Origin of the sequence: Streptomyces sp. NPDC058758 (assembly GCF_042746075.1) — a bacterium.
GTDB lineage: Bacteria > Actinomycetota > Actinomycetes > Streptomycetales > Streptomycetaceae > Streptomyces.
In genome coordinates, this window is record NZ_JBHYPS010000049.1 from 1 (window position 1) to 45042 (window position 45042).

Consider the following 45042-nt stretch of genomic DNA (forward strand, 5'->3'; position numbering starts at 1 on the left):
GGCGTACCAGGCGGCGGGGGTCGCCGGCATGGCCGACGCCCCTTCGCGGGTGGGGCGTACGGCGAGGATCTGGTCGACGCCCATGCGGCGTTCGGAGAAGGCGAGCGACGCGCCGGCCAGATAGAGGCGCCAGACGCGGGCGGTGGTCGTTCCGACGAGGGCCTCGATGTCGCCCCAGCGCTGTTCGAGGGTGGAGCGCCAGGCGTCGATGGTGGTCGCGTAGTGCTCGCGGAGCGATTCGACGGAGCGGGCCTCCAGCCCGGCGGTCTCCAGCACGTCCACGGTCCGGCCCACGGGGCGCATGTGCATGTCGGGGGCGATGTACGTCTCGATGAAGGCGCCTCCGCCGGGCGCGTGGGAACCCCGGGACATCTGCTGGACCAGGAGCCGGCCTCCGGGACGCAGCACGTCGTGGAGCTTGGCGGCGAAGGCGGGGTACTCGGCGTCGCCGACGTGCTCGCCCATCTCGACGGCCGCGGCCGCGTCGTAGCCGCCGCCGTCGATGTCGCGCCAGTGCCGCAGCTGGACGTCCACGAGGTCGGACACCCCCTCGCGTGCGGCCCGCGCGGTGACGAACTCGTGCTGGGCGCGGGACAGGGTGACCGCGGTGACGCGGGCCTTGTGCGCGCGCGCCGCGTGGACGGTGAGGGAGCCCCAGCCGCAGCCGACGTCGAGCAGCCGGTCCCCGGGGCCCAAGCCGAGTTTGCGGCAGATCAGGTCGAGTTTCTCGCGCTGCGCGTCGGCCAGGGTGTAGGCCGGATCGTCGGGCCGGGTCCAGTAGCCGCAGGAGTACGCCATCGTCTCGTCGAGGAGGAGGGCGTAGAAGTCGTTGGAGAGGTCGTAGTGATGGCTGATGCCCGCCCGGTCCCGCGCGACGCTGTGCAGGCCGCCGGTCAGGCGGGCCCGCCCGTCGGGCCGCTTCGGGGGCGGTCCGACGGCACCGAGGCGTACGGCGAGGGCGGTGGCCGCGGCCATCCCCGCCGGACCGGGGCGTGTCGCGGGCCGGTCGCGGACGCTTCGGCCGGCCGTGGAGAGGGCGTCGGCGAGGTCGCCCTCGACGTCCAGGTCGCCGGTGACGTACGCCTCGGCCAGGCCGAGCTCGCCCGGTTGCCACACCAGGCGGCGCAGCGCGTCGGGCGAGCGGAGGACCACCAGGGGCGCGTCGGCGGGGCCCGTCTGGCTGCCGTCCCAGGCCCGGACGCGCACGGGGAGCGGCCCCGGGAGGAAGTGGCCGAGGAGTTGGGCGAGTCGGTCGGCGGCGGGGCTCATCGGGGGGTTCCTTCGGTGAGGAGGAGCTGGCGGACGTCGAGGTAGCGGGAGCGGAATCCGGCTTCCGAGTAGGCGAGGTAGAACTCCCACATGCGCTGGAAGACCGGGTCGAAGCCGAGGCCGGTGACGGCGGGGCGCTGGGCGGTGAACCGTTCCCGCCACAGGCGCAGGGTCTCGGCGTAGTGCTCGCCGAAGCCGTCGTCGGCGGCCGTGCGCAGGCCGGCGGCGGCCGAGTGCTCGGCGATGGCCTCGCGGGAGGGGATCAGACCGCCCGGGAAGACGTACTTGCTGATGAAGGTGTGGGCGGCGGCGGTGTGGAGCATCTGCCGGTGGCCCATGGTGATGGCCTGCAGGGCGATCCTGCCGCCGGGCGCGAGCGCGCGGCGCAGGGCCCTGAAGTAGGCGGCCCAGTACTCCGCGCCGACCGCTTCGATCATCTCGACACTGATCACGGCGTCGTACCGCCCTTCCGCGTCGCGGTAGTCGCGCAGCTGGACGTCCACCCGGTCGGCGAGTCCGGCCGCCGCGATCCGCTCGCGGGCCAGGGCCGCCTGCTCGGCGGAGAGGGTCAGGGTGGTGACTCGCGCGCCGCGGGCGGCGGCCCGCAGGGCGAGTTCGCCCCAGCCGGTGCCGATCTCCAGCAGCCGGGTGCCCTCGCCGACGCCGGCGAGGTCCAGAAGCCTGTCGATCTTGCGGTGCTGCGCGGAGGCGAGGGACTCGAAGCGGGCGGGGAACGCGGTGAAGACCGCCGATGAGTACGTGAAGGTGGCGTCGAGGAACGTGGCGAACAGGTCGTTGGAGAGGTCGTAGTGGCGCTGGATGTTGGCGCGGGCCCCGTCGCGGGTGTTCCGGTCGGCGACGGGGCGGGCCGACACCCACAGGCCCCGGAGCCGGCGCAGCGGAGCGGGCACCAGCTCGTCGGCGTGGGCGGCGAGGACGGTCAGGACGCCGGCCAGGTCGTCGCTGTCCCATTCGCCCGCCATGTAGGACTCGCCGAAGCCGATCAGCCCGTCACGCCCGATGCGCTGGTAAAAGGCATCGGAGTCGTGGAGCGTCAGGTGCGGGCCCACCGCCGAAGGACGCGTACCGGCCGGAGGACCGGTCAGGGACAACTTGTCCAGGGCCCGGCTCACCAGGTACCGGGCGACGGCGGTCCGGGCAGGGCCGGCCGAGGGGATCCGGACCACGTCCGGCCAGTGGTCGGCGTCGACGTCCGCACGGCTGAGGGGCGCAGCGGTCGCGGGGCCGCCCGGCGGCGTCTGCTCGGGGACGTCGAGGGTGCGGCCGGCGAGCCGGGAGCGGCTTTCGGAGGTGAGGGCGGGGCGGGTCACGACAGCGTGCCTTTCTGCGGGGCGGAACGGGGACGTGGGTGCACGGGGAGTCCGCGCAGCAGCAGGTGGACGCCGTGGCGGCGGATGCCGGCCGAGACCGCGGCGGTGGACCAGGGTCTGCGCGCGGCCGCGGCCAGCAGCGCGGGCACGGTGGCGGGCCGGCGGCGGCCGCGGACGACCGCGGTGAACGCCCTGCCGTCGTCGTTCTCCAGGTGGACGGTCAGGGCCAGGCGCTCCCCGGGCAGCGGCAGGCGCATCCGGTAGCGGCCGTCGACCGCGAAGAACGGCGAGACGTAGAAGGTTTTGTCCGCCACGGCCTCGTCCGCATCGTCCGTCCGCAGCAGGTAGCAGTGGCGCTGACCGTAGGTGTTGTGGACCTCCGCGACCACGCACACCAGGGAGCCGGAGGCATCGCGGCACCAGAACACGCTCAGCGGGTTGAAGACGTACCCGAAGACCCGGGCGTGCGCCAGCATCACCACCCGCCCGCCGCCCAGGTCGATGTCGTGCGCGGCGAGGAAGGCGTCGAGCCCGGCGCGGAGGGAGTCGGCGGTGCCGGCGAAGTGGTCGCGGGCGTCGAAACGGGCGAGCGGACGCAGTGGCCGGGGCAGCACTGGCAGGTGGTCGAGGTCCACGCACCACAGGTAGGTGCGGTGCCGCAGCGTGTGGTGCAGCGGCGTGCGGCGGACGTGCGTGATCACGCAGTCGTACAGCGCCGCGACGGGCTCCGCGCCCAGGGGGCCCGCGGGTATGACGTCTCCTTCGGTGCGGGTCACCAGTCCACCCCCAGGGACCGGGCTGCCTCGACGCCGGAGCGGCAGCCGTCCTCGTGGAACCCCCAGCCGTGCCAGGCGCCCGCGTACGCGGTCACACCGGTGTTGAGACGGGGCAGTTCCTTCTGCGCCGCGACCGACGTGGGCGTGTAGACGGGGTGCTCGTAGACCATCCGCTCCACGACCCGGTCCGGGGCGATGCCGGTGTCACCGCCCAGCGTGACGACGTAGCCGGAGCCTGCGGGCAGGCGCTGGAGGCGCTCCATGTCGTAGCTGACGTGTACGGGTGCGGTGGAGGGCTCGCAGCCGGTCATGCGGTAGTTCCAGCTGGCGCGCGCCTTCGGAGAGCGGGGCAGGAGGGAGGTGTCGGTGTGCAGCACGGTGGGGTTGCGCGAGTACGTGAAGGCGCCCAGGAGCCGCTTCTCGTCGGCGGTGGGGTCCGCGAGCATGCGCAGCGCCTGGTCGGGGTGCGTGGCGATGACCACGGCGTCGTACGCGTCGGTGGCGCCGTCGCCGGTGGTGACGAGGGCGCCTCGGCCCGTGCGCCGGACGGCGTCGACCGGGCTGGAGGTGCGGATGCGGTGGACGCGTTTGGCAGCGGCAGTCACGTAGGCGGACGAACCGCCGGTGACGGTCTTCCACTGCGGGGAGCCGGTGATCGACAGCAGACCGTGATGGTGCAGGAAAGCGAACAGGTAGGCGGCCGGGTACGACAGCGCGGTGCGGGCCGGGCAGGACCACACCGCGGCGACGAGCGGCAGGGCGAAGTGGCCGACGAAGTAGGGGGAGAACCCGCCCTCGCGCAGGAAGTCCCCGAAGGTGACACCCGCGTGAGTCCCCCGCGCGAGCAGCCGCCGGGCACCCCGGTGGAAGACCGGCACCTCTGCCAGGAGCCGAAGGTACCGCGACCGCAGGGCCGCACGGGAGGCGAACAGTCCCGCAGCGCCCCGGGCACCCGCGTACTCCAGCCCGCACCCGTCACACCGCACCGACATGCTCATCTCGGCGTCCTGCGTGCCGATCTCCAGCTCCCGGAACAACCTCAGCAGGGTGGGGTAGGTGCGCTCGTTGTGGACGATAAACCCCGAGTCCACGGCAAGTGCCCGACCGCCGGGGCCGGGCAGCTCACGGGTGTGGGCGTGGCCGCCGAGCCTCCCGTCCGCCTCGTACAGGGTGACCTCGTACGAGGACGCCAGGACGTAGGCGGCCGTCAGGCCCGCCACGCCGGCGCCCACGACCGCCGCCTTGCGCTGTTCGACCACCATTGCTCCCGCCACTCGACACGCTGCCCGGCTGCTGCGTCTCACCCGTACTTCGCGGCAGTCGGGCGATCGGATTGGCGTGATGTGTGACCGCGAGGTGGAAGGTCCGGTCGAAGAGGTGTGCCGGTTCAGCCGGTGAGGCCGGCGAGATGCGTGCTCAGCGTGACGGCGGGCGGGTAGCTGGCGCCTATGGCGGTGACGTGCTTCCAGTGCAGGCGGCCGTGGCCGTTGACGATGAACACCGACCGGCGCAGGCCGATCAGGGGTGCGCTGATCCCGAAGGACTTCGCCACCACACGCTCCTCGTCGGACAGCAGGGGCATGGTCAGCCTGCGGTTGCGGGCGAACTTCTCATGACTGTCGAGCCCTTGTGGGCTGATGCCCCACACGGTGGCACCGGCGGACTGGAGTTGGTCGAGGCCGTCGGAGTAGGAGCAGAGCTGTGCGGTGCATACCGGTGTGTCGTCGCCGGGGTAGAAGACGAGAACGAGCGGCTTGCCGCGCTGCTCGCACAGGGTGTAGTCGCGGCGGTGGAAGGTTTCGCCGTCCAGATGTCCGCCGGGCAGGCAGAAGTCGCCGACGATGTCCCCGATCTCCGGGATGCTTGCCATGAAGTACCTCGATCGCTGATCGTTGCGGAGCGCCCGGTCAGGCGGGCAGGGCCATCAGCAGCAGCGGGTCGGTGGTGGGCTGGGGGGATCCTCCGTCGGGTTCGAGGGTGAGGCCGACTGCGCCCGCGTCGGCCGGGTTCCCGGCGAGGATGACGGTGCCGTCGTGGTCGATCAGACCGGCCGGGAGCATCGTGCCGTCGTGGTCGAGCCACAGCTGGTAGGTCTTCCCGGCGCCGGGCGCCGGCAGGTTGGCGGCGGTGAAGACGGCCTGGTTCCGCTGCTCGGAGGAGACGACGGTGGTCAGGGCCCCGTTGGCGGCCTTGCCGTGCACGGTTTGGGCGTCCGGGGCCGCCAGGACGGCACTGACCGCGTCGAGCTGCTGCTGGGCCTGGCGGGCCTGCTGCTCCAGCTCTTGTTCGTTCTGTGTCTGCCACACCGCGACGCCGCCCAGTGCGACGGCGGCCACAGTGGCGGCCAGCGCCAGGGATACGGCACGGCGGCGCAGGATGCCGCCGAGGACGGGTGCCGCACCGGCGGCGGGGACGCGTGGGGGCAGCTGACGCACGCCGTCGACGGCGGCCATGACCTGTGCTTTGGCTCCGGGAGGCGGCGGCTGGGCGACAGCGGCGGCCAGGCGCGCCGTGGTCGCCTGGAACTCGGCTGCTTCCTGCCGACATGCCTCGCAGGTCTGGAGGTGGGCGTCGAAGTCCTTGCGTTCGGCGTCGTCGAGTGCGCCCAGGGCGTAGGCGGCGGCGAGGGTGTGGGCGTCGGTGGTGTGGTGGTTCATGTGGTCACCCCCATGCAGTCGCGGAGCCGGATGAGCCCGTCGCGCATGCGTGTCTTGATGGTGGGAAGAGGCGTGCGCAGGGCTTCGGCGACCTCACGGTAGGTCAGCCCCTGGTAGTAGGCCAGGGTCACGGCTTGGCGCTGGAGTTCGGTCAGGCCGCGCAGGCAGCGGCGTACCTGTTCGGACTCCAGGCGGGTCTCGACCTGTTCGGCGACCTCGTCGAAGGCGGTGGTGTGTTCGCGGGAGGCCTGGGCGTGCTCGCGGTCGGTGGCGGCCTGGGCGGAGCGGACGCGGTCCACGGCCCGCCGGTGGGCGATGGTCGCGGCCCACGTCTGCACGCTGCCGGCGTCGGGCCGGTAGCGGGCGGCCTGCCGCCACAGGTCGATCATGACCTCTTGGGCGACCTCCTCGGACTGCGCCCGGTCGCGCACCACTTTGAGGACGATGCCGAAGACCAGGGGTGCGAGGGCGTCGTAGAGGGCGGAGAACGCCTGCTTGTCACCATGGGCCACTTTGCCCATGGTCTCGGTGAGGTCGCTGGGGGCGGCGCGGCCGTTGCGGCCGGTGCCGAAGGGAAGCGGCTGGTTCACCTGCACCGCTCCGGTCGTGGTGAGAAGGCGCAGGGGCGGCCTGGGCCGGCCGTCGGGGGGCGGGGCGTCCATCGCATGCCGGTCCTTGTGTCGTCACTCGATCGTGCCGGACCGCCCGGCGGCGGCCCGGTCGCGAAACCTGTGGGTGCTTCGTTGATTCTTCGTAGCGGACCGGCGGGTGGATGGGTGGTGCTTCGTCACCCGCGCCATCGTCGAGTAACTCGTTCGAGGGAAGGCGGGCACAGGGGCCAAGCCGGAGGGCGGACGGCGGCGAAGACGGTGCGTGAGGTGAGCGGAGCGACGTTCTCTCGCTCTCCTCACCGGCCGCGCGGGTTGCTCGGCCGAGGCTCCTTCATGGGAGGTAATTCACATGGTTCGTATGCGGAATGGTCTGGCGGTGGCCCTCGCGGCCGGTGCGGTGGTCATCGGTGGCGCGTCGATGGCATCGGCCGATGCCGGTGCACAGGGAGTGGCCGCCCACTCGCCGGGAGTGGGCTCGGGCAACCTCGTGCAGGTTCCCGTTCACATCCCGGTCAACGCGTGCGGTAACACCGTCAGCGTGATCGGCCTGCTGAACCCGACCTTCGGCAACACCTGCGTCAACGCCTGATCGAGCACCGCGAGAAGACTCCGGTCCGCCGCCTTCAAGACGGGGTGGCGCGGACCGGTGATCCGCCCGGAAGGCAGTGCTCTCCGAGCGGGTCGGCCGCGGGCGGCTGTCGGCACAGCCGCCCGCGGTACCACGGCCTTTGCGACTGGGCTACCAGGTGAGGACCGCGATGACCTGCTTGCCCCGGTCGGAGCGGCTGACGCGGAGGTCCGCCCCCAGCGCACGAACGATCCTCAGCCCCCGGCCTCCCGTCTCCCTGCGCTGCCCTTCTCGATGGCTCCCGGCCAGGTCCGCCGTCCCGTCGCTGACGGCGATGCCCACCTGGCCTCGTTCCAGGCTCAAGGTGAGCGCGTAGGGTCCGGCGGCGTGGAGCACCGCGTTGCCGACCAACTCCGAGACGATCAGTACGAGATCATCGGCGACCTCGCGAGGGCAGGCGTCCGCCTCCTGTTCCAGAAGTCGTGCCACGGCTTGGCGGGCCTGGCGGGCCGCGCGTTCGTCCGAGAGGAGCGGCAGATGCAGCGTGACCGGACATCCGCGGGGAGCGGTGGCGGTGTCCATGATGATTCCTCGCAGTGAGCGGTCTTCGTCACCGAAAACGGGTGAAGGGGAACGTCGTGGGGTTGTGATGGTGCCGTGGACTCCGCGCCTGGTTGCCCATCGTCACAGTCCAAGGGGCCGGGAACCCAGTGGCTGACGCTGAGGCCGGCCATTGAGTGCTGCTTTCAGTAACGATTCGTGACGAATGCCGCGATGGATTGCCGGAATCCGGGAAAAGTCCCGAGCCGCCGTCCAGGTGATCTCCAGCGCTCCCTGCCATCCCTGCCCCGCTGCCGTGCCGAAGCGGATGAGGACAGCAATCAGGTGCCGTGCTCCGCTGCCGCCGGCGCCCGCAGCACGCCCCCGGCAGCAGTACAGAGGGATGGCTTCGTGCTGAGGCTCAACCGTGCAAGGCCGTACGTCGTGTTGCTGTTGTGGCTGATCCTGGCTGTTGCCGCCGGCCCTTACACCGTCCGTCTCGGTGAGGTAGCGCAGGCCGGCGGGGACGTGACGCTGCGGGAGACTACGGAGTCGGCCCGGGTGGAGCGCCTTCTGAACCCCGCCGGGGCGCAGGCCGCGCTGCCGCTGGCCGTGATCTGGACTTCCCGCCCGGAGGGCGAGCAGATCACGGCGCGCCAGCAGCAGGCGGCGCGTCAGATCGTCATCCGCCTGACCGGAACCGCCGGAGCTCCGGTGCTGTCCCGAGACAGCCGCGCCATGACCGCGGTGATCGCCGCCGAACCCGACGGCGGGGCCGCCCGCCTGGCCACCATCGCGAAGGCGGCGGCCTCGGTCGGCGGGACGAGCGTGCACCTGGCAGGACCCGCGGCCGCTCAAACAGACCTCGACGCAGCCTTCTCGCATACCGACGGCACCCTCCTGGCCGTCGCTCTCGGTGGTGTCCTGTTGATCCTGCTGCTGGTCTACCGCAGCGTGATCATGCCCCTGCTGGTGATCGTGAGTTCTCTCCTGGCCCTCGCGGTGGCCTGCGCCGTCTTGTACGCACTGGCGCGGGCGGACTGGCTGTCCATCGACGGCCAGACCCAGGGCATCGTGTTCGTCCTGGTCGTCGGTGCCAGCACCGACTACGCCCTCCTCCTGGCCGCCCGCGCCCGCGAGGAACTCGCCGAACAGCCGGACTCCCGCCGGGCGATGACCGCAGCGTGCCGCGCCACCGCGCCGCCCGTGCTGGCCAGCGCCGCGACCATCGCCTGCGCCATGATGACGCTCGTCCTCAGCGACCTGCCCTCCGAGCGGGCCCTGGGCCCGGCGGTGGCGATCGCCATGGCGTGCTGCACCGCCGTGTCGCTGACCTTCCTGCCGGCCGTGCTGGCACTGTGCGGGCGGCGCGTGCTGCGGCCACACGCGGGCACACCGGGAGACTGGTGGGCCCGGCCGGCCCGTGCGCTCGAGCACAGGCCGCGCCGGGCCTGGGCCGGCTGCCTCGCCCTCCTCGCCGCCGGAGCGGCTATGGCGCCGCTGCTCGCCCCGACTGGCGTCCCCCTTCACCAGGCCCTACCGGCCCAGGCCCCCTCGGTTGCCGGGCACACCGTCCTCGTACGCCACTTCCCCGCCGGCACCGCCAGCCCCCTGATCGTCCTCGCCCCTGCCGCCCGGTCGGCCGAGGTCCGCGACCGGATCGCCTCGACACCGGGCGTAGCGGCAACAGCCGCCCTACCGGCCGAGACCGGTGGCAGGGCGCAGATCCTGGCGACGCTGTCGGACAGCCCGGACAGCGCCCGCGCCCGGCACACGGTGGCCCGGCTGCGCGGCTCGCTGGCCGGGACCGGGGCGCTGGTCGGCGGACAGAGCGCCCAGCTCGCCGATCTGCACCAGGCATCGGTGCGTGGCCATCGGCTGATCATGCCTCTGGCACTGGCCGTGGTGCTGGCCGTCCTGATCGTCCTGCTGCGCTGCCTGCTGCTGCCACTGCTGCTGGTCGCCGCCGCCTGGGTCAGCCTGTTCACCGCGTTCGGGGCCTCCGCGCTCCTCTTCCAGCTGGTGTTCGGCAGCAGCGTCACTGAGCCCGCCGTGATGCTGTTCTCCTTCGTCTTCCTCGTCGCGCTGGGGGTCGACTACAACATCTTCCTCGTCCACCGGATCCGCGCCGAAGCGATTCGGCACGGCACCGCGGTGGGGGTCCGCCGGGGGCTGGTGACCACCGGCGGCGTCATCAGCGCCGCCGGCCTCATCCTGGCCGCCACCTTCGCCGCACTGACCGTGATGCCTCTGCTCTACCTCGCCCAGATCGGCTGCATCGTCGCCCTCGGCGTCCTCATCGACACCCTCCTCGTGCGCCTCTTCCTCGTCCCCGCCCTCATCCTCGACCTCGGCCCCCGCACCTGGTGGCCCACCCACCTCCCGGGCGACCGCCGCCCGCCCGCCACAGCCTCCGCTCCCCGCACCCGTACCCCTGGCCGCGCCGCCGCCTCCACACCCACGCTGTAAGGCAACACCGGCAAGGGATTTCACTCTTTCGAGGGTTGGACCAATCCGCCGGGCGGGCGCTGCCGAATGCAGCAATGTGAGCAGCTTCCGCAGCAAACTCGTCCGCGCCGCCTTCGGCGCACTGGCCGGACTCCTGGCCGCGTTCACGGCTCTGGCCGTGGCCGAGCTGGTGGCCGGACTGGTGCGGCCCGCGGCGGGGCCGGTGACGGTGGTGGGCGGAGCGGTGATCGACCGGACGCCTGCCGCGGTGAAGGACTTCGCGATCCGCACGTTCGGAGAGAACGACAAAATCGTTCTCCAACTGGGGATCCTCGCGATCCTCGCCCTCATCGCCATCGGCCTCGGCATCCTCGCCCTGTCGCACCGACGCGCCGGCGCTGCGGGGGTGTTGCTGTTCGGGATCGTCGGCGCCGCCGCGGCTCTCAGCCGTCCCGACTCCACCGGCACCGGTGACGTACTGCCCTCGATCGCCGGAGCGCTGGCGGGAGCTGTGGCTCTGTACATGCTGGCGACCAAAGCCGCTCCCGTTCCCGCCCCGGACGGGCAGCCAGGCACTGGGGGGTGGAGCAGGCGAGGGTTCCTCGCCGCTGCCGGTGTGACCGCCGTCGCCGCTACCTCGGCAGGTGCGCTGGGCCGGTACTTCACCGGCAGGCAAGGCCAGGGAGCCGTCGCCTCCCGGGAGAACCTGGTGCTTCCCAAGCCGGCCTCCCCGGCGCCCGCGGTCCCGGCCGGCGTCCAGCTGAAGGTGCCCGGCATCACCGCCTTCACCACCCCCAACTCCGACTTCTACCGCGTCGACACCGCCCTGACCGTGCCTAAGGTCGACGCCGGCACCTGGCGGCTGCGCATCCATGGCAAAGGCGTGACCCGGCCGCGCACCTACACCCTCGACCAGCTCCTGGCCCGCCCCCTCATCGAACGCGACATCACCCTGACCTGCGTCTCGAACGAGGTCGGCGGCCCCTACATCGGCAACGCCCGCTGGCTCGGCGTACCCCTCGCCGACCTCCTGGAGGAGGCCGGCGTCCGGCCGCCGTCGAAGGGCGGCCGGGCCGATCAGTTGGTGGCTCGCTCCGTGGACGGCATGACGCTCGGCTCTCCTGTCGAGGACCTGATGGACGGCCGCGACGCCATCCTGGCGGTCGGCATGAACGGCGAGCCGCTCCCCTTCGACCACGGCTTCCCCGTCCGCATGCTCGTCCCCGGCCTCTACGGCTACGTGTCGGCCTGCAAGTGGATCGAAGACATCGAACTCACCACCTTCGACGCCTACGACCCCTACTGGGTCAAGCGAAAGTGGGCACGTCGCGCGCCCATCAAGACCCAGGCCCGCATCGACACCCCCAAGCCCTTCGCCCGCCCCGCCCCCGGCACCGTCACCGTCGCCGGCGTCGCCTGGGCCCAGCACCGCGGCATCACCCGCGTCCAGATCCGCGTCGACGACGGTCCCTGGCAGGACGCCGACCTCGCCGCCCAGGCAGGCGTCGACACCTGGCGCCAGTGGTCCTACCGCTGGAACGCCACCCCCGGCGGACACAACCTCACCGTCCGCGCCACCGACGGCACCGGTCAGGCCCAGACCGAACAGCGCACCCGGACCATCCCCGACGGAGCGAGCGGCTGGCACAGCGTCTTCGTCACCGTCCCCTAGACCACCCGGACGGCCGCAAGGCCCGTACCGGGCAGCACGACCAACCCCCTCGATACCCAGAGAAAGTCCCAAGGAGCAACTGGTCATGAACAGCATGAAGATCCGCCGTACCGCGATCGCCGTCGTCGCCGCAGCCGCGCTGCCCTTCTCCCTGGCCGCGTGCTCCGACTCCGGCAGCGACACCAAGGCCGCCCCCAGCGCGGGTGCCGAGGACGCCGCGAAGACGACGGAGGCGAGCACCCCCTCCGAGGCGCCGATGACCGACGACCAGCCCTTCGGCCCCGCCTGTGCCGGGGTGCCGAAGGAGGGCGCGGGCTCCTTCGACGGCATGGCCAAGGACCCCGTGGCCACCGCCGCCTCGAACAACCCGGCCCTGTCCACCCTCGTGACCGCGGTCAAGCAGGCCGGCCTGGTCGACACCCTCAACAACGCCGAGAACATCACCGTTTTCGCCCCGACCAACGACGCCTTCGCCAAGATCCCGAAGGCCGACCTCGACAAGGTCCTCGCCGACAAGGCCACCCTCACCAAGATCCTCACCTACCACGTCGTCGGCCAGAAGCTCACGCCCAAGCAGCTGGAGAACGGCTCCTTCGAGACCCTCCAGAAGGGCATGATCACCACCGCCGGCTCCGGCGAGTCCTACAAGGTCAACGACACCGCCAACGTGGTCTGTGGCAACGTGAAGACCGCCAACGCCAACGTCTACATCATCGACACCGTCCTCATGCCCAAGTAGGGCTTCGCGCACGGTCCGCACGTCACGGTGGCCCTGCACTAGCCCTCATCGGAAGGGTGCAGGGTCACCGGCATGATCCCTGGGCCGATAGCCGTACCAGGAGCCTGGGCTCGGCAGGGTGCCGCGCCCAGGCCGGCTGCGGGCGGGGGCTACTTCTGGTTGATGGGCAGGGCCAGGTCGGTGACCTGGTACTTGGCCGGGAAGGCGCCCTCACCGGTGGCCTTGCCGGTCAGGACGTCGACGGCGTAGAGGCGGTAGGAGCCACCGTTGCCGATGGCGGCGAAGCCGTGGTTCGTGCCGGCGGCCGGGTTGTAGTAGATGTCGAATCCGGCGTCCAGGGCGGCGTCCACGCCGAGGTTGCCGGTGGAGGCCAGGGTGCCGGCGTTGGCCGGGGACTGCAGGGAGATGCGGTCGGCCATCGTGTCCAGGTCGAACAGCGTCGTCGCGGTCGCCGCGTTCAGATCGTTGTTGGTGTAGGCGGCTCCGGTCACTCCCATGGCGGTCGACGGCGGCATGGTCGGGTTCGTCAGGGTGCCGTCGACGGTGGTCGTCAGCGGGGCGGCCGCGTCGTCGATGTTGTGCCGCAGGTTCTGCCCGGTGTCGGAGATGACCCGCAGCCGGTTGGCGGCGGGGTTGAAGTCCACGCCGAACGCCGCGCCGGCCAGGGCCACGGTCAGCTGGGAGACCTTCATGGCCTTGGCGTTGGTGGTGTTCAGGGTGTAGATGCCGCCCTTGTCGCCGACGCCGTACAGCTTCTCGTTCTGGACGCGGAAGTCGATCCCGACGAGCTTGGTGTCCCCGGACAACCCCGAGATCTTGCCCAGCGACCAGGTCTTGGAGGGCCTGTGGACGTCGAACTCGACCAGGCGCTGGTCGCCGGTCAGGCCGATGGCGTGCAGGGCCTTGTGGTCGCGGGCGGGCGGCATCTTCGAGGCCGTGTCGGACACAGCCAGCGCGGGCGCCGCGCACAGGGCGGCCAGGACGACTGCGGAAGCCGCGGTCACGGTCCGGTTGCGCATGATCCCTCCTTCATCGGAGCTTGGGCCCAGGTGGCCCAGGTCTCGTGGTGAATTCGCCGCCGGCGTAGCAGGGGATGGGCGCCAGGGACGGAGGCCACCCGCACGGCCCAAGGGCACTGCCTCGGGCTGCGCCATCCGGGTGGGACCGGCCGCGCGCCGGTCCACCGACGGGAGGATGCGACGCTGCCGGTGGTGACGGTGTGGTCGTGGCTAGAGACGAGACATGGCGGCCCACTGACTGTGCGGGACTTGAGATCTGCTGTCATGGGAGCGAGGTGCGCGGGCTGCGGCTGCTGGGCTGGCAGGAGGCCCTGCCCCGCTCTCTTGCAGCCGTCCTGGACACCTGGCCCGCACAGACCACGCGCCGGCCCGAGGGAACGAAGATTTCCTTCGCCACAGACTCTGTCCGGTCCTGGATGTGCGAGAAGCGGTTCCTCGGCGCCACGCCGCCGGCGAGCCGGTGACAGCGATCGACCCGCGTACACGGCGGCTGCCACGCCGTGTGAGCACCCTCACCCCCTCGCCCTATGGACCCAGAGGTCATCCACGCGGCAACGGCAACTGAACAGACACACTCACCACCAACGCTGCACTGTTGCAACTGAGTTGCAACAAGCGGTTGTTGGCTCATTCGGGCTAAGAGCGGCACTGCGTGTCGCGCCCACCTTGAAGCCGGGACAAGAAATCCTCTGACCTGCACAATTGTCGCTCCTCGCGGGCCCGGGCACGTCGGCGGCGGGCGGCGGGCAGGCGCGCGGCGATGTCCGGGCGTGGTTTCCTTCGCCCTGCGCAGCCCTGCGCGATGGTGTGTCTGGACGTGGTCAGTCCCGTTGCCTTTCCTGACCATGCCCGGGCAGTGCGAACTCCCCCGTTCGCCGCGGTGCCGACCGCCACCCGATAAGCCCCCTAGCGACACCGACGCCCGCCCTATCAGGCCGGGCTTGGTACGCACCTTGCTGGGAAGGAAGCACCTCTTCGTGAAGGCAACCTCCACGGCGTCCGGCCGGCGCCGGATGCTGGACCACTCCCTGCTCGTCCTCGGCTCAGGCGCCCTGGCGACCGCCATGGCCGTCCTCACCCTCGGCCCCGGCGTCAGTTCCGCCTCCAGCCACCGTGAGGCCCCGCTGATCGCCGGTGATCCGCGCGCCGACAACACCGACGTGTACGCGTTCACCAGCCCCGACAAGTCCGACACCGTGACCCTGGTGGCGAACTGGATCCCGTTCGAGGAGCCCAACGGCGGCCCGAACTTCTACGCCTTCGGCGAGGACCTCCGCTACAACATCAAGATCGACAACACGGGTGACGGCAACGCCGACGTCACCTACACCTGGCGGTTCAAGAACCAGATCCGCGACGCGGCCGACCAGTTCCTGTACAACACCGGCCAGGTGACCACCCTGGACGACCCGGACCTGAACTTCCGGCAGGTCTACGACCTCATCGAGACCCGCGGCAAGACGAGCAGGACCCTGCTGTCCAACGTGCCCGCCGCCCCGTCGCGCGTCGGCCCCGCCTCGATGCCGAACTACGCCTCCCTGCGCGCCCAGGCCGTACGCGGTCTCCCGGGTGGCGGGAAGGCGTTCGCCGGGCAGGCTGAGGACCCGTTCTTCGCCGACCTGCGGGTCTTCGACCTCCTCTACGGCGGGAACCTGTCCGAGCGCGGCCAGGACACCCTGGCCGGCTACAACGTCAACTCCGTCGCCCTGCAGATCCCCAAGAAGTACCTGGCGCTGAACTACACCCCGTCGCGCAATCCGGTCGTGGGCATCTGGTCGACCACCGACCGCAAGGGCGTGCAGGTCTCCGACTCGCGCACCGGGCACGGCGACAAGTGGAAGCAGGTCTCCCGCCTGGGCAACCCCCTTGTGAACGAGGTCGTCGTCCCGCTGAAGTACAAGGACGCCTTCAACACCCTCAACCCCGACCAGGACCGCACCGTCCAGCCGGTCGTCGACAAGGTCCTCGACCCGATCCTGCCCAAGCTGATCCAGCAGGTCTACGGCGTCCCCGCACCGCCCGCCCCGCGTAACGACCTCGCCGAGATCTACCTCACCGGGATCTGCAAGGCGTGCGGGCCGATCCAGGCCGACCTCAACGCCCACCGTCTCAACCGCGACGCCAACCTCCGCCGCATCGTGCCCGCGGAGGAACTGCGTCTGAACATGGCCGTACCCCCGGCCTCGAACCCGAACCGGTACGGCGTCCTCGCCGGCGACCTGGCCGGGTTCCCCAACGGACGCCGTCTGACCGACGACGTCATCGACATCTCCCTGCAGGCCGTCGAAGGCGCCGCCCAGACCGGACAGCTCATCCCGGCGCTTGCCGACGGCGACAAGGTGAACGCCAACGAGGTCCCGTTCGGCACCTCGTTCCCGTACCTGGCCCTGCCCCACACCAAGTCCGTCAACAGCGGACCCTCCGGCATGGCCAAGAGCAAGGAAAAGTCTGCGGCCTCCCTCGGCGGTGTGGGAGCAGCCCTGCTCGCGGCGGCCGGATGGCGGATGCGCCGCCGCAACCGCGCCTGATGTGACGCCACCGCACCATCAAGGCTCCCGGGGCCGGACCACGCCCGGTCCGGCCCCGGGAGCGCGTCACTCACGCAGGAAGACACCCTCCGATGACCCCTGACCCGCCCACGCCCGCCCGCGGCCGACGCCGACTGACGAAAGTCGCCGTCACCCTCGCTCTGGGAACCGCGATGTTCGCCGCCGGAGCCGTACTCATCCAACCCGCCATCCCTAACACACCCCCTTTCCCCGCCTCCGCACCTACCGGCACAGCCGCCCGGCCCGAGGCCCCGGCCGCGGCGCTCACCGCTCGCCTGGAGCGCCTGCCGGGCGACTGGAACACCTGGACGGCCCTCGGGATGGCCCGCATCGAGCAGGCCCGCACTACCGCTGACCCCGCCCTTTATGCCGCGGCCGAGAAGGCCCTGCGCCGCTCCCTCTCCTTGCAGCCTGGCGGCAACAGTGGCGCCGAGACCGGCATGGCCGCACTCGCCGCCGCCCGCCACGAGTTCACCGCCGCCCGTACCTGGGCCGAGAAGGCCATCACCAGCGACCCCTACAACCCGGCCGCGTACGGGGTCCTGGCCGACGCCCACACCCAGCTCGGCCACTACCGCGACGCCGAGCGGGCCGTGCAGAAGATGAACGACCTGCGCCCCGACGCCGCCTCCCTGGCCCGCGCCTCCTATGTGTTCGAGCTGCGCGGCAGCACCGGGCGGGCGGCCGAACTGATGCGGCGCTCCCTGACCGCGGCCACCACCGACAGCGAGCGCGCCTTCGCCCACGCCTGCCTGTCCGGCCTCGCACTCGAGGACGGCGACGCGCGCCAGGCGCTCAGCGAAGCCGAACAAGGGCTGCGAAAAGCACCGGCCGACCCCGCGCTCCTCGATGCCCGAGCACGCGCCCTCGCCGCACTCGGCCAGACGAAACAGGCACGCGCCGACTGGCAGCACGCGACGGACATCGCACCCCTGCCGCACCTCCTGCTCGCCCTCGGCGAGACGCATCAGGCTCTCGGACACGACGAACAGGCCGAAGCCTCCTACACCCTGCTCAGGGCACAGGACACCCTGCGTACCTCCGCCGGCGGCTCGCCGGACACCGACGCCATCCTCTTCGAAGCCGACCACGGCAGCCCCGTGCGCGCCGTGGCGATGGCCGAGCAGGCCCTGCGGACAAGGTCGTTCGTCGCCGTCCATGACGCCTACGCGTGGGCCCTGCACCGCGCCGGACGCAGCGAGGAGGCCCTCGCACACGCCGACCAGGCCCTCGCGCTCGGCACCCGCAACGCCCTGTGGCACTACCACCGGGCCGCGATCCACCACGCCCTGGGCAACGACCAGGCCGCCACCGCCGACCTGCGGTCGGCACTCGGTCAGGCTCCCGCACTCAACCCGCTGCACGCCGCCCAGGCGCGTGCCCTGTCCCAGCGAATCGGCACCCAACCATGACCCCAGCACACCGCACCGCCGCCACAGCCGCCGCCCTGCTCACCGCCGCCTGCAGCCTGACCACCCCCGCCGCCGCAGCCGCACCGGCCCATCCACTGGGCAACTTCACCGTCAACTACCACACCGGCCTCGTCCTGCACCCAGACCGCATCGACGCCACCGTCATCGTCGACCGCGCCGAGATCGCCGCACTCCAAGAACGCCCCCATATCGACACCGACCACAACAACACCCTCACCGAAGCTGAAAACGCCCGGTACGCCCGCACCACCTGCACAGCACTGGCCGACCGACTCACCCTGCGCACCCCCGCCGGACCCGCCCGATGGAGCCCCAGGGCCGCGCAGCTCACCTGGGAGCCCGGCGAAGCAGGACTCAAGACCAGCCGACTCACCTGCGCCTACACCACCGCCGCCCCACTGGAGCTCGGCGGCGCCATCAGCGTCGACACGCGCTACGACACCACCCGCATCGGGTGGCGAGAGATCACCGCCAAGGGCATCGGACTGCGCATCACCGGAACCGATCTCCCCGCCACCTCACCCACACAGGAGCTCCGCCGCTACCCGCCGGATCCCCTCGCCACAGCACTGGACCAGCGCACCGCCGAACTGCACACCACCCCCGCCGACGGCACCACCAACACCCCCACACCTGCAGCCGGTCCCGCGGGGACAAGCGCCAACCGGATCGCGAACTGGTTCGACACCCTCGTCTCCCGGCACGAACTCACCCTCCCCGTCGGCCTCCTCGCCCTCCTCCTCGCCATCGTCCTGGGGGCCTCCCACGCCCTCCTGCCCGGCCACGGCAAGACGATCATGGCGGCATACCTCGCCGGACGCCGCGGAACCCGGCGCGACGCCGTCACCGTCGGCGCGACAGTCACCCTCACCCACACCGCGGGTGTCCTGATCCTCGGCCTCGCCCTCCCCACCGCCACCCACCTCGCGGGCGAAACCATCCTGGCCTGGCTCGGCCTGACCAGCGGACTCATCGTCACCGCCATCGGCCTATGGCTTCTGACCCGAGCCCTCCGCCACAAGCCCACCCACGGCCACCACCATCACTCCCACGGACACAGCCACCACCATCATCACCAGCACAGCCACCCTCACGAGCACGGACACGAGCACGGGGGAAGCCACCATCCGGCTCCTTCCACGGCGCCCCATACCAGCGCGCCTGAATCCGCTGCTGCCGCCACGCGCACCCTCACCGCTCCAGCCCAGGCCCCTGCCTCGCACAGAACGCACGAGCATGCGCCGTCCGAGCACACACACGCTTCTCGTCCTGCCGGGAAAGCAGGCCTGATCGGGATGGGCATCGCCGGCGGACTCGTGCCCAGCCCCTCCGCCCTCGTCGTCCTCCTCGGAGCAGTCGCGCTCGGCCGCACCGCCTTCGGTATTCTCCTCGTCCTCGCCTACGGCCTCGGCATGGCGGCCACCCTCGCCCTCGCCGGAATGCTCCTCCTCCACGTCAAACATCGCATCAAGAAGGCTGGCGACCGCCCCCGGCTGCGCTGGCTCGTAGGTACCGCCTCACGTATCGGACCGGTGGCCACCTCCGCCCTGGTCGTCGTCGTGGGGCTCGGGCTGGCCGTACGAGCTCTGGCCCCCTGAGACCGTCCCTGTTCCACCACGCTCCACGCACTGCAGAGAAGGCCCGCACGCCCCGGCGGCGACGCCCGCACCTGTCACCGACTGCACCTCATGTGGCGGGGAGCGGCGCAGCGCCTGTCGCTATACGGCGGCCAGCTCAGAGCCTGAAACGGCAGCCTGAGCGCATGATCTGAGAGAGATCGTGAACGCGATCCCCTACGTCGACCGCAGCCGGATCCCGCGCCGCTCTGGAGAGGTCGGTCCTGGGACCGATCCGTCGTCTCCTTGGGCGCTTGGTCCCTCGGGGCCTGTGTGATGCCGGCCGGTTCAACGATTTCGATGTAACGCGTTGTGTCCCGACATCCACATGACCCCCGCCGAGGGCGTCCGCGCCCACCTCGACCTCCAGGGCGGCGGCCCCGCCGGGGTGCTGCTGCCGATCCACTGGGGGACCTTCAACCTCGCCCCGCACGCGTGGGCGGAGCCGGGAGAGTGGACGAAGGACGCGGCGGAGGAGGCGGGGCAGGCGGTGGCGTTCCCCCGTCCCGGTGAGCCTTTCGAGCCGGCGGGGAAGCTGCCCGCGGATGCCTGGTGGCGCGGGGTGTCCCAGCCGATCGCCCGTCCGTGGCGCCGGCCGGAGCCGGCGCGGGTCCCCGAAGGGACGCCCGAGCGCGACCTCGACCTGGCGGGTGACCGGTGACGGCGGGCGGAGACGGCCCCGGCCGATCGCGCACCCGCTGACCCGTCCTTCGGAGGAAGAGCGCGGTCGTGCGGTGAGTGCGTGGGACGGCCCGCCCCGGCGGGAGCGTTCGGCGAGTGTCCGGCGGATCAGGCCCTTGCCGACGGGAACGGGACCGTTCGGGTTCGTCGCTCGCACGCCCCTCGTGGAGCGCTGAGCACGCGGGCCGGCCGAACGGCCCACCCGGCTCGGTGCGCCACGGGAAGGCGCCCCCTCGCGGGGCCCGCGCAGCGGAGACGGCCGTCACGCCCGCCGCCGGCGCGCTGCGCACGGCTTCCGTGGCCGCCGGCCGCGGCTGCTCCGTCCCGGAGCTCGCGGAACTCGCGGTGCCGGGCTGCGGCGGGGCCGGTTCAGCGGCCCCGGTCGCGACGGGTGTGCAGGGCCAGGTGGACGGTGTCGAGCGTCTGGATGAGCGCCGCGCGGGCGGAGCACGTGTCACGGAGCCGGTCGAGGACCATGAAGCCGTGGATCGTGCCGTGGTACCGCATCGACACCACCTCCACACCGGCCGCTCGGAGCCTCGCCGCGTACGCTTCTCCCTCGTCACGGACGACATCGGCCTCACTGGTGATCACCAGGGCGGGAGGAAGCCCCGCGAGCTGTTCGCGCGTCGCCCGCAGAGGCGAGACGGTGGCCAGGCCGCGCTGTCGGACGTCGGGTGCGTACCGGTCCCAGAACCTGCGCATCGTGTCGCGGCCGACGACGTACCCCTCGGCGAACTCCCGGTAGGAGGACGTGCCGAAATCGGTGTCGGTGACGGGGCACAGCAACACTTGCAGGATCAGCCGTACCCCACCGCGCTCCTGCGCCAGCAGGGTCAGCGCCGCCACCAGGTTGCCGCCGACCGAGTCGCCGACAGCGACCATCCGGCTTCCGTCCAGCCCGATCTCCCCGCCCCGTTCGCAGAGCCACCTCGCGACGGCGTAGCACTGCTGGACGGCGACCGGGTACGCGGCGTCGGGAGCGGGCGCGTAGTCGACGAGGACGACAGCCGCGTCCGTACCGAGGGCGAACGCGCGCGCCAAGCGCCCGGCATGCGTGGGGGACGGCGTACGGGCGTCGGTCTCCCCCAGGACGTGGCCCAGGCCGTGCAGGAACAGGACGACGGGCAGCGCCCCGACGCTGTCGGCGGGTCTGACGACCTCCACCCGTACGTGGCCGGTGGGCCCGCCGGGCAGCATGAGCCATTCCGTGGACGTGGCGTCCTCGTCGAGAACGGGGTCCGCGTGCCCGGGACGCGGTTCGAGCCGGTCGGGCACCGGGGGGACGGGGCCCCGGTTCACGAACGCCTGGGTGGAGCGGTCGAGGACGGGGCGGGCACGGGGCGAGGGCGGAAGGTCGTTCACGCGCTCGCCAGCCGGGAGTGCCCGGGGTGTCGCAGGCCGTCGTCCCTCGCGGGCGGTGGGGTCGGGGAGGCCGGGGACGGGCCGGCGGGCACCGGGAGGAGCTGGTTCCCGGCGGTGTGCAGCGCGCGCCACTCACGCGGGGAGACACCGTAAGCGGCCCGGAAGGCCCGGCTGAAGTGGGCGGGGCTGCCGAACCCCCACCGATGGGCGACCGCCGACACACTGGGTGTCGCCCTGCCGCGGCGGGCCAGCTCCCGGCCGCATTCCTCCAGGCGCCGTCGCTGGATGAGCCGGCAGACGGTCGTTCCCTCACCTTCGAACAGCTTGTGGAGGTAGCGCACCGAGATGGCGTGTGCCCGAGCGATCCTGTCCGGCGACAGGTCCGGGTCGCCCAGGTTGCGGTCGATGTGGTCGCGGACGCGCAGCAGCAGGGCGCCGGAAGCGGTGTCCGGTCCCGCGCCGCTCGGGTGCGCCCGCTCGGTGATCAGAGTGCCGAGCAGATCGGCGAAATCGTCGGCCAGCCTGTGCGCGATGACCGGAGGATGGGCGCCGGCCGTGGAGGCCAGCGCGGACAGGAAGGGAAAGAACACGGCTCCGACGCCCCCGCTCGTGCGGATGGCGCTGCCCGCGATCCGACGGATGTCGCCGTCCGGCACGGTCAGGGCGTGCCGGGGGAACTGGAAGACGTGCGTGGTGAATCGCCGCGGGTAGTCGAAGGAGTACGGTCTTCCCGTCTCGTACACCACCATCTCCCCTTCGCCCACCTGCGTGCTTCGGCCGCCCTGCGCGAAGGTGGCCGTGCCCGACACCTGGACCCCCACCGCCAGCAGCGCATCGGGGGACGGGGTGATGAGCGCCGGTGTACGGCTGACGAACTTCGCGTCGGCCTCCACGGTCGAGACCTGGAGGTACCCGACGTGGTGGGTGGCGATCCTGCCGTCGAAGGGGTCGGTCCCCCGGGGCGACACCGTCATGGGCACCAGCGTCCTGCTCACCACCTCGTTCCAGTACGTCGCCTTCTCCTCATCCGGTACGGAGTCGGTCGTCAGCACCACGCTCAAGTCGGCCTCCATGCGGGGACGGGTCTCTTCAGGGCCGAGGGCGAGGAGGCGGAGGGGAGTGCCTCCGCGGAAGGCAGGGCCGAAGCCGGTCGTGCCGTTCTGCCGCTTGCACGGGCGGCATCGCGTGAGGACCGGCTCCGGACCAGGGCTGACCTGCGGTTCTCGCTCTCTGGAAACAGCCAAACATCCCGTGGGATCCGGTCCCAGGCACAACAGGGGCAGAAATTTCCGCCGGGCGGGCGACGCTCGTCCCGAGACGGTCGGAGCGCCGCCCTCCGGACCGCGGGTACGGGCCCACCCGGAAAGGCCGCCGGCGAAGTGCCGTCGGGCCCCACGGCTGCCCGCCCGACGACCGCTCACCGCACCCGGCCCCGCTCGCCGGGCGGCAGCCCTTCCCACGGCCTCTGGCGTCCGGCCGCCCCCGCGCGTGCGCACGACGAAAGTAGTTGCCCGATAAAATGTTTTGGACATGCTCGGGCAGCCCGGCTTGAGCGGGAGCCTGGAGGCACGGTGGCGGGGGAGAGCGCGGCGTTCGGAGCGCTGTTGCGGGAACTGCGGCTGGAGGCGTCGCTGACGATCGAGGCCCTGTCCGCGGCTTCGGGTGTGAGCGTGCGGGGCATCGGCGATCTGGAGCGGGGCAGACGGGCGGCGCCGCAGCGGGGAACGGTGGCCGCGCTCGCCGAGGGCCTGGGACTGGGGGAGGCCGAGCGGGAACGCCTGCTGACCGCCGCCCGGTCCGGCCGCAACCGGGGCTACAGTCCGCTGGGCGTACGCGCCTTCCCCCGTGGCGTCGACGACTTCGTGGGCCGGGAGCGGGAGTTGGGCCGACTGGCGCAACTCGCCGCCGGGGCCCGCTCCCCCGGCGGGGCGGGCCCCGGGGCCGCCGGGCACGGGCGGCCGGTGGTGGTGACGGTCTCCGGGCCGCCGGGAACGGGCAAGACCACCCTCGCGCTGCACGCCGCACGGGAGTTGGCCGACCGGTTCCCGGACGGGCAGTTGATGGTGGACCTGCGGGGGATGGACGACGTTCCGCCGGAGCCGCCCGAGCTCTTGCTGGGGGTGCTCAAGGCCTTCGGCGTGGCCGACCGGGACCTGGCGAAGGCCGGTCCGCAGGGGCACCCCGAGCTGTACCGGCGGGTGCTGGCCGACCGGCGATGCCTGCTGGTGCTGGACAACGCCCGCGACGAAGCCCAGGTCCGCCCGTTTCTGCCCGGTGCGGGCGCGGGGATGGTGGTGGTGACCAGCCGGCGCATGCTCACCGGCCTGGAGAGCGTGCACCGTCTGGCCCTCGAAGAGCTCTCTCCGGCCGAGGCCTCCGTCTTCCTGACCGCCCTGGTGGGCCGGGAGCGGGCGGAAGCCGACCCGACCGCGCTGGCCGAGGTGGCCGACCACTGCGGGAACCTGCCCCTGGCCCTGCGTGTGGCGGGCAACTGGTTGGCCACCCGCACCGGCTGGTCGGTACGCCGCCTGGCCGACCGCCTCGCGCTGGAGGAGCGCCGCCTGGACACCCTGACCGCGGGCGACCTCCATCTGCCGACTGCCTTCCACCTGTCCTACCGCCAGCTCACCCCCGCCGCCGCCCGCATGTTCCGGCTGCTGTCCCTCGTCGACGGCCCCGATGCCGGCGCGGCCGGCGCCGCCCGGCTGACGGGACAGTCGCTGTTCGACGCGGAGGACACCCTCGAGGAACTGGTCGAGACCGGCCTCCTGGGGACGGACCGGGACCGCTACCGCTTCCACGACCTGCTGCGCCTGTACGCTCGCGGCCGGCTCCGGGCCGAGGAGCCGGCCGGAGCGGTCGAGGCGGCCCGGACGGCGCTGCACCGGTGGCTCCTGGAGACCACCGTCATGGCCGGCCGCTGGTACGAGCCCGACCACGGCGCCCCGCCCGCCACCTGGCAGAGCGACGTCGACCTCTCCACCGCCGATCACGCCCGTCAGTGGCTCCGGACCGAGGGCGCCAACTGGCTGGCCGCCCTGCGCGCGGCCGCCGCCGCGGGTGACCACGCCGCGGTGGTCGAGGTCGCCGAAGCCCTGCACTGGTTCTCCGACCAGTGGATCTTCTGGGGCCACTGGCCCGAGGTCTTCGCCACCGCCGCCCGATCCGCCCAGGCGCTCGGCGACCCCCTCCTGGAAGCCACCCAGGTCAACTACCACGCGTGGGCCCTGCTCGTCTGCGAAGGCCGCCACCGCGACAGCCTCGACCGCTCCGCCCAGGCCCTCGCCGCGGCCCGGCGCGCCGGCGACCTCTCCCAGCAGGGCTGGTCCCACAAGTACACCGCCTGGGCCCTCCGGCTGCTCGGCGACCATGCCGAGGCGGCGCGTCACAACAGCGAGGCGGCCGCGCTCTTCGAGGCCGCCGGCGACCTCCACGGAGCCCTCCAGTCCCGGGTCGAGCACGATCAGCTCCTCGTGGACGGAGGACGCCACGACGAGGCCATCACGGCCATCCCGGGCACGCTCTCCTTCCTCGACCAGGTCGGTGACCGCATCGAGCCGCACGTCGCCGACTTCACCCGCACGAACCTGCGGGTGGTCATCGGCGGCGCACACGCCCATCTCGGGAACTGGGACGCGGCCGTCGAGCACCTCCGCGTCGCCGTGGAACTGTGCCGCGCCAGCGGCAACGCGGCCATGGAGAGCCGCGCCCTGGTCCACCTCGGCAACAGCCTGCTGGCCGCCGGCCACCGCACCGAGGCCCGGGACGCCTTCTCCCGGTGCCGGGCCCTCGGCGCGACGGCCGACCCCCACAGCCTTGCCGAGGCCCGGGAACGCCTCGGAGAACCGGACCACCGGTGAACCGGAGGCGGGTCGAGAAGCCCCGGCCCGCGGGCGTCCGCGCCCGCCCGTGCCTCCGGGACGGCGGCCCCGCCGGGGTGCCGCCGCCGATCCACCGGGGCACCGTCGACCTCGCCCCACGCGCGGGGGCGGAGCCGGGCGACCGGTGACGGCGGGCGCGGCCGGGCCGGCCGGAGGGGCGGGGCCGGCGGTTCCATGGGTGGGGTAGCCGGTGGGGGAAAGGTGGGGTTAGCACTGTCGTCGCGGGGTGCCGGGCGGGGCTAGGTTCGTGGCTGACCGCCAGCGGACCAAGACTTGGAGTCACCGACATGACGAAGCGCTCACGCTTGCTCTGGGCCGTTCTCGCGGGTGGACTGGCCGCGGCGGGGCTCACCGGCTGCGGGCCCGGGGAGACCTTCGAGGACGACGCGTCGGCGCGGGAGCGGGTCACGTCCGTGCGGGTGGAGACGGGCACCGGAAGCGTCACGCTCCGCGGCCGCGAGGGCCTCGACGAGATCTCCGTGCACCGCAGGATCACGTACCACGGGGACAAACCCGAGGGGGCGACCCACCGCGTGGACGGGGACCGGCTGGTCCTCGGGGGCTGCGGTGACGACTGCAAGGTGGACTACACGGTGGAGGTGCCCGCCGGGGTGGCCGTCGAGGGAGGGGCGTCGACGGGCGACCTCACCCTCTCCGACGTGGGGCCGGTGGACCTGAAGACCGAGTCGGGCGACGTCACGCTGGCCGGAGTGACGGCGGAGGTGAAGGTCAGGACCTCCAACGGGAACATCCGCGGGACGGACCTGCGCGGCGACCGGATCGACGCACAGAGCTCCAACGGCGAGATCTCCCTGACCCCCGGCAAGCCGCAGGACATCCGCGCCGAGGCCGAGAACGGCGGACTGAGCCTCACGCTGCCGGACGGCAGCTACCGGCTGCTGGTGAAGACCGGCAACGGCGACAAGGACATCCGCGTCCGCGACGAGCCGTCCGGCGAGCACCGGGTCGAGCTGACCACCGGGAACGGAGACATCTCCGTCCGCCCCGCATGACCGTACCGGTTTCCCGCACCACGTCCGTCCGGAGGATCCCACCCATGAGCCACCAGGACCCGAACAGCCTGTACGGCGCGGGGCCGTCGCCCGCCCCGGCCGGCCCCGGCCATCTGCCCGACACCAGGGCCCCCTACGGCTACGACCCGTTCGGGCGGCCCTACTCCGACAAGTCCAAGAACGTCGCGGGAGTGCTCTCCATCTTCCTGGGACCGATCGGCTTCGGCCGCTTCTACACCGGCCACAACGCCATGGCGCTCTGCCAGCTCTTCACCCTGGGCGGCCTCGGGCTCTGGACGCTGATCGACGGCGTCATCCTGCTCACGGTCAGGGGCAAGACCGACGCCGAGGGGCGCGTCCTGCGCGGCTGACCGCGCGGCGCGCTCAGCCGCGGCGGTGCCTGATCCACAGCCGGCCGTGCCCCATGGTGCCGGAGACGCGGATGCGGGGCCCGTCCGTTCCGCCGCGCGGGGGCGCCTTGTAGGACGGCTGCTTCCAGCGGGCGGTCAGGCCCCCGTGGTCGACCCTGGCCCCGCGGGGCACGACGATCCAGGCCCACCCGTAGTCCAGGTGCAGCTCGATGTCGACCACCGGGTGTCCGATGACGGCCCGCGACAGGTCCAGGTAGACCTTTCCCATCCGGGACGTGACCTTGAAGACCCGCGGCACCTGCCACTTCCCGCGCCGCCGGATCAGCCCGCCGACGGTGTCCACGACGACGGTCGGACCCTCGTCCCCGGCGGGCAGCGCGGCCACGGCGGACGCCAGCTCGCCGGGTGTCGCGGCGGTGAGCGCGACGTGCAGCCGCGCGTCCATCTCCTCCTGGGTGATGTGCCCCTCGGAGAAGGCCTCTTGGAGGCGCTCGACAGTCACATCGCGGTCAACTTCGGAGATCCGTTGCGGCAAGTTCTCTGGCACGGAGGACATGGCGCAACCATAGCGCCGGTCACCTCGTGACAGTCCAGCTCCCGCGGCGGCATCGCGTGTCCGGTGGGGGACTTGCGGCACGTCGGGTGGCCAGGGGCGGGCGGGAGGCGGATCCTCCGCGTCTCCGCAAGTCACGCCGCGCTGCACGGTGTTGTCATTACTCCCTTGAGGTTTGACTCGCACTCTGTCTAATGTTGTGACTCACGTGACGGATCAAGTCATGTTCTGTGACGACTCAGGGGGGAGTCGGAATGGCTGTCGTGCACGGCGGGGAACGCCACCGGACCGGCGGGCTGTAGACCCGCGACGGCACACGACCGGCGCGCGTGCCCCTTCCGGCCCCCTCCCCTTCCCGAGGGGCGGCACGGCCGTTCCCGTCGATCCCGTCCCGACGGCTTCCCGGTGCCGCCCGGCCGACCCGTCGTCCGGAAGGACGCGTGAGCCCGCCGACCAAGTCCTCGATCCCCCTCGATACCAGGAGTAGACGAGAATGATGGATCTCCTCGGCGCGAGAAGCGTGTCCGAGATCATCGCACTGCACGCGCGCGACCGCGGCCACGAGCTGGCGGTCGCCCTCGTCGGCGATCCCTCGGACCCGGCGTCGGCCCAGCTGTACGACTACGCGCAACTGGACCGGGCGGCACGCGTGTTCGCGCAGCGGTTACGCGAGGTGTGCCCGGTCGGCTCCCGCGTGCTGCTGCTCCAGCCGACGTCCGTCGAATTCGTCGCGGCCATGCTCGGCTGCTTCTACGCCGGCCTGGTTGCCGTGCCCTCCTCGATGCCCGGACGCTACAAGCAGGACCGGCGCCGGGTGCTCAGCATCGCCAGGGACGCCGAGGTCGGCTGCGTGCTGACCACGCCGGGCGAGCGGGAGGAGGTCGTCGACTGGGCCGAGCAGCAGGGCTTCACCGTGCCGGTGCTCTCCCTGTCCGTCGACCCCGAACTCCGGGCCGACGACTTCCAGGTGTACGACGCCGACCAGGACACCACCGCCGTCCTGCAGTACACGTCCGGATCCACGAACGACCCCAAGGGCAACGTGGTCACGCACGGAAACCTGCTGGCGAACGCCGTGACGACCACCGAGGCCTTCCGGCTGGAGGAGGGCGAGAGGTTCGGCGGCTGGCTGCCGAACTACCACGACATGGGCCTCATGGGGCAGATCCTGTCGCCGCTCCTCGCCGGCTATGGCACGGTGCTGATGAGCCCCGCCACCTTCCTGCGCCGCCCCCGGACCTGGCTCCAGCTGATCGACCGCTTCGACATCGGCGCCTCCGCCGCGCCGAACTTCGCGTACGAACTCTGCGTCGCGCGGGTGACCGACGAAGACGTCCGCGGCCTCGACCTGTCGCGCTGGAAGTACGCCGTCAGCGGCTCGGAACCGGTCAAGGCGAGCGTGCTCGACGACTTCGCCGCGCGGTTCGCACCGGCCGGTTTCCGGCCGGAGAGCTTCGCGCCGTGCTTCGGGATGGCGGAGACGACGCTGCTCGTGTCGAGCTCCCCGCGCCGCAGGCCCGTGGTGATGCGGTGCGACCCCGAGGCCCTGGAGCGGGGCCGGGTGGAGCCGGCCGCCGACGGCACCGGCCGCGCCCTGGTCAGCTGCGGCGAACCGCTCGACCTGGACGCGCGGATCGTCGACCCGCAGACGCTCCAGGAGCTGCCGCCCGGCCGGATCGGCGAGATCTGGCTGCGCGGCAGGTCGGTCGTCCGCGGCTACTGGCGCAACGAGGAGGCCACCGCCGCGACCTTCGACCGGCGGCTCGGCGACGAGGGCGGCTTCCTGCGCACCGGGGACCTCGGCGTCCTCGCCGACGGAGAGCTGTACGTGACCGGCCGCATCAAGGACATGCTGATCATCCGCGGCCGCAACGTCTACCCGCACGACATCGAGCACGAACTGCGCCTCCAGCACGAGGCGCTGCGCGACACCTTCGGCACGGTCGTCACCGTGCCCGGCGACGACGGCGAGGACGACGGACGCCTGGTGGTGATCCACGAGGTGCGCCGCAGGCCCTCCGAGGAGGAACTGGCCGAACTGGCCGCGGGGATGAGGACGACCGTGTCCCGGGAGTTCGGCCTGCGGGCCCACTCCGTGCTGATCATGCGGCGCGGCGACGTGCGGCGCACCACGAGCGGGAAGGTCCAGAGGTCCGCCATGCGCGCGCTGTACGTCGGCGGCGAGCTGCGGCCGCTGTGGGCGGACGGCTACCGGCCGGAGCCGGAGCAGGCCCTGGCGGGGACGGGAGGGGCGAGGTGAGCGCCGTGGAGTTCGCCGCGGAGGTCGACGGCTGGTCGAGGCCCGGCGGCCCCTTCGACCCGGCGCTGCTGACCGCGCACGACGAGGCCGAGACCTTCCCGGCCGAGGCGTGCGCGGCGCTCGACCGGTGGGGACTTCCCGCCTCCTACGTGCCGGATCGTTTCGGCGGCCGTCTCACCCGCCTCGACGAGGTGCACGCGCTGCTGCGCACGGTGGCGGCGCGGGACCTGACCGTCGCGGTCGCGCACGGCAAGACCTTCCTCGGCTCGGTCTCGGTGTGGGCCGCGGGCGACGAGCGGGCGGCCACCGCCCTGGCCCGGGACGTCATGGCGGGCGAGGCCGTGGCCTGGGGGCTCACCGAACCGGGCGGCGGCAGCGACCTGCTCGCCGGCGGACTCACGGCGACCCGCCGGGGAACCGGCTGGAGCCTGTCCGGCCGCAAGTGGCCGGTGAACAACGCCACCCGCGGCCGCTACGTCTGCGTGCTCGCGCGCACCGAACCCGCCGGCGGCCCGCGCGGGTTCAGCGTCTTCCTGGTGGACAAGCGGGCCCTGGCCCCCGGAACCGTCCGGTACCTGCCGAAGATGCCGACGCACGGCATCCGGGGCGCCGACATCAGCGGCGTGGAGTTCCTCGACGCCCAGGTGCCCGCCGACGCGCTCGTCGGCACCCTCGGCGGGGGCCTGGAACTCGTCCTCAAGTCGCTCCAGCTGACCCGTGTCGGTTGTGTCGCCCTCTCCCTCGGCGCGGGCGACCACGCCCTGAGGATCGCCCGCCGGTTCCTGGGCGAGCGCCGGCTGCATGGCCGGCGCTTCTCCGAACTGCCGCACGCCCGCACCGTCGCCGGCCGCTCCGTGGCGCGACTGCTGCTCGCCGAGACCGTCGCGTACACGGCCGCGCGGGCGGCCCACGAGGTGCCGGAGGAACTGGGCGTCGTCTCCGCGATCACCAAGGCGCTCGTCCCGACGCTCGTCCAGGGCCAGCTCCGTCTGGTCGGCGAACTGCTCGGCGCCCGCGGCTTCCTGACCGGCGTGGAGGGCTACGGCGGCTTCGCGAAGATCGAACGGGACCACCAGATCGTCGGCATCTTCGACGGCAGCACCTGGGTCAACCGCAGCGCGCTCGCCTCCGGCCTCCCGGTGCTCCGGCCCGGCCGCCGCCCGGCCGCGCCGACCGGCACGCCCGTGCACGAGTGGCTGCGGGAGGAGCACGAACCGGCCGCCCTCGATCCGCACCGGCTGGGGGTGATGGCGCGCGACAACTCGGTGCTGAACGCCCTCGGGGACCTCGTCGCCCGGCTCGCGGCCGCTCCGCAGGACGGCGCCGGCCGCATGGCGGCCCGGCTGCTCGACGCGTACGGAGAACTCGGCGCGCGCATCTCGGGCCTGCGGCCGGCCGCGGGGCCCCCGCCCACGGAGGTGATGCGCCTGGCGGAGCGGTACGAGTGGTGCCACGCCGGCGCCGCGGCCCTGGCGCTGTGGGCCGCGCGTCCGCAGCACCACGACCGCGACTGGTGGCGCGACGGCCTCTGGCTGCGCGGCTGCCTCGCCCTGGTCCTGGAAGGCCTCGGGGAGCGGGTCCCGGAGGCGACGGCCACGTTCGACGAGCTCGGCAGCCTCCTGCTCGGTGACGCGGGCGCCCGCGTCACCCTGCTCGGCACGCCGGTGGAGGTGTCGGCATGAGCGACGTGCACACGCGGATGGAAGCGCTGGAGGAGCGCCTCGGCGACCCCTTCGACCCGGACAACCCGGCGGGGTTCGCGGCCGTCGTGGCCGCCGACGAGCGCGAGGAGGTCCCGGCGGGCGGCGCCCGCGCGCTGGACGAGTTCGGCATCCTCTCCGAGTTCGTCCCCGAAACGCTCGGCGGCCGGTTCGAACGCGTCGACCACCTCGTCGAGCTGATGCGCTCGGTCTACCGGCGCGACCCGAGCCTCGGCCTCGGCCACTGCTCCAGCTCGCTGCTCGGCGCGGTCAACGTCTGGACCTCGGGCTCGCCCGACCAGCGCCGCGACGCGGCCGAACTGCTGCTCGCGGGCAGGAAGATCTCCTGCGCGTTCCACGAACTCGCGCACGGCAACGACATCGGCTCCGTCGAGTTCGCCGCCACGCCCGCGCACGGCAGGCTCTCGCTGAGCGGCCGCAAGGAGTCGATCACCAACCTGGACCGGGCCCACGGGGTGGTGTTCCTCGTCCGCTCCGACCCCGCCGGCGGCCCGCGCTCCTGCTCGCAGCTGTTCGTGCCCGTCGCGGACCTCGACCCCGACCGCTTCCGCTTCCTCCCGCGCTTCCGCTCGGTCGGGATGCGGGGCGTGCGCCTGGGCGGCATCGAGATGCGGGACTGCCCGGTGGACGAGGAGGCGCTCCTCGGCGCCCCGGGCACGGGACTCGAGACGGTGGCCCGCGCCTTCCAGCTGACCCGCGTGGCCATGCCCGGCATGAGCACCGCGCTGCTGGACACCTCGCTGCGCGTCACCCTGCACCACGTCCGCAGGAGGCGGCTCTACGGCCGGGACGTCGCGGCCATCCCGATGGTGCGCACCACCCTGGCCAACGCGTTCGCCGACCAGCTGCTGTGCGAGGCGTTCGCGACGGTCGCCGCCCGGTCGCTGCACGTGCTGCCGGAGTCGGGCAGCGTGTACGCCCCCGCCGTGAAGTACCTCCTGGCCGGAGTGCTGCTCGACGCGATGGAGCAGCTGTCGCTGGTGATGGGGGCCGAGTTCTACCGCCGTGACGGTGAGCACGCGGTCTTCCAGAAGATGGCGCGGGACATCAAGCCGGTCGGTTTCGGGCACATCGCCCGCGCGGCCTGCCTGTCCGCGATGCTTCCGCAGCTTCCGACGCTCGCGCGCCGCGCGTGGTCCGGCGCCGCACCCGCCCCGGCCGCCCTGTTCGCCCCGGACGCCGCGCTGCCGCCGCTCGACCTGGCCGGCCTGCGGGTCGTCGCGGGCGGACGGGACGGGCTCGCCCAGTCCCTCAACGCCGCGCTGGACGACGACGTCCCGGAGCGGCTGAGGCCGCTGATCGAGACCCACGTGCGGCGCCTCGCGTCGCTCGCCGAGGCGTGCGCCGGCCTCGGGCCCCGGGACCTGTCGATCGCGGCGTCGGTCGAGGTGCGCGAGCTCGCGGCCCGGTACACCACGGTGCTCGCCGCCGCCGCGTGCGTCGGTGTGTGGCGGCACGCGCCGGCCGGGGACTTCCTGGCCCGCCCGGAGTGGCTCGTCGCCGCCCTGACCCGGCTCACGGGCATCGACGCCGGCCGTCCCGAGGACGTGCCGTCCGAGGTGGAGGGCGCCCTCGTCGAGGAGCTGCTGGACCGCGACGACCGCACGGTGGGCTTCGGGCTCTCCGCACGCCGCTACCGGTGACGGCCCGCGCCAGGACGGCACGGCCCTCTCGTTTCCCCCAACGCCCCACCCTTGAGGAGCAGTCAGATGACACAGCCCGGATCCGAAGCGATCACCCTGGAAGAACTGGAGAACTGGCTCATCGCCCGTGTCGGCGAGTACGTGCCCGACCTGGAGGAGGCGGTGGACCCGCACCGGGACCTCGGGGCGTACGGCCTGGACTCCATCGCGGTCGTGGCCTTCACCGCCGACGTGGAGGACTGGCTGGGGTTCCGGGTGGAGCCCACGGCCGTGTGGGACCACCCGACCGTCGCCCAGCTCGCCAAATTCCTGCTGACGGAGCGCGAGAAGCAGTCGGGAAGGAACTGACGGCACAGCGTCTGTGACAGCAATGTCATAGGAAATGACAGCAGTTCTGACACGCGGCCGCGTGCTTGCGCGGCCGTGTGTCGTCTTTCATATCCGAGGGAAAGGGCTTTCCAGCGTGGCCGAGCGGAAGAATGTGTCCGGAGAACGGACGACCGTGTCGCGTAATCCGGCTGATCTGAAGGACGTCGTCGCGGAGCGGACTCTGAGCGACGCGGACGGCCTGGTCGAGGCGGCGCGCGCCGCCCACGAGGCGCAGCGCGCGTGGGCGGCGTGGCCGGCGCCGCTCCGGGGCCGGGTGGCGCAGAACGTGGGCCGGCTCGTCGCCGAGAACAAGGAGGCGCTGGCCGAGCTGATCACCCGTGAGGTCGGCAAGCCGTACGGCGAGTCCCTGGGGGAGGTCCAGGAGGTCATCGACACCTGCGACTTCTTCCTGGGGGAGGGGCGGCGGCTGTACGGCCAGACCGTGCCCAGCGAGATGCCGGACAAGCAGCTCTTCACCTACCGCAGGCCGCTGGGCACCGCCGCGGTGATCACCGCGGCGAACTTCCCCGCCGCGGTGCCCGCGTGGTATCTCGTCCCGGCGCTGCTCTGCGGCAACGCGGTGGTGTGGAAGCCGTCGGAGTCCGCGGTCGCGGTCGCGGAGGCGCTCGCGGCGCTGTTCCGGGCCGGCGGGGTGCCCGAGGACGTGCTGCGCCTGGTGCACGCCGACGGCGAGACCACGTACGCCGGGCTCGAACGGGCCCTGGCCGAGGGGCTCGTCCAGAAGATCGGCTTCACCGGGTCCACGGCGGCCGGGCGCCGGGTGAGCGAGCTGGCGGGGCGCCACCTGCAGTCCCCCTGCCTGGAACTCGGCGGCAAGAACCCCCTCGTGGTCGCGGACGACGCCGACCTCGAACTCGCCGTCCAGGGAGCCGTGTTCAGCGGCTTCGCCACCGGGGGCCAGCGCTGCACCTCGCTGGGCGCCGTCATCGCCCACCGCGACGTCCACGACGCCTTCCTCGCCCGCTTCAGCGCGGCCGTGGAGGAACTGGTCATCGGGGACCCCCGGCGGGAGGACGTCTTCTACGGGCCGCTCATCGGCGAGCGGTACCTGGAGGACTTCCTCGGCTCCCTGGAGCTCGTACGGCCCCACCACACGCTCTCCGGTTCCACCGCCACCGGCCGGATCACCTCCGACAGCCCCCGCAAGGGCTTCGTGGGCGACCCGGACGCCGGAGTGTTCGCGCACCCGACGATCGTGGCCGGGGTGCGGCCGGACGACGAGCTGTACCGGACCGAGACCTTCGGGCCGCTCGTGTCGGTCATGGCGTACGACACCTTCGACGAGGCCGTCGCGCTCGCCAACGGCCACGGGTACGGGCTGTCGGCCGCCGTCTACACGGGCTCGGCGCGGACGGCGTTCTCCTTCCGCGAGCGCTGCTCGGCCGGCATGGTCAGCGTGAACAACTCGACGGTGGGCGCGGAGGCGCACCTGCCGTTCGGGGGCAACGGCCTCTCCGGCAACGGCAGCCGGCAGTCGGGCATCTGGGTCATCGACCAGTTCACCTCCTGGCAGTCGGTGAACTGGGACTACGCGGGGACCCTGCAGCGCGCGCAGATGGACGTCCGGGACATCGACGCGGACTTCGGGTTCCGGCTCTCCTGAGCCCCCGGGCAGACCGCGCGGAGGCACCGTCCGGAGGGCAGACCCCCGGACGGTGCCTCCGCGCACGGCCGGTCTCAGTCGGTGCGCACCGTCACGTCGCCGATCTCCGTGCGGGCCTCCACCGCCGTGCCGGAGGCGGAGTCCACCGCCACCTCCACGGTCCGCGAGCCGATCTCCGTCAGGGCGTCCACCGCGAACGGGCCCGCGTCCGCCGGAAGGCGCAGCTCCACGTCCCCGAGCTTGGTGACGGCCTTCAGCCGCTCGAACGGCTCGATCTCCTCCACCCGGACGTCGCCCGTCTCGGACGTGGCCTCTGCGGTGCCGAAGGCGACGTCCTCGAGGGTGACCGCACCGGTCCCGCTGGTCGCGACGATCCGGTCGCCGGTCACGTCCTCGACGTGGACGCTGCCCATCCGCGTGCGGCCCTCCACCGAGGCCCGCACGCCCGTCACGGACACGTCGCCGAGCCGCGTGCTGACCTTGACCCGGGTGCCGGCCCGCACCGTCAGGGAGTAGTCCGACGCGCAGGTGCCCATGCCGTCCCCGCAGGTGGTGGTGATGCGCAGGGTGTCGCCGGCGTGCTCGATCCGCTCGTCGGGAGAGCGCAGCGACTTCGTCAGCTCCTTGCGCAGCTCCGTCCTCCCGCCCTGCCCGGCCACCTCGATCCGGACGTCGCCGCTGTCGATCACGACCTCCACGGCCCGCACCGCGTCGTCGATCGCCGCGGTCTCGGAGTCGGTCCGGGTGATCAGGAACAGCAGCAGGTACCACGCGCCTCCGCCGACGAGGGCGATGCTGATCAGGATCGCGAGGAGGCGGACGGCGCGCCGCGGGCCGGAACGCCGGGGCGGGTCGGCGGGACGGGCCGCCGAACCGTTCGAGTCGATGGTCTGGTGCATTTCCTACTCCCGTGTCCGGTGGTCAGCGCGGTTCGATGGGATGGTCGGTCGACGGGGAGCCGAGGTACTGCAGGACGGCGAGGACGCGGCGGTTCCCCTGGTCGTCGGGGAGCAGGTCGAGCTTGGTGAAGATGGAGCGGATGTGCTTCTCGACGGAGCGCTCGGTGATGAACAGGCGTTCCGCGAGGCCCCCGTTGCTGAGCCCCTCGGCCATCAGGGCGAGGACCTCCCGCTCCCGCGCGGTGAGCGGCGCGAGGCTGTCGCGCTTCTGGTTGCCCGCGAAGATCTGGCTGATCACCTCGGCGTCGAGGGCGGTGCCGCCCTCGGCGACGCGGTGCAGGGTGGCCACGAACTCGTCCACGTCGGCGACCCGGTCCTTGAGCAGGTAGCCGAGGCCCACGCTGCCGTGGGCGAGGAGCTTGGAGGCGTAGCGGGCCTCCACGTACTGGGAGAGGACGAGGACGGGCTGGGTCGGGTCCGTGGCACGGATCGACAGCGCGGCGCGCAGCCCCTCGTCGGTGTGCGTGGGGGGCATCCGCACGTCCACCAGGCACAGGTCGGGGGCGAGGTCGGCGACCAGCATGAGGAGTTCGTCGCCGTCTCCGGCCTGCCCCACCACGTCGATGTCCTCGTCCATGAGCAGCTTGGCGAGGCCGGTCCGCAGCAGGACGGAGTCTTCGGCGATCACGACGCGCAACATGTCTGCTAGGCCCTCCAGGGCAGTGTGACGTCGACGACGGTGGGTCCGCCCAGGGGACTGGAGAGCGTGAGGTGTCCGTCGACCGCCCGGACCCGGTCCCGCAGCCCGCTGATGCCCGACCCCCTGGCGGGGTCGGCGCCGCCGGCACCGTCGTCGGTGACGGTGAGCCGCAACAGGTCCTCGTCGCGCCGCACGGTGACCCCGGCCCGTTCGGCCGCGGCGTGCTTGGCGATGTTGGTGAGCAGCTCGGAGACAACGTAGTACGCGACGGCCTCGGCGCGCGGGCTGGGACGCTCCGGAAGCCGCACGGACAGGTCGACGGGGACCGGGCAGCGGGCCGCGATCGTGACCAGGGCCGGCTCGATGCCCTGCTCGGTGAGGATGGCCGGGTGCAGGCCGCGCGTGACGTCCCGCAGCTCCTGCATGGCGGCCTTGGCCTCCTCGTGCGCGGCGATCACCAGCGCCTGCGCGGCCTCCGGATCGCGCGTGAAGCGGGACTTGGCGCGCCCCAGGCTCATGGCGACCGACAGCAGGCGCTGCTGCGCCCCGTCGTGCAGGTCGCGCTCGATGCGCTGCCGTTCCAGCTCGGCGGCGTCCACCATCCGCGAGCGGCTGTCCTCCAGGTCCCTCATCCGGCGCACGAGGTGGTCGACGCGGTTGGCACCGAGCATGCGGGCGACCAGGGCGGACTCGGTACGGGCCAGCGGGCCGCCGAGCCACAGGCCGGCGAGGAGCAGCAGCAGCCCGACGACGCCGCCGGCCACCGCACCGGGCACGCTCGCGACGTCCAGGCCCAGCAGGGAGGAGCCGTCCGGCAGGAGGGGGCCGATGAAGGGCAGCAGGGCGAGCAGCACGCCCGCCGCGAGCACCGCCAGGACCAGGCCGCCCGCGCCGAGCCCCCACAGCGTCATCACAGCGGTGAAGCCCAGCTCGCGCCAGGCGCGTTGGCCGAAGAGCCGCTCCAGGCGGTCCTTCCACCCCTTGCCGGGGGCCGAGACGGGCACGTCGACGGCGAAACCGCGCAGGACGTGGAGCCGCTCCAGGTCGAGCCGGGCGATCCAGGCCGCCAGCTTCATGGCCAGGGGCAGCAGGGGCAGCCCCACCAGGAGCAGCGGGGTCAGGCACGCCCCGACCGTGAACACCACGGCGGGGACCGCGTACAGCGGCGACATCGCGAGCGTGGTCAGCAACTGCAACAGGTCGTCGCGTGCGTCCTTCGAGGTCAGGCCCCGTGCCACACGGCGCAGGGCGACTCGAATCCGCGGTGGTCCCAGCCGCATGGCGCCCTCCGGTTCAGATCGGTTCACAGGATCTTAGGCACGGGCTCCGGACCGCTCCGAGCGTGCAGACGTGCCCTTCCGAGGTAGTGGCAGCACTACCTGCCCACGGGTGGCTGCACGCCCGACGGCGCCGGGGGCCGCTGCGTAGCTTCGGGGCGTACCCCTTGACGAGGAGCTTCGAGATGTCGGTCACGGAAGAGAAGGACGCCGCGCACCAGCGCCCCGGAATCTCGGGGGCGGCGCCCCCGCGCGGCTTCGTGGAGCGCACGGCGGCCTGGAGCATGGCGCACCGCAAGACCACCATCCTGCTGTGGATCGTGGCGGTGGCCCTGGCGTACGCGGCGAGCCTGGTCACGGGTGTCCGGGCCCAGGAGGACGCCGACAACCTGACCGGACAGGCGGCGGTCGCCGAGCGGATGCTGGACGGCGCCGACTTCGCCGACGACGGGGTCGAGAGGGTGCTGATCCAGGCCCGCGGCGGCACGCTGCCGGCGGCCACCGCCGACGCCGTGGTGGACTCCCTGCGCCAGCGGTACGCCGCGGTGGACGAGGTGACCCGGGTCGGCGAGCCCATTCCCTCGGAGGACGGCCGCAGCGTGCTGCTGCCGGTCACCCTCGACCTGGGCAGCGGCGACGAGAAGAAGAAGCCCAAGAACGTGGTCGGCCCCATGCTGGAGGCGACGGCGGCCGAGCAGGCGGCCCGTGCCGACCTGCGCGTCGAGCAGCTCGGCAAGGGCTCCGTCACCAAGGAGCTGAGCACGCAGCTGGGAGCCGACTTCCAGCGGGCGGAGCTCATCAGCGTGCCGGTGACGCTGGTGATCCTCCTGGTCGCCTTCGGCGCGCTGCTCGCGGCGGGCCTGCCGGTCCTGCTCGGCATCACCTCGGTGGTCTTCGCCTTCGGCCTGGCCGGGGTCACCTCGCTGCTGGTGCCGGTGAACGACAACCAGGCCAGCCTGATCCTGCTGATGGGCCTCGCGGTCGGGGTCGACTACTCGCTCTTCTACATCCGGCGCCGGCGCGAGGAGCGCGCGCTCGGCGAGTCCCCGGAGGCGGCGCTGCGCATCGCGGCGGCCACCTCGGGGCGGGCCGTCCTGGTCTCCGGCCTCACCGTGGCGATCGCCATGGCCGGCATGTTCCTCTCGGGCAGCATGCTCTTCTCCTCGCTGGCCCTCGGCACCGTCCTGGTGGTCCTGGTGGCCGTGCTCGGCTCCCTGACGGTGCTTCCGGCCGCGCTGGCGGGCATCGGCGACAAGATCGACCGCCCGCGGATCCCGCTGCTGTGGCGGCGCGCCGCCGCCGTGGGCAAGGAGAGCAGGCTGTGGGCCGCCGTGCTGCGCCCCGTCCTGAAGGCGCCCGGCGTGAGCCTGGTCATCGGCCTGGTGGCGATGCTGGCGCTGGCCGCGCCCGCGCTCGACATGAAGCTGAAGATGCCCGGGGACGAGGACCTGCCCCGCTCCTACGCGATCATGCAGACGTACGACCGGGTGGTCGAGGCCTTCCCGAGCGAGGGCACCTCCCACGAGGTGGTCGTCGAGGCCGACGAGGCCTCCACCGGCGAGGTGGGCCGGCTGCTGACCGGGCTGCACGAGAAGGCGATGGCGACCGGCAGGTTCGCCGCCTCCGAGAAGCCGGACCTCGCCGTGTCCGAGGACGGCAGGGTGTCCCGGCTCGAACTGCACGTGAAGGGCGAAGCGGGCGACCCCGACGCCAAGGAGACGCTGACGCTGCTGCGTTCGCGGCTCGCGCCGGAGGCGCTGGAGGGCGCCGACGTCGACCGGTGGGCCGTCGGCGGGGCGACGGCCTTCTCGACGGACTTCTCCCAGACGCTGGAGGACCGGCTGCCGATGGTGATCGGGTTCGTCACCCTGCTCTGCCTGGGGATCATGCTCCTCGCGTTCCGCTCGGTGGCGCTCGCGCTCCTGACCGGGGTGCTGAACGTCCTGTCCGTCGCGGCCGCCTACGGCATCCTGGTCCTCGTCTTCCAGAACGAATGGGCCGAAAGTCTTCTTGGCTTTGACTCGAATGGAGCGGTTGTTTCCTGGCTTCCGCTTATCCTGTTCGTTGTTCTGTACGGTCTGTCGATGGACTATCACGTCTTCGTTCTGAGCCGGATTCGCGAGGGCGTCAAGCTGGGGGGCTCGACACATGTGGCGGTCAGGCACGGAATTCTCACTTCCGCGGGCGTGGTCACCACAGCGGCGACGATCATGGTCGCGGTGTTCGCGGTCTTCGCGACCCTGTCCACCCTCGAGATGAAGCAGCTGGGAGTGGGCCTGGCCGTCGCCATCATCCTCGACGCCACGGTGATCCGCGGTGTGCTGCTGCCCGCCGCGCTGACGCTGCTGGGCGACCGGGCATGGCGCGAGCCGCGGTGGCTGCGCAGGCTGCCGGCCATCTCCCACGACTGATCGGATGTCCGAGGAGGGACGGTCCGGACCCTTTCCCGGACCGTCCCTCCCCCAAGCGGCGGCCAGCGAGCCAAGGAGATGTGGGATATGGGTGAGTGGGCCGAGGTTCCTTCCGGTCTGGTGGTGCGGCCGGGCGAACTTCACGTCTTCAGAGCCCCTCTGGGACCGTCGGGCCAGGACGTCGAGGAAGTGCTCCGGCTGGTCAGCGCGGAGGAGCGGAACATGGCGGAGGCGCTGGGGAGGGCCGCGGACGGACTGGCCTTCTTACGCACGCGCGCCCTGACCCGCCGCGTGCTCGGCTGGATCCTCGGGCGCGGCCCCCTCGACATCGAGTTCTGCCGCACGGAGCACGGCCGGCCCGCCCTGGTGGACCGCGAGGTGTGCTTCAGCGTCGCCCACGGGGGCGGACAGCAGCTGGTCGCCGTGTCGCTGGACAGCGAGGTCGGCGTCGACGTCCAGGACGGCGACGTGAGGTACGGCGAGAACCTGCACCTGTCCCTGACGGAGTGGGAGCAGCGGCTGCTCCGGCGGCTGTCGCCGTCGGCCCGGCAGATGTTCTTCCTGAGCCTGTGGACCCGCAAGGAGGCGGTGCTGCGCGCGGCGGGCTACGGGCTGCGCGTGCCGCCGGACGAGGTGGACGTCCTCGTGGAGGACGGGGCGGGCGCGGTGGCGGTGCCGCTGCCGGACGGCGCCGGCGTCGCCGAAGTGCAGGTGCGCGACCTGCCGGGCGGCCGGGGCGTGGTGGCCGCCGTCGCGGTCGCCGGGCCCGTCGGCGCCCTGCACACCTGGACGTTCGACCCCGCACTCCAGCAGGCGCACTGCCGGTGAACCCGCCCGGCGGGCGCTCTGCCCCCTGAACCCCGGTCGGCCGGACGCGGCGTGTCCTTCCCCCGTCGCGTCCGCGTCCGGTCGACCGGTCCGCTCCGGCCGGCCCCGCTCAGGGGCCGGCCGCGAGCAGTTCGCTCAACTGACGCCAGGCCTCGGACGACTTGCGGTAGGCGCCGGCCCGGTCCAGGACCTCGGCCGCGTCCCGGTAGCACTCCTTGGCCGCCTCGGCGTCCCCGGCCAGGACGTGCGCCCGGGCCGCGAGCAGCCGGCACCTGCCCTGCCCGGCCAGTGGGAGTCCGGCGCCGCCGGCGCCCACCTCGGCCGTCAGCTCCAGGACGCGCTCCGGCTGCCCCAGGCGCAGTGCCAGCTGGGCCTCGGCCAGCATCAGGTGGGCCATGTCGTCGGCGCGGCCGACGAGTTCGAGGGCCTGGCGGGCGCGCGTGAGCAGCCGCGCCGCCCGCTCGGCGGCGTCGTCCGAGGGGTCGTGCTCCAGGCGGAGCGCCGCCGACGCGCAGCACAGCCGGGCCCAGGCGGCCAGGTTCGCCTCCGGGCGGAGGCAGTCGAAGGCCTGCTCGTGCAGACGGGTGGCGTCCCCCGGCCGGTCGCACAGGAAGCGGGCGCTGCCCACGGCCCAGTACACCTGGCCCCGCAGCTGCCGGGACGGGATGTCCTCGACGATCTCCTGGAGGGTGTCGGCGATGTTCGAGGTGTTCTCCAACTCGCCGCTCTCGGCGTAGGAGTCGACCAGTGCGAGCATCGCGCCGATCCGTTCGTGCGCGGTGGGCGGCAGGGCGACGGCGACCGACACGGCGTGCTCGGCGGTGCGGACGGCTTCGCCCAGCCGCCCCTGGCGGAGCAGGTTCCGGGAGAGGGCGGTGGCGACGCGGGCGGCCAGCCGGGGGGTCTCCTGGGACAGGGTGGTCCCGGCCAGCCCGGTGAGGACGGTGCGCTCCTCGGAGGCGTCGCCCAGTTCCCGCAGGACGTCCGCGAGGTCCCAGGCGGCCTCCCAGAGCACGTCCTCCTCGGCGTACCCGCCGGCCTCCGCGCCGATGCCGCGCAGCAGCTCGGCGGCGTCGGCCAGTTCGCCGTCCTTGCGCAGGGCGCGCGCCTCCAGCAGCCTGCCCGCGATGTCGAGGCGCCGGCTGCGGAGTTCCCCCGCGTCCTGCGCACCCGGGTTCACCAGGGCGGCCAGGGGCACGTCGAGCCGGCGGGCGAAGAAGGCGGCGATCAGGTCGTTGGGCGAACGCTGACCGCTTTCCACGCGTGAGACATAACTGGCCGACACCTCGTCGCCGGCTATTTCGCCCTGGGAAAGGCCGCGCTGCAGCCGCAGTTCTCTCAGTCTGCGTCCGAATGCGGGCTGTTCGATCATCGTCGTCCTCCGGGACCGCCTCGGCTTGCCGAGGGTGGCGAGCGATGGCCACGAGGCCCGGCTTCGGGGTCATCGCTGTCATGGCTCTTGGTCAAGCGCGGCTGGGGCTTGCGACACCATCACCGTTATTACAGGGAGGCAGCGTAGAGCTCGCGCGGTCGAGCTGTCGAACTGCGGGCGGCACGCACGGCAAGCAGGCGAAAAACCGAAGGCTTCGCAGGTCACGCGTCCATGGCAATCAACGAGCAAAATCCGGCTTGATCTATGACAGGCGGCTGACTACAGTCATGACACACGTGACAAGTTCTGTCACATGTGTGACAGCTCGCGGGGGAGAGGCGTCGCCATGGGTGTGATGCGTGCTGGGGGGAACTCGGCCGTCAGACGGGGAATCGAAGAGGCGGAGGTGGCCCTTTCGGTCGGGCAGGCCTCGCTCTTCTTCCTCCAGGAACTCGCGCCGGACTCGCCCGCGTACCACGTGGCCGGATGTGTGACGGTGACCGAGCCCCTCGACACCGAGAGGCTGCGGCGCGCCTGGGAGGCGGTCTGCCTCCGCCACCCGGTGCTCACCGGTGTCGTCGCCCCCCGGGACGGGGGCTACGTGCAGCGCTGGTACGCGGCCGAGGCGCCCTTCGAGGTCCGCCGGACACCCGGGATCGACGCCGAGGAGCTGCGGGTGCTCGCCGCCCGCGACTACGAGCGCCCCTTCGCCCTGGACCGCGAGGCGCCCGCCCGGCTCTTCGTCTACCAGCAGGCCGGCGCCACCACCCTGAACCTCGTCCTGCACCACGTCGCGGGCGACATGAGCTCCCTCTTCATCACCCTGGAGGACCTGCTCACCGCCTACCGGTCGGAGGACGGGGACGCGCCGGGAACGGCCGTCGAGCCGGACACCTCCTACGCGCGCCACGTGGCCGCCGAGCGCGCGTTCCTGGACGGCCCGCGCGCCGAGGCGTTACGCGCGTACTGGGCCCGGCAGCTCGACGACTGCCGCTTCGCCCTCGACCTGCCCGGCATGACCGCGCCCCGCCCCGTGGCCGATCCCGACGCCCCGGCCCACGTCCCCTTCCGCCTCGGCGCCGAACTCGCCGACCGCGTACGCGAAATGGCCGGATCCACCCGCAGCACCACCGCCACGGTGCTGCTCGCCGCCTTCAACGTGCTGCTGCACAAGCTCACCGGCTGCGAGGACATCGTCGTCGGCTTCCCCGTGGAGGGCCGCAAGGAGCCCTTCAAGCGGACCGTCGGCCACTTCACCAACTCCCTGCTGCTGCGCACCCCGGTCACCGCCGGCGCCACCTTCGGCTCCGTCCTGGACGCCACGCGCACCGCGCACGTCGACGCCGTGCGCCACCGGGCCCTGCCCACGCCGACGGTCCTGGGACGCTCGTCCCCCGGGTCGGCGCTCTCCGGCCAGTCGCTCTACCAGGTCAGCTTCCAGTTCGAGTCGGACCGGCTCTCCTACGGCACCCGGTCGATCCTCGGCGGTCTGGGCACCGTTCCCCTGGCCGGATACGACGCCGAGCCCGTGCCGGTGCGCCAGCAGGTGGCGCAGTTCCCGCTGCGGATGCAGGCGGGCGAGATCGACGGCGAGGTGCGCGGCGTCCTCCACTACGACCCCGCCCGGCTCGACGCGGAGACCGTCACCGGCTACGCCCGGCTCTTCGAGACCCTCGTCGAGGAGGCCGTCGCCGATCCGGCGGCCACCGTCGCCGATCTCGGTGTCGGTGGTGCCGGTGTGGTGGCGGAGTGGTTGGGTGCCGGGGTGGAGGCGGTGGGTGAGGGCCGGCCGGTGTTCGAGGCGGTCGTGGCCCACGCGGCCGTGGCGCCGCACGACGTGGCGTTGGTGGATGCCGAGCGTGAGTGGACGTACGGCGAGGTGGAGCGGGCGTCGGCGGTGGTGGCGGTGCGGCTGCGGGAGCTGGGCGTGGGTCCGGAGTCCGTGGTGGGGTTGTGCCTGCCGCGCGGCGGGCTGATGGCGGTGGCGATGCTGGGTGTGCAGCGGGCCGGTGGTGCGTGGCTGGCGCTGGATCCCTCGTACCCGGCCGAGCGGCTGCGGCTGATGGTGGCCGAGGCGGGCTGCGCCGCCGTCGTCCGCGGTGCGGCGCAGGGCGAGCTGCTCGACGGAGCGCTTCCCCCGGGCACCCCGGTCCTGGAGGCCGACGGGCTCGACCTGGCGGCGGAGGCCGACCGGGCGGGTCTGGACGCGGCGCACCCGGACGACCTCGCCTACCTGGTCTTCACCTCGGGTTCCACCGGCCGGCCCAAGGGCGTCGCCGTGACCCACCGCACGCTCTCCCGCTCCACCGCGGCACGCGCCGTCTTCTACGGGCCGCGGCCGCCGCGCTTCCTCCTGCTGTCGCCCTTCGCCTTCGACAGCTCCTACGCGGGCGTCTTCTGGACCCTCACGTTCGGCGGCACCCTGGTCGTGCCCGACGCCGAGCAGGTCAAGGACGCCGACCTGCTGGCCGGCCTGGTGGACCGGCACGCGCTGACCCACACCCTGACCGTGCCCTCCTTCTACCGCGCCCTCCTCGGCCGGCCGGGCGGTCCCGGCCGCTCCCTGCGCACCGTCGTGGTCGCGGGCGAGGCCTGCCCCGCCGACCTGGTCGCCGAACACCGGGCCGTGCTGCCCGACTGCGCGCTGGTCAACGAGTACGGGCCGAGCGAGGCCACGGTCTGGGCCACCGGCCACTTCTGCGCCGACGACGGCCCCGGCAGCGTGCCCATCGGCACCCCCATCGCCGGCACCACCGTGTTCGTGCTGGACGGTTCTCTGCGGCCGGTGGCCGCGGGCGGTGTGGGTGAGTTGTATGTGGGTGGTGCGGGTGTGGCGCGTGGTTATG

34 protein-coding genes and 1 pseudogene are annotated in these 45042 nt (G+C 72.5%); 19 read left to right on the forward strand and 16 right to left on the reverse strand.

What is annotated here, in order from left to right:
* The 7 genes from ACFW6A_RS34770 to sigK form a co-directional block, all read right to left on the reverse strand.
* Window positions 1-1269 (reverse strand): class I SAM-dependent methyltransferase (locus tag ACFW6A_RS34770; RefSeq protein WP_386645573.1); only part of this gene is annotated, 1269 nt, incomplete at its 3' end.
* Window positions 1266-2600, reverse strand: coding sequence for a class I SAM-dependent methyltransferase (locus tag ACFW6A_RS34775; protein ID WP_386645576.1), 1335 nt, complete (start codon window positions 2598-2600; stop codon window positions 1266-1268). The genes ACFW6A_RS34770 and ACFW6A_RS34775, both read right to left, overlap by 4 nt.
* On the reverse strand, window positions 2597-3376 hold the full coding sequence (locus ACFW6A_RS34780; protein ID WP_351852139.1) for a DUF1365 domain-containing protein: 780 nt from the start codon (window positions 3374-3376) through the stop codon (window positions 2597-2599). Before ACFW6A_RS34780 ends, ACFW6A_RS34775 begins: the two co-directional genes overlap by 4 nt.
* The gene (locus ACFW6A_RS34785; RefSeq protein WP_030497930.1) at window positions 3373-4638 is read right to left on the reverse strand and encodes an FAD-dependent oxidoreductase; all 1266 of its coding nucleotides are present in this window, start codon (window positions 4636-4638) and stop codon (window positions 3373-3375) included. Before ACFW6A_RS34785 ends, ACFW6A_RS34780 begins: the two co-directional genes overlap by 4 nt.
* Window positions 4639-4763: 125 nt before the next feature.
* Window positions 4764-5246 carry a peroxiredoxin gene (locus ACFW6A_RS34790; RefSeq protein WP_351852143.1) on the reverse strand — a complete coding sequence of 161 codons (483 nt, stop codon included), beginning with the start codon at window positions 5244-5246 and terminating at the stop codon, window positions 4764-4766.
* 37 nt (window positions 5247-5283) lie between these two features.
* Window positions 5284-6033 (reverse strand): anti-sigma factor, encoded by a 750-nt coding sequence (locus tag ACFW6A_RS34795; protein ID WP_351852146.1) that lies wholly within the window; start codon window positions 6031-6033, stop codon window positions 5284-5286.
* The gene (gene sigK / locus ACFW6A_RS34800; protein ID WP_376410093.1) at window positions 6030-6623 is read right to left on the reverse strand and encodes an ECF RNA polymerase sigma factor SigK; all 594 of its coding nucleotides are present in this window, start codon (window positions 6621-6623) and stop codon (window positions 6030-6032) included. Before sigK ends, ACFW6A_RS34795 begins: the two co-directional genes overlap by 4 nt.
* Window positions 6624-7002: 379 nt before the next feature.
* On the opposite strand from sigK, the gene ACFW6A_RS34805 reads away from it, so the two are divergent.
* Window positions 7003-7233, forward strand: a complete 231-nt coding sequence (locus ACFW6A_RS34805) for a chaplin (RefSeq protein ID WP_386483497.1) — start codon at window positions 7003-7005, stop codon at window positions 7231-7233.
* A gap of 150 nt (window positions 7234-7383) precedes the next feature.
* On the opposite strand, the gene ACFW6A_RS34810 is transcribed toward ACFW6A_RS34805, so the two are convergent.
* Window positions 7384-7794 carry an ATP-binding protein gene (locus ACFW6A_RS34810; protein ID WP_351852152.1) on the reverse strand — a complete coding sequence of 137 codons (411 nt, stop codon included), beginning with the start codon at window positions 7792-7794 and terminating at the stop codon, window positions 7384-7386.
* 519 nt (window positions 7795-8313) lie between these two features.
* Here ACFW6A_RS34810 and ACFW6A_RS34815 point away from each other — a divergent pair.
* The 3 genes from ACFW6A_RS34815 to ACFW6A_RS34825 all read left to right on the forward strand — a co-directional run bounded on the left by ACFW6A_RS34815 (window position 8314) and on the right by ACFW6A_RS34825 (window position 12611).
* A complete protein-coding gene (locus tag ACFW6A_RS34815) occupies window positions 8314-10221 on the forward strand; it encodes an MMPL family transporter (RefSeq protein ID WP_386645579.1) in 1908 nt (635 codons plus the stop codon).
* Between the two features lie 76 nt (window positions 10222-10297).
* Complete coding sequence (locus ACFW6A_RS34820; RefSeq protein ID WP_351852157.1) at window positions 10298-11872, forward strand: molybdopterin-dependent oxidoreductase; 1575 nt, start codon at window positions 10298-10300, stop codon at window positions 11870-11872.
* An 85-nt stretch (window positions 11873-11957) separates the two neighbouring features.
* Window positions 11958-12611 carry a fasciclin domain-containing protein gene (locus ACFW6A_RS34825; protein WP_190044977.1) on the forward strand — a complete coding sequence of 218 codons (654 nt, stop codon included), beginning with the start codon at window positions 11958-11960 and terminating at the stop codon, window positions 12609-12611.
* Between the two features lie 149 nt (window positions 12612-12760).
* Here the strand turns inward: ACFW6A_RS34825 and ACFW6A_RS34830 are convergent, their stop codons facing one another.
* Window positions 12761-13630, reverse strand: a complete 870-nt coding sequence (locus ACFW6A_RS34830; RefSeq protein ID WP_351852159.1) for a DUF4394 domain-containing protein — start codon at window positions 13628-13630, stop codon at window positions 12761-12763.
* Between the two features lie 1013 nt (window positions 13631-14643).
* Here ACFW6A_RS34830 and ACFW6A_RS34835 point away from each other — a divergent pair.
* From ACFW6A_RS34835 to ACFW6A_RS34850, 4 genes and pseudogenes are all read left to right on the forward strand, one after another.
* Entirely contained in the window at window positions 14644-16158 is a 1515-nt protein-coding gene (locus tag ACFW6A_RS34835) for a DUF4331 domain-containing protein (protein WP_351852213.1), read from the forward strand.
* A gap of 341 nt (window positions 16159-16499) precedes the next feature.
* Window positions 16500-17591, forward strand: a complete 1092-nt coding sequence (locus ACFW6A_RS34840) for a tetratricopeptide repeat protein (RefSeq protein ID WP_351852162.1) — start codon at window positions 16500-16502, stop codon at window positions 17589-17591.
* Entirely contained in the window at window positions 17588-19210 is a 1623-nt protein-coding gene (locus ACFW6A_RS34845) for a nickel transporter (RefSeq protein ID WP_351852165.1), read from the forward strand. Before ACFW6A_RS34840 ends, ACFW6A_RS34845 begins: the two co-directional genes overlap by 4 nt.
* A 334-nt stretch (window positions 19211-19544) precedes the next feature.
* A pseudogene (locus ACFW6A_RS34850) lies at window positions 19545-19889 on the forward strand (MBL fold metallo-hydrolase); the annotation flags it as partial.
* Window positions 19890-20278: 389 nt separating this feature from the next.
* Here ACFW6A_RS34850 and ACFW6A_RS34855 read toward each other — a convergent pair.
* Entirely contained in the window at window positions 20279-21274 is a 996-nt protein-coding gene (locus ACFW6A_RS34855) for an alpha/beta hydrolase (protein WP_386645583.1), read from the reverse strand.
* A complete protein-coding gene (locus tag ACFW6A_RS34860) occupies window positions 21271-22329 on the reverse strand; it encodes a helix-turn-helix domain-containing protein (RefSeq protein WP_351852215.1) in 1059 nt (352 codons plus the stop codon). The genes ACFW6A_RS34855 and ACFW6A_RS34860 overlap by 4 nt, the downstream gene beginning before the upstream one ends.
* A 516-nt stretch (window positions 22330-22845) precedes the next feature.
* Here ACFW6A_RS34860 and ACFW6A_RS34865 point away from each other — a divergent pair.
* From ACFW6A_RS34865 to ACFW6A_RS34875, 3 genes are all read left to right on the forward strand, one after another.
* Window positions 22846-25134, forward strand: a complete 2289-nt coding sequence (locus ACFW6A_RS34865) for a helix-turn-helix domain-containing protein (RefSeq protein WP_351852171.1) — start codon at window positions 22846-22848, stop codon at window positions 25132-25134.
* Between the two features lie 308 nt (window positions 25135-25442).
* Window positions 25443-26168 (forward strand): DUF4097 domain-containing protein, encoded by a 726-nt coding sequence (locus ACFW6A_RS34870; protein WP_386479503.1) that lies wholly within the window; start codon window positions 25443-25445, stop codon window positions 26166-26168.
* A 44-nt stretch (window positions 26169-26212) separates the two neighbouring features.
* On the forward strand, window positions 26213-26539 hold the full coding sequence (locus ACFW6A_RS34875; protein WP_386479506.1) for a TM2 domain-containing protein: 327 nt from the start codon (window positions 26213-26215) through the stop codon (window positions 26537-26539).
* A gap of 13 nt (window positions 26540-26552) precedes the next feature.
* On the opposite strand, the gene ACFW6A_RS34880 is transcribed toward ACFW6A_RS34875, so the two are convergent.
* Window positions 26553-27095 carry a DUF1707 domain-containing protein gene (locus tag ACFW6A_RS34880; protein WP_351852179.1) on the reverse strand — a complete coding sequence of 181 codons (543 nt, stop codon included), beginning with the start codon at window positions 27093-27095 and terminating at the stop codon, window positions 26553-26555.
* Between the two features lie 490 nt (window positions 27096-27585).
* Here ACFW6A_RS34880 and ACFW6A_RS34885 point away from each other — a divergent pair, with 490 nt between their 5' ends.
* The 5 genes from ACFW6A_RS34885 (at window position 27586) to ACFW6A_RS34905 (ending at window position 34709) form a co-directional block, all read left to right on the forward strand.
* Window positions 27586-29352 carry a fatty acyl-AMP ligase gene (locus ACFW6A_RS34885; RefSeq protein WP_351852182.1) on the forward strand — a complete coding sequence of 589 codons (1767 nt, stop codon included), beginning with the start codon at window positions 27586-27588 and terminating at the stop codon, window positions 29350-29352.
* Window positions 29349-31034: an acyl-CoA dehydrogenase family protein gene (locus ACFW6A_RS34890; RefSeq protein WP_386645585.1), complete on the forward strand. Its 1686-nt coding sequence runs from the start codon at window positions 29349-29351 to the stop codon at window positions 31032-31034. The genes ACFW6A_RS34885 and ACFW6A_RS34890 overlap by 4 nt, the downstream gene beginning before the upstream one ends.
* Window positions 31031-32716: an acyl-CoA dehydrogenase gene (locus ACFW6A_RS34895; protein ID WP_386645588.1), complete on the forward strand. Its 1686-nt coding sequence runs from the start codon at window positions 31031-31033 to the stop codon at window positions 32714-32716. The genes ACFW6A_RS34890 and ACFW6A_RS34895 overlap by 4 nt, the downstream gene beginning before the upstream one ends.
* Before the next feature lie 66 nt (window positions 32717-32782).
* On the forward strand, window positions 32783-33064 hold the full coding sequence (locus tag ACFW6A_RS34900; RefSeq protein ID WP_351852190.1) for an acyl carrier protein: 282 nt from the start codon (window positions 32783-32785) through the stop codon (window positions 33062-33064).
* Between the two features lie 154 nt (window positions 33065-33218).
* On the forward strand, window positions 33219-34709 hold the full coding sequence (locus ACFW6A_RS34905) for an aldehyde dehydrogenase family protein (RefSeq protein ID WP_386479511.1): 1491 nt from the start codon (window positions 33219-33221) through the stop codon (window positions 34707-34709).
* 74 nt (window positions 34710-34783) lie between these two features.
* Here the strand turns inward: ACFW6A_RS34905 and ACFW6A_RS34910 are convergent, their stop codons facing one another.
* Genes ACFW6A_RS34910 through ACFW6A_RS34920 form a run of 3 tightly spaced genes read right to left on the reverse strand, consistent with a single transcriptional unit; the run spans window position 34784 to window position 37546 of the window.
* Entirely contained in the window at window positions 34784-35608 is an 825-nt protein-coding gene (locus tag ACFW6A_RS34910; protein ID WP_351852196.1) for a DUF4097 family beta strand repeat-containing protein, read from the reverse strand.
* A gap of 22 nt (window positions 35609-35630) precedes the next feature.
* Window positions 35631-36308 carry a response regulator transcription factor gene (locus ACFW6A_RS34915; RefSeq protein WP_351852198.1) on the reverse strand — a complete coding sequence of 226 codons (678 nt, stop codon included), beginning with the start codon at window positions 36306-36308 and terminating at the stop codon, window positions 35631-35633.
* Between the two features lie 5 nt (window positions 36309-36313).
* Window positions 36314-37546, reverse strand: a complete 1233-nt coding sequence (locus tag ACFW6A_RS34920; protein WP_351852201.1) for a histidine kinase — start codon at window positions 37544-37546, stop codon at window positions 36314-36316.
* Between the two features lie 224 nt (window positions 37547-37770).
* On the opposite strand from ACFW6A_RS34920, the gene ACFW6A_RS34925 reads away from it, so the two are divergent.
* Both ACFW6A_RS34925 and ACFW6A_RS34930 read left to right on the forward strand, forming a co-directional pair.
* Window positions 37771-39996, forward strand: a complete 2226-nt coding sequence (locus ACFW6A_RS34925) for an MMPL family transporter (protein ID WP_351852203.1) — start codon at window positions 37771-37773, stop codon at window positions 39994-39996.
* Window positions 39997-40083: 87 nt separating this feature from the next.
* Window positions 40084-40824 carry a 4'-phosphopantetheinyl transferase superfamily protein gene (locus ACFW6A_RS34930; RefSeq protein WP_351852205.1) on the forward strand — a complete coding sequence of 247 codons (741 nt, stop codon included), beginning with the start codon at window positions 40084-40086 and terminating at the stop codon, window positions 40822-40824.
* A 109-nt stretch (window positions 40825-40933) separates the two neighbouring features.
* Here the strand turns inward: ACFW6A_RS34930 and ACFW6A_RS34935 are convergent, their stop codons facing one another.
* On the reverse strand, window positions 40934-42196 hold the full coding sequence (locus tag ACFW6A_RS34935) for a helix-turn-helix domain-containing protein (protein WP_386645594.1): 1263 nt from the start codon (window positions 42194-42196) through the stop codon (window positions 40934-40936).
* A gap of 406 nt (window positions 42197-42602) precedes the next feature.
* Here ACFW6A_RS34935 and ACFW6A_RS34940 point away from each other — a divergent pair.
* On the forward strand, window positions 42603-45042 hold a 2440-nt coding region (locus ACFW6A_RS34940), incomplete at its 3' end, for an AMP-binding protein (RefSeq protein ID WP_386645597.1).

Excerpts from the sequence above, each read along its gene's own strand:
- ACFW6A_RS34785 (WP_030497930.1), bottom strand. The coding sequence starts at position 4,638 with ATGGTGGTCGAACAGCGCAAGGCGGCGGTCGTGGGCGCCGGCGTGGCG.
- ACFW6A_RS34790 (WP_351852143.1), bottom strand. The coding sequence starts at position 5,246 with ATGGCAAGCATCCCGGAGATCGGGGACATCGTCGGCGACTTCTGCCTG.
- ACFW6A_RS34795 (WP_351852146.1), bottom strand. The coding sequence starts at position 6,033 with ATGAACCACCACACCACCGACGCCCACACCCTCGCCGCCGCCTACGCC.
- ACFW6A_RS34805 (WP_386483497.1), top strand. The coding sequence starts at position 7,003 with ATGCGGAATGGTCTGGCGGTGGCCCTCGCGGCCGGTGCGGTGGTCATC.
- ACFW6A_RS34810 (WP_351852152.1), bottom strand. The coding sequence starts at position 7,794 with ATGGACACCGCCACCGCTCCCCGCGGATGTCCGGTCACGCTGCATCTG.
- ACFW6A_RS34825 (WP_190044977.1), top strand. The coding sequence starts at position 11,958 with ATGAACAGCATGAAGATCCGCCGTACCGCGATCGCCGTCGTCGCCGCA.
- ACFW6A_RS34830 (WP_351852159.1), bottom strand. The coding sequence starts at position 13,630 with ATGCGCAACCGGACCGTGACCGCGGCTTCCGCAGTCGTCCTGGCCGCC.
- ACFW6A_RS34835 (WP_351852213.1), top strand. The coding sequence starts at position 14,644 with ATGCTGGACCACTCCCTGCTCGTCCTCGGCTCAGGCGCCCTGGCGACC.
- ACFW6A_RS34840 (WP_351852162.1), top strand. The coding sequence starts at position 16,500 with ATGGCCCGCATCGAGCAGGCCCGCACTACCGCTGACCCCGCCCTTTAT.
- ACFW6A_RS34845 (WP_351852165.1), top strand. The coding sequence starts at position 17,588 with ATGACCCCAGCACACCGCACCGCCGCCACAGCCGCCGCCCTGCTCACC.
- ACFW6A_RS34870 (WP_386479503.1), top strand. The coding sequence starts at position 25,443 with ATGACGAAGCGCTCACGCTTGCTCTGGGCCGTTCTCGCGGGTGGACTG.
- ACFW6A_RS34875 (WP_386479506.1), top strand. The coding sequence starts at position 26,213 with ATGAGCCACCAGGACCCGAACAGCCTGTACGGCGCGGGGCCGTCGCCC.
- ACFW6A_RS34880 (WP_351852179.1), bottom strand. The coding sequence starts at position 27,095 with ATGTCCTCCGTGCCAGAGAACTTGCCGCAACGGATCTCCGAAGTTGAC.
- ACFW6A_RS34885 (WP_351852182.1), top strand. The coding sequence starts at position 27,586 with ATGATGGATCTCCTCGGCGCGAGAAGCGTGTCCGAGATCATCGCACTG.
- ACFW6A_RS34895 (WP_386645588.1), top strand. The coding sequence starts at position 31,031 with ATGAGCGACGTGCACACGCGGATGGAAGCGCTGGAGGAGCGCCTCGGC.
- ACFW6A_RS34900 (WP_351852190.1), top strand. The coding sequence starts at position 32,783 with ATGACACAGCCCGGATCCGAAGCGATCACCCTGGAAGAACTGGAGAAC.
- ACFW6A_RS34910 (WP_351852196.1), bottom strand. The coding sequence starts at position 35,608 with ATGCACCAGACCATCGACTCGAACGGTTCGGCGGCCCGTCCCGCCGAC.
- ACFW6A_RS34915 (WP_351852198.1), bottom strand. The coding sequence starts at position 36,308 with ATGTTGCGCGTCGTGATCGCCGAAGACTCCGTCCTGCTGCGGACCGGC.
- ACFW6A_RS34925 (WP_351852203.1), top strand. The coding sequence starts at position 37,771 with ATGTCGGTCACGGAAGAGAAGGACGCCGCGCACCAGCGCCCCGGAATC.
- ACFW6A_RS34930 (WP_351852205.1), top strand. The coding sequence starts at position 40,084 with ATGGGTGAGTGGGCCGAGGTTCCTTCCGGTCTGGTGGTGCGGCCGGGC.
- ACFW6A_RS34935 (WP_386645594.1), bottom strand. The coding sequence starts at position 42,196 with ATGATCGAACAGCCCGCATTCGGACGCAGACTGAGAGAACTGCGGCTG.